This is a genomic window from Erwinia artemisiae (genome assembly GCF_051400835.1).
Classification (GTDB): Bacteria; Pseudomonadota; Gammaproteobacteria; order Enterobacterales; family Enterobacteriaceae; genus Erwinia; species Erwinia aeris.
The window spans coordinates 27303-84973 of the sequence record NZ_JBLFFM010000003.1 but is presented as its reverse complement, the minus strand read 5'-3'; the positions used below and the strand labels follow the sequence as shown (position 1 = coordinate 84973).

At 58.1% G+C, this 57671-nt stretch carries 47 protein-coding genes and 2 tRNA genes (1 of these 49 only partly in view); 40 read left to right on the top strand and 9 right to left on the bottom strand.

All coding sequences use genetic code 11. The annotated features are described in order from the left end of the window. The 4 genes from gudD to ACMGEE_RS08250 form a co-directional block, all read left to right on the top strand. Positions 1-452 carry the 3' end of a glucarate dehydratase gene (gene gudD / locus ACMGEE_RS08265; RefSeq protein WP_301252642.1) on the top strand. 883 nt of this gene lie to the left of the window's left edge, so the window shows 452 of its 1335 coding nt (coding positions 884-1335); its start codon lies off the left edge, out of view; its stop codon occupies positions 450-452. 20 nt (positions 453-472) lie between these two features. Beyond that, a complete protein-coding gene (gene garL, locus ACMGEE_RS08260) occupies positions 473-1243 on the top strand; it encodes a 2-dehydro-3-deoxyglucarate aldolase (RefSeq protein WP_253458833.1) in 771 nt (256 codons plus the stop codon). Between the two features lie 21 nt (positions 1244-1264). After that, positions 1265-2146, top strand: a complete 882-nt coding sequence (gene garR / locus ACMGEE_RS08255) for a 2-hydroxy-3-oxopropionate reductase (RefSeq protein ID WP_253458835.1) — start codon at positions 1265-1267, stop codon at positions 2144-2146. A gap of 62 nt (positions 2147-2208) precedes the next feature. Further along, positions 2209-3351: a glycerate kinase gene (locus ACMGEE_RS08250; protein WP_301730113.1), complete on the top strand. Its 1143-nt coding sequence runs from the start codon at positions 2209-2211 to the stop codon at positions 3349-3351. Positions 3352-3520: 169 nt separating this feature from the next. On the opposite strand, the gene barA is transcribed toward ACMGEE_RS08250, so the two are convergent. After that, entirely contained in the window at positions 3521-6262 is a 2742-nt protein-coding gene (gene barA, locus ACMGEE_RS08245; RefSeq protein WP_436829879.1) for a two-component sensor histidine kinase BarA, read from the bottom strand. A gap of 86 nt (positions 6263-6348) precedes the next feature. Here barA and rlmD point away from each other — a divergent pair, with 86 nt between their 5' ends. From rlmD to eno, 5 genes are all read left to right on the top strand, one after another. After that, complete coding sequence (gene rlmD / locus ACMGEE_RS08240; RefSeq protein ID WP_301252640.1) at positions 6349-7665, top strand: 23S rRNA (uracil(1939)-C(5))-methyltransferase RlmD; 1317 nt, start codon at positions 6349-6351, stop codon at positions 7663-7665. Between the two features lie 27 nt (positions 7666-7692). Then, positions 7693-9921: a GTP diphosphokinase gene (relA, locus tag ACMGEE_RS08235; protein ID WP_253458847.1), complete on the top strand. Its 2229-nt coding sequence runs from the start codon at positions 7693-7695 to the stop codon at positions 9919-9921. Between the two features lie 223 nt (positions 9922-10144). Continuing rightward, positions 10145-10927 (top strand): nucleoside triphosphate pyrophosphohydrolase, encoded by a 783-nt coding sequence (gene mazG / locus ACMGEE_RS08230; protein WP_253458850.1) that lies wholly within the window; start codon positions 10145-10147, stop codon positions 10925-10927. 326 nt (positions 10928-11253) lie between these two features. Further along, positions 11254-12891 carry a glutamine hydrolyzing CTP synthase gene (gene pyrG / locus ACMGEE_RS08225; RefSeq protein WP_253458853.1) on the top strand — a complete coding sequence of 546 codons (1638 nt, stop codon included), beginning with the start codon at positions 11254-11256 and terminating at the stop codon, positions 12889-12891. A gap of 199 nt (positions 12892-13090) precedes the next feature. Further along, complete coding sequence (gene eno / locus ACMGEE_RS08220) at positions 13091-14386, top strand: phosphopyruvate hydratase (protein ID WP_253458856.1); 1296 nt, start codon at positions 13091-13093, stop codon at positions 14384-14386. Positions 14387-14478: 92 nt separating this feature from the next. On the opposite strand, the gene ACMGEE_RS08215 is transcribed toward eno, so the two are convergent. Beyond that, the gene (locus tag ACMGEE_RS08215; RefSeq protein WP_436829878.1) at positions 14479-15483 is read right to left on the bottom strand and encodes a hypothetical protein; all 1005 of its coding nucleotides are present in this window, start codon (positions 15481-15483) and stop codon (positions 14479-14481) included. Between the two features lie 136 nt (positions 15484-15619). On the opposite strand from ACMGEE_RS08215, the gene queE reads away from it, so the two are divergent. Next, positions 15620-16291, top strand: coding sequence for a 7-carboxy-7-deazaguanine synthase QueE (gene queE, locus ACMGEE_RS08210; protein WP_253458861.1), 672 nt, complete (start codon positions 15620-15622; stop codon positions 16289-16291). 86 nt (positions 16292-16377) lie between these two features. Here the strand turns inward: queE and queD are convergent, their stop codons facing one another. After that, a complete protein-coding gene (gene queD / locus ACMGEE_RS08205; protein WP_125287429.1) occupies positions 16378-16737 on the bottom strand; it encodes a 6-carboxytetrahydropterin synthase QueD in 360 nt (119 codons plus the stop codon). Positions 16738-17042: 305 nt separating this feature from the next. On the opposite strand from queD, the gene cysJ reads away from it, so the two are divergent. The 3 genes from cysJ to cysH are packed head-to-tail and all read left to right on the top strand — an operon-like array spanning position 17043 to position 21360. Then, positions 17043-18848: an NADPH-dependent assimilatory sulfite reductase flavoprotein subunit gene (gene cysJ / locus ACMGEE_RS08200; protein ID WP_301252636.1), complete on the top strand. Its 1806-nt coding sequence runs from the start codon at positions 17043-17045 to the stop codon at positions 18846-18848. A gap of 52 nt (positions 18849-18900) precedes the next feature. Continuing rightward, positions 18901-20616: an assimilatory sulfite reductase (NADPH) hemoprotein subunit gene (cysI, locus tag ACMGEE_RS08195; RefSeq protein ID WP_253458867.1), complete on the top strand. Its 1716-nt coding sequence runs from the start codon at positions 18901-18903 to the stop codon at positions 20614-20616. A 12-nt stretch (positions 20617-20628) separates the two neighbouring features. After that, complete coding sequence (gene cysH, locus ACMGEE_RS08190; RefSeq protein ID WP_253458870.1) at positions 20629-21360, top strand: phosphoadenosine phosphosulfate reductase; 732 nt, start codon at positions 20629-20631, stop codon at positions 21358-21360. Between the two features lie 174 nt (positions 21361-21534). Here cysH and ACMGEE_RS08185 read toward each other — a convergent pair whose 3' ends face one another. Together ACMGEE_RS08185 and ACMGEE_RS08180 are read right to left on the bottom strand one after the other, a co-directional pair. Beyond that, entirely contained in the window at positions 21535-21819 is a 285-nt protein-coding gene (locus ACMGEE_RS08185) for a YciI family protein (RefSeq protein WP_125287434.1), read from the bottom strand. Between the two features lie 8 nt (positions 21820-21827). Continuing rightward, positions 21828-22826: an aminopeptidase gene (locus ACMGEE_RS08180; RefSeq protein WP_436829877.1), complete on the bottom strand. Its 999-nt coding sequence runs from the start codon at positions 22824-22826 to the stop codon at positions 21828-21830. Positions 22827-23078: 252 nt separating this feature from the next. Here ACMGEE_RS08180 and cysG point away from each other — a divergent pair, with 252 nt between their 5' ends. The 13 genes from cysG to rpoS all read left to right on the top strand — a co-directional run bounded on the left by cysG (position 23079) and on the right by rpoS (position 34284). Further along, complete coding sequence (cysG, locus tag ACMGEE_RS08175) at positions 23079-24485, top strand: siroheme synthase CysG (RefSeq protein WP_253458876.1); 1407 nt, start codon at positions 23079-23081, stop codon at positions 24483-24485. 9 nt (positions 24486-24494) lie between these two features. Continuing rightward, on the top strand, positions 24495-25403 hold the full coding sequence (gene cysD, locus ACMGEE_RS08170; protein ID WP_253458879.1) for a sulfate adenylyltransferase subunit CysD: 909 nt from the start codon (positions 24495-24497) through the stop codon (positions 25401-25403). A gap of 9 nt (positions 25404-25412) precedes the next feature. Then, entirely contained in the window at positions 25413-26840 is a 1428-nt protein-coding gene (gene cysN / locus ACMGEE_RS08165) for a sulfate adenylyltransferase subunit CysN (RefSeq protein ID WP_253458881.1), read from the top strand. After that, positions 26840-27445 (top strand): adenylyl-sulfate kinase, encoded by a 606-nt coding sequence (gene cysC, locus ACMGEE_RS08160; RefSeq protein WP_301252628.1) that lies wholly within the window; start codon positions 26840-26842, stop codon positions 27443-27445. The genes cysN and cysC overlap by 1 nt, the downstream gene beginning before the upstream one ends. A 56-nt stretch (positions 27446-27501) precedes the next feature. Then, entirely contained in the window at positions 27502-27819 is a 318-nt protein-coding gene (locus ACMGEE_RS08155; protein WP_253458885.1) for a DUF3561 family protein, read from the top strand. Between the two features lie 202 nt (positions 27820-28021). Continuing rightward, a complete protein-coding gene (ftsB, locus tag ACMGEE_RS08150) occupies positions 28022-28327 on the top strand; it encodes a cell division protein FtsB (RefSeq protein WP_125287441.1) in 306 nt (101 codons plus the stop codon). A 3-nt stretch (positions 28328-28330) separates the two neighbouring features. Beyond that, positions 28331-29041, top strand: coding sequence for a 2-C-methyl-D-erythritol 4-phosphate cytidylyltransferase (gene ispD, locus ACMGEE_RS08145; protein WP_253458887.1), 711 nt, complete (start codon positions 28331-28333; stop codon positions 29039-29041). Further along, positions 29041-29520, top strand: coding sequence for a 2-C-methyl-D-erythritol 2,4-cyclodiphosphate synthase (ispF, locus tag ACMGEE_RS08140; RefSeq protein WP_125287443.1), 480 nt, complete (start codon positions 29041-29043; stop codon positions 29518-29520). Before ispD ends, ispF begins: the two co-directional genes overlap by 1 nt. Beyond that, a complete protein-coding gene (gene truD, locus ACMGEE_RS08135) occupies positions 29520-30557 on the top strand; it encodes a tRNA pseudouridine(13) synthase TruD (RefSeq protein WP_436829876.1) in 1038 nt (345 codons plus the stop codon). The genes ispF and truD overlap by 1 nt, the downstream gene beginning before the upstream one ends. Positions 30558-30634: 77 nt before the next feature. Further along, positions 30635-31396, top strand: a complete 762-nt coding sequence (gene surE / locus ACMGEE_RS08130) for a 5'/3'-nucleotidase SurE (RefSeq protein ID WP_125287445.1) — start codon at positions 30635-30637, stop codon at positions 31394-31396. Beyond that, a complete protein-coding gene (locus ACMGEE_RS08125) occupies positions 31390-32016 on the top strand; it encodes a protein-L-isoaspartate(D-aspartate) O-methyltransferase (RefSeq protein ID WP_125287446.1) in 627 nt (208 codons plus the stop codon). The genes surE and ACMGEE_RS08125 overlap by 7 nt, the downstream gene beginning before the upstream one ends. Positions 32017-32172: 156 nt before the next feature. Then, a complete protein-coding gene (nlpD, locus tag ACMGEE_RS08120; RefSeq protein ID WP_253458892.1) occupies positions 32173-33240 on the top strand; it encodes a murein hydrolase activator NlpD in 1068 nt (355 codons plus the stop codon). 51 nt (positions 33241-33291) lie between these two features. Further along, entirely contained in the window at positions 33292-34284 is a 993-nt protein-coding gene (rpoS, locus tag ACMGEE_RS08115) for an RNA polymerase sigma factor RpoS (protein WP_125287448.1), read from the top strand. 67 nt (positions 34285-34351) lie between these two features. Here the strand turns inward: rpoS and ACMGEE_RS08110 are convergent, their stop codons facing one another. The 3 genes from ACMGEE_RS08110 to narL form a co-directional block, all read right to left on the bottom strand. Beyond that, positions 34352-35650: a hypothetical protein gene (locus ACMGEE_RS08110; protein WP_301730125.1), complete on the bottom strand. Its 1299-nt coding sequence runs from the start codon at positions 35648-35650 to the stop codon at positions 34352-34354. 404 nt (positions 35651-36054) lie between these two features. Beyond that, complete coding sequence (gene mutS, locus ACMGEE_RS08105) at positions 36055-38607, bottom strand: DNA mismatch repair protein MutS (RefSeq protein ID WP_301252620.1); 2553 nt, start codon at positions 38605-38607, stop codon at positions 36055-36057. A 321-nt stretch (positions 38608-38928) separates the two neighbouring features. Continuing rightward, positions 38929-39576 (bottom strand): two-component system response regulator NarL, encoded by a 648-nt coding sequence (narL, locus tag ACMGEE_RS08100; RefSeq protein ID WP_253458950.1) that lies wholly within the window; start codon positions 39574-39576, stop codon positions 38929-38931. Positions 39577-39889: 313 nt separating this feature from the next. Between narL and ACMGEE_RS08095 the strand changes: the two genes are divergently transcribed. From ACMGEE_RS08095 to lldD, 6 genes are all read left to right on the top strand, one after another. Then, on the top strand, positions 39890-41284 hold the full coding sequence (locus ACMGEE_RS08095) for a NarK family nitrate/nitrite MFS transporter (protein ID WP_253458953.1): 1395 nt from the start codon (positions 39890-39892) through the stop codon (positions 41282-41284). Between the two features lie 67 nt (positions 41285-41351). Further along, positions 41352-45110 (top strand): nitrate reductase subunit alpha, encoded by a 3759-nt coding sequence (locus ACMGEE_RS08090; protein WP_436829875.1) that lies wholly within the window; start codon positions 41352-41354, stop codon positions 45108-45110. Next, positions 45107-46645 (top strand): nitrate reductase subunit beta, encoded by a 1539-nt coding sequence (gene narH / locus ACMGEE_RS08085; protein WP_253458958.1) that lies wholly within the window; start codon positions 45107-45109, stop codon positions 46643-46645. The genes ACMGEE_RS08090 and narH overlap by 4 nt, the downstream gene beginning before the upstream one ends. Next, positions 46642-47367, top strand: a complete 726-nt coding sequence (gene narJ, locus ACMGEE_RS08080; protein WP_253458961.1) for a nitrate reductase molybdenum cofactor assembly chaperone — start codon at positions 46642-46644, stop codon at positions 47365-47367. The genes narH and narJ overlap by 4 nt, the downstream gene beginning before the upstream one ends. Next, entirely contained in the window at positions 47364-48041 is a 678-nt protein-coding gene (narI, locus tag ACMGEE_RS08075) for a respiratory nitrate reductase subunit gamma (protein WP_301252613.1), read from the top strand. Before narJ ends, narI begins: the two co-directional genes overlap by 4 nt. Positions 48042-48222: 181 nt before the next feature. Next, positions 48223-49356: an FMN-dependent L-lactate dehydrogenase LldD gene (gene lldD, locus ACMGEE_RS08070; protein WP_436829874.1), complete on the top strand. Its 1134-nt coding sequence runs from the start codon at positions 48223-48225 to the stop codon at positions 49354-49356. Between the two features lie 36 nt (positions 49357-49392). Here lldD and ACMGEE_RS08065 read toward each other — a convergent pair whose 3' ends face one another. Then, on the bottom strand, positions 49393-49980 hold the full coding sequence (locus ACMGEE_RS08065) for a DJ-1/PfpI family protein (protein WP_253458972.1): 588 nt from the start codon (positions 49978-49980) through the stop codon (positions 49393-49395). A gap of 203 nt (positions 49981-50183) precedes the next feature. On the opposite strand from ACMGEE_RS08065, the gene mltB reads away from it, so the two are divergent. The 8 genes from mltB to ACMGEE_RS08025 all read left to right on the top strand — a co-directional run bounded on the left by mltB (position 50184) and on the right by ACMGEE_RS08025 (position 57669). Continuing rightward, positions 50184-51254: a lytic murein transglycosylase B gene (gene mltB / locus ACMGEE_RS08060; RefSeq protein WP_253458975.1), complete on the top strand. Its 1071-nt coding sequence runs from the start codon at positions 50184-50186 to the stop codon at positions 51252-51254. Positions 51255-51428: 174 nt separating this feature from the next. After that, positions 51429-51923 (top strand): nicotinamide-nucleotide amidase, encoded by a 495-nt coding sequence (pncC, locus tag ACMGEE_RS08055; protein ID WP_253458978.1) that lies wholly within the window; start codon positions 51429-51431, stop codon positions 51921-51923. A gap of 98 nt (positions 51924-52021) precedes the next feature. Then, on the top strand, positions 52022-53089 hold the full coding sequence (gene recA, locus ACMGEE_RS08050) for a recombinase RecA (protein WP_253458981.1): 1068 nt from the start codon (positions 52022-52024) through the stop codon (positions 53087-53089). A 398-nt stretch (positions 53090-53487) separates the two neighbouring features. Further along, the gene (locus ACMGEE_RS08045; RefSeq protein WP_301730144.1) at positions 53488-54003 is read left to right on the top strand and encodes a regulatory protein RecX; all 516 of its coding nucleotides are present in this window, start codon (positions 53488-53490) and stop codon (positions 54001-54003) included. Between the two features lie 128 nt (positions 54004-54131). Then, the gene (gene alaS / locus ACMGEE_RS08040; protein ID WP_253458987.1) at positions 54132-56759 is read left to right on the top strand and encodes an alanine--tRNA ligase; all 2628 of its coding nucleotides are present in this window, start codon (positions 54132-54134) and stop codon (positions 56757-56759) included. A 248-nt stretch (positions 56760-57007) separates the two neighbouring features. Next, positions 57008-57193: a carbon storage regulator CsrA gene (csrA, locus tag ACMGEE_RS08035; RefSeq protein ID WP_004155916.1), complete on the top strand. Its 186-nt coding sequence runs from the start codon at positions 57008-57010 to the stop codon at positions 57191-57193. Positions 57194-57499: 306 nt separating this feature from the next. Continuing rightward, positions 57500-57592, top strand: a tRNA-Ser gene (locus ACMGEE_RS08030). 3 nt (positions 57593-57595) lie between these two features. Then, positions 57596-57669: transfer RNA gene (locus ACMGEE_RS08025), tRNA-Arg, on the top strand. Positions 57670-57671: the final 2 nt, after the last annotated feature.

Here is a 57671-nt window from a genome sequence, read left to right as displayed (position 1 = left end):
AGATGGGGCACACGCTCTCTTTGCAGTCCGTCGACATTCCGCTGGCGGATCCGCACTTCTGGACGATGCAGGGTTCCGTACGCGTTGCGCAGATGTGTCATGACTTCGGCCTGACCTGGGGCTCCCACTCCAATAACCATTTTGACGTTTCGCTGGCGATGTTTACCCACGTTGCGGCGGCGGCACCCGGCAAAATCACCGCTATCGATACCCACTGGATCTGGCAGGAAGGCAACCAGCGCCTGACGCAGCAGCCTTTGCAAATCAAGGGCGGCATGGTACAGGTGCCGGACAGGCCGGGCCTGGGCGTAGAGCTGGATATGGATCGCGTTATGAAAGCGCACGAGCTTTACCTGAAACACGGTCTGGGCGCGCGCGACGACGCGCAGGCTATGCAATTCCTGGTGCCGGACTGGACGTTTGATAACAAACGCCCATGCCTGGTGCGCTAACCCAATTTCTGGAGAAACCGATGAGCTACGTAAATACGCCGAACAGCTTTCGTCAGCGCCTGCTGGCAGGCGAAACCTTAATCGGCAGCTGGTGTGCGCTGGCTAACCCGCTGACCACGGAAGTGTTAGGACTGGCAGGCTTCGACTGGCTGGTGCTGGATGGCGAACATGCGCCGAACGACATCACCACTTTTATTCCGCAGCTGATGGCGCTGAAGGGCAGCGTCAGCGCGCCGGTGGTGCGGCCGCCGACCAACGAGCCGGTCATCATCAAGCGCCTGCTGGATATCGGTTTTTCCAACTTCCTGATCCCGTTTGTCGAAACGGAAGAGGAAGCGGTGCGCGCGGTGGCCTCCACCCGCTATCCGCCGATGGGCATTCGCGGCGTATCGGTTTCGCACCGCAGCAATATGTACGGCACCGTGCCGCAGTACAACACCATCATCAACGACAACATCACCGTGCTGGTGCAGATCGAAACGCAGCAGGGCGTGGATAACATTGACGCTATCGCGGCGGTAGAAGGCGTGGACGGCATTTTCGTCGGGCCGGGCGATCTCTCGGCCGCGCTGGGCTACCTGGGGCAGCCCGCCCATCCGGAAGTGCTGAAGGTGATCAAATATATCTTTGAGCGCGCCAAAGCGGCCGGCAAGCCGAGCGGCATTCTGGCCCCGGTGGAGGCCGATGCCCGCCGCTATCTGGAATGGGGCGCCGGTTTTGTTGCGGTAGGCAGCGATTTAGGCGTATTCCGTGGCGCCACGCAGGCCCTGTGCGATCGCTTTAAAAAATAACCCACTGTTCAGGAGACAAAGATGAAAATCGGATTTATAGGTCTGGGTATCATGGGCAAGCCCATGAGCAAAAACTTAATTAAGGCCGGCTACTCGCTGGTGGTGCGCGATCACAATGCGGAAAGCGTGGCGGAGCTGGTTGCGCTGGGCGCGACGTCCGGCGATTCGGCAAAAGCGGTGGCGGAGCAGAGCGACGTGATTATCACCATGCTGCCCAACTCGCCGCACGTGAAAGAAGTGCTGCTGGGCGAAGGTGGCGTAATCGAAGGCGCGAAGGCGGGCACTATCGTGATCGATATGAGCTCCATCGCGCCGCTGGCGAGCCGTGAAATTCATGAAGCGCTGGCGAAAAAAAGCGTCGCGCTGCTGGATGCGCCGGTCAGCGGCGGCGAACCTAAAGCCATCGACGGCACGCTTTCGGTGATGGTCGGCGGCGACAAAGAGCTGTTCGATAAGTGCTACGATATTATGAAAGCGATGGCAGGCTCGGTGGTTCACACCGGCGAGATTGGCGCGGGCAACGTGACCAAGCTGGCTAACCAGGTGATTGTTGCGTTGAATATCGCGGCAATGGCGGAAGCGCTGACGCTGGCGACCAAAGCGGGCGTCAACCCGGATCTGGTCTACCAGGCGATACGCGGCGGCCTGGCGGGCAGCACGGTGCTGGATGCCAAAGCGCCAATGGTGATGAACCGCAACTTCAAGCCGGGTTTTCGTATCGATTTGCATATTAAAGATCTGGCTAACGCCCTGGATACGTCGCACGGCGTAGGCGCGCAGCTGCCGCTCACGGCGGCGGTAATGGAAATGATGCAGGCGCTGAAAGCTGACGGGCTGGGCACGGCCGATCACAGCGCGCTGGCCTGCTATTACGAAAAACTGGCGAAAGTCGAAATCAAATAGTCCCGTGGTCCGGCCTGCTGATCCAGGCCGGAACCTTCCCGGCCCCGCGCACGGATTAACGTATGAAAATAGTAATCGCACCGGATTCGTATAAAGAAAGCCTGTCGGCTCAGCAGGTCGCCACGCAAATCGAGCAGGGATTCAGGGAAATATTCCCCGAAGCTCAGTATGTCAAACTGCCCGTCGCGGACGGCGGCGAAGGCACGGTCGAGGCGATGGTGGCGGCGACGGGCGGCAAAACCGTACGCCTGCGCGTCACCGGCCCGCTGGGCGAAGAGGTCGACGCCTTTTACGGTCTTTCCGGTGACGACAGCTGCGCCTATATCGAAATGGCGGCGGCCAGCGGGCTGGAACTGGTGCCTGCGGCGCGGCGCGATCCGCTGATCACCACCTCTTTTGGCACCGGCGAACTGATCCGCAGCGCGCTGGATAAGGGCGTACAGCGTTTTATTATCGGCATCGGCGGCAGCGCAACCAATGACGGCGGCGCGGGTATGGTGCAGGCGCTGGGCGCAAAACTGCTCGACAGCCAGGGCAGACAAATCGGTTTAGGCGGCGGCAGGCTTAACGATCTGGCGACGATAGACATCAGCGAACTGGATGCGCGGATCAAAAACTGCCGTTTTGAGGTTGCCTGCGACGTCACCAATCCGCTGCTGGGCGAAGAGGGCGCTTCCGCCGTGTTCGGCCCGCAGAAAGGGGCTACGCCGGAGCTGGTGGAACAGCTGGATAACGCGCTGGCGCACTATGCCCGGATTATCCGGCGGGATCTGGATATCGACGTGCTGTCGATCCCCGGCGGCGGCGCGGCAGGCGGGATGGGCGTGGCGCTGCACGCTTTTTGCGGCGCGGAACTGCGGCGCGGCATTGAAATCGTGACCGAGGCGCTGGGGCTGGACGAGCTGGTGCGGGACGCCACGCTGGTGATCACCGGCGAAGGGCGCATTGACAGCCAGACCATTCACGGCAAAGTGCCGATCGGAGTAGCGAAAGTCGCCAAGCGCTATAACAAGCCGGTTATCGGCATCGCGGGCAGCCTGACCAAAGATGTCGCGGTCGTGCATCAGCACGGTCTGGATGCGGTATTCAGCGTTATTTACAGCATTTGTACGCTGGACGACGCGCTGGAAAATGCGGCGGATAACGTGCGCATGACGGCACGGAACATCGCCGCCGCGCTGGCGATTGGCCAGAAACTTTCCTGACTCGTTCACTACGTTTTGTTTGCCGTGGCCGGATGGGCAAGCGCGCCCGGTACAGTCTGAGAGCAAACAGGGCTTCTGTAACAACAAGCCTTTTGCATCGGCCTGCTGCTCCGCTGGTTTTCTCTCAGGCCGGGCCGTTGTGTTTTCCTTGCTGGCGCGACGCCTGGCCTCAGCGTCCCTTGCCCGCTACCCTCGTCAGCTTTTCCTGCGCCAGCCGGGCGACGTTTTGCATCTCGTCCAGTAGTTCAAACAGCTCCGGCTCGACGTCTTCAACGGGCATGCCGCCGCGCAGGCTTTGCTCCAGCTGCTGGCACAGCTGCTTCATGCGGGGAACGCCGCTGTAGCTGGCGCTGCCGTGCAGTTTATGAATGATATCGCGCAGCGCCCCGACGTCGCCTTCCGCCATATGGCTTTCAACCTGTTTCTGCACTTCAGGCAGGAAATCCACCAGCATTTGCAGCAGATCGCGCGCCAGATCGGGCTTGTTGGCCGCCTGACGCAGCGCCAGATCCCAGTCCAGAGAGGCAGAAAGCGTGCCCGGCGCGGCAAGAGGCTGCGCTTTGTGCGGCGCATAGCGCAGCAGCAGGTTTTCCAGCCTGGCCTCGTCGATAGGCTTGGCCAGATAATCGTTCATGCCCGCCTTAATCAGCTGCGCTCTTTCGCCATCCAGCGTATGCGCCGTCACGGCGACAATCGGCGTGGAGGCGTGCGCAGGCAGCTCGCGGATCAGCTCGCTGGCACGAATGCCGTCAATTTCCGGCATCTGAATATCCATCAGGATAACGTCCAGCGGCTGGGTTTTCGCCTGCTGGATCGCCATCATCGCGCTGTCGCACAGCACCACCCGTTCAACCTGTTCCTCCAGCAGAGCGCCGATCAGCTTCAGGTTCGCCGGATTGTCATCGACGGCCATCACCGTCAGCGGCAGCTTGTGGCGGCGGGGCAGATCGTTTTCTTCGCGGGTATGGTGATCGAGCAGCACCGGCAGCAGCCGCGACAGCGAAACCGGCTTCAGCAGGCAGGCACTGACGCCTTTATCTTTCAGCTCTTCCGCCCAGGTCTGCATCTGGCAGGGCAGAGCCATAATCACATTATCTGCACGCTCAAGCGCGGGCAGTGCCTGCCAGGGCAGCTGCCGCGAAGGTTCCTGGCTGACCGGCAAACCAATCAGCAGCGTGTCGTAATGCGCCTGCGGCAGCCCGGCAAGCGTTGGGCTATAGCTGACGGCCAGCGGCGTGCTGGCCAGCAGCGCCAGCGTGGCCTGCGCGGCGGCCGGATTCGCCTCTATATAAGCCAGCGTTTTGCCTTCCAGACAGGCTACGGCGCGCGGATCCTGAGCGGCATTCGGGTTCAGCGCCAGATTGACGTGAAACCAGAAGGTGGAGCCCTGATTCAACCGGCTATGAAAAGAGATCTCGCCGCCCATTTCGTTAACCAGCTTTTGCGTAATCACCAGCCCCAGCCCGGTGCCGCCATGGCGTCGGGAAATGCTGGCGTCGGCCTGGCGGAAAGCCTGGAACAGCTGCGACTGCTGCTTTTCAGCGATGCCGATGCCGGTATCGTGGATCTGCACCTCAAGGTCAACGCGGTTGTTGCTCTGGGAGCGCTTCTCAATGCAGATATCGATGTTGCCGTGTTCGGTAAACTTAATCGCATTGCCCAACAGGTTGACGATGATTTGCTGTAGGCGTAGCGGATCGCCGATGGTGTTGTCGGGCACGTCGGACTGAATGCTCAGCGTCAGCTCCAGCCCTTTTTCATGTGCGGACGGCGCCAGCAGGACGACGACTTCATCCAGGGTGGCGCGCAGCGGGAACGGGATGGTTTCCAGCACCAGCTTGCCCGCCTCCAGCTTGGAGAAATCCAGCACGTCGTTAATGATGCTCAGCAGGTTGTTGGCCGAACGCTCAATGGTATGCAGATAGTCGCGCTGCGTAATATTCAGCGGCGTTTTCAGCGTCTGGCGGGTAAAGCCAATTACGCCGTTAAGCGGCGTGCGCAGCTCGTGCGACATATTCGCCAGGAACTCCGACTTAATTCGCGCGGCCTCCTGGGCACGTTTTTTAGCCAGATCCAGCTCGACGTTCTGGATCTCCATCTGTTCCAGGGTTTCGCGCAGATCGGACGTCGCCTGATCGATATTTTGCTGCATCTCTTCGTGATAGGCGGTCAGCGACATCGCCATTGAGTTAATGCCGTTTTTCAGCATATCCAGCTCGCCGAGCATATGGCCCGTGACGCGGCTGTCCAGCTGGCCGCGTCGAATACGATCGACGGTATTGACCATATCGCGGATCGGGCCGGTGACGTCGCGCATCAGACGATAGGCGAACAGCATGGCCAGGCAAAGGCAGAGCAGCAGCAGCAGGGTGGAAACAAAAACTTCTTTATACTGCTGCAGCCGCACCGACTGCAGATCCAGTTCAATGGCGACATAGCCCAACGGATTGCCGTTGGGTTTGGCGTCCTCGACCGGCGACTCATCGGGATAATAGCTTTCCGATAAAATGGGCGTGCGCAAAATGACCGAATTGCCCAGCCGCTGATAGCTGAAGGGGGTAGAGAAGGTCGCGTCTGCCGGCAGACGCAGCTTGTCGGCGCTGGCGTGATAGTTGGACGTGACAAAAAGCTGATTCTGCGCGTCGAAAACGGTAATGGCGCGCACGATATCGGAATGGCGACGGTGGAGCAGGCTGACCAGCTGCCGCACCGCCTCTTTGCTGTGGAACGTCATGCCGTATTCGCTGGAAACCGCCAGCGGTTCGATAATATTGATGCCGGCATCCACCAGCTGGTGCTGCAGTTCGTTATAGCGATGCACGATAAAAAACGTGCTCAGCAGCAGCCCAATCATCAGCGTAGGCGCCAGAATCAAGATCATCATTCGTGCCCGCAGGCTGTATTTGGTCATAATTATCCTGTGGCGCCGTCGCCAGTCGAATTAATCCTGATGCTGGTGTAGGCTACGCGGGTTTAACCACTGTCGAGACAAAAGTAATGGCGCAATTCTACTCTGCAAAACGGCGCGTGACGACCCGCCAGATCATGACCGTGACGGTTACTGACCTTGACGGCTCCGGCCAGGGCGTGGCGCACCATCATGGCAAAACGCTGTTTGTCAGCGGCGCGCTGCCCGGCGAGCAGGCGGAAGTAGAAATCGTGGAAGAGAAACGCAGCTGGGCGCGGGCCAGGACAAAACGGCTTCTGTCGACCAGCCCGGAACGGGTTGCGCCAGCCTGTCCTTACTTTGGCCGCTGCGGCGGCTGCCAGCAGCAGCACGCTTCGCCCGAGCTACAGCAGCGCAGCAAGGCCAAAGCGCTGTCGCGCCTGCTGAGCCAGCAAATTGGCGAGCCGGTGGCGGTGGAGAATATTATCGCCGGCAGCGCTTACGGCTACCGCCGCCGCGCTCGTCTGGGTCTGCACTATCATGCGCGCAGCCAGACGCTGCAAATGGGCTTTCGCCAGGCCGCCTCCAGCGAGCTGGTCGCCATTACGCAATGCCCCGTTTTGAAGCCCGAACTTGATGCACTGCTGCAGCCGTTGCACCAGGTACTAAGCAGCCTGCAGGCCGTAAGAAGGCTGGGCCATGCCGAGCTGGTACTGGCGGACAACGGCCCGCTGCTGGTGCTGCGCCATCTCGATCCGCTCAGCGCGGCGGACAGAGAGAAACTGGAACGGTTTTCGCATAGCCAGCAGGTCGCGCTTTTTCTGGCGCCGGACAGCGAAACGCTGGAGCAGATTGCTGGCGAGATGCCGTTCTATCAGCTCGACGGCCTGACGCTGACGTTCAGCCCGCGCGACTTTATTCAGGTCAACGGCGAGCTGAATCAGCAGATGGTGGCTCAGGCGATGGCGTGGCTGGATTTGCAGCCCACCGACCGCCTGCTGGATCTGTTCTGCGGCATGGGAAACTTTACGCTTCCTTCAGGAAAGCGGGTGGAAAATGTCACCGGTGTGGAGGGGGTTGCAGCATTAGTGGCAAAGGGTGCGTATAATGCGGGCCTGAATAATCTGAATAACATTGCATTTTATCAGCATAACCTGGAAGAAGAAGTGACGGCGCAGCCCTGGGCGGCGGAAGGTTTTAATAAGGTACTGCTGGATCCGGCCCGCGCTGGCGCGGCAGAAGCGATCCCTCACATTATTAAACTTGCGCCGGAAAGCGTGGTCTATGTTTCCTGTAATCCGACTACACTTGCCCGGGACAGCCAGATTTTCCTGGCTGCCGGCTATCGACCAGAAAGGATTACCCTGCTTGATATGTTTCCGCATACCGGGCACGTCGAATCCATGGTGTTATTCAGCCGAAAATAGCTTCCCGGAAGGAGGTTTGGAGAGGATATGGTTGCGGTAAGAAGTGCACATCTGAATACGGCCGGTGAGTTTGCGCTCGACCAGTGGATCACCAGTTTGGGGATCGCGAATCCCCAGTCATGCGAACGACTGGCTGATACCTGGCGCTATTGCGAAGAAACCACCCGCCATCATCCCGATGCGGCGCTCCTGCTCTGGCGCGGCGTCGAAATGGTGGAGATCCTCTCCATGCTCAGCATGGACAGCGAAAGCCTGCGCGCCGCGCTGCTTTTTCCTCTGGCGGACGCGGGCGTGGTGTCCGAAGAGGTGCTGGAAGAAAAGTACGGCAAAGCCATCGTCTCGCTGGTGCACGGCGTACGGGATATGGACGCCATCCGCCAGCTGAAAGCGACCCACAACGACTCTATGGCTTCGGAGCAGGTCGATAACGTCAGGCGCATGCTGCTGGCGATGGTGGAAGATTTCCGCTGCGTGGTAATCAAGCTGGCCGAGCGTATCGCCCATCTGCGCGAGGTGAAGGACGCGCCGGAAGACGAGCGCGTGCTTGCCGCCAAAGAGTGCACCAATATCTATGCGCCGCTTGCTAACCGTTTAGGGATAGGCCAGCTGAAATGGGAGCTGGAGGATTTCTGCTTCCGCTATCTGCACCCGGATGAATACAAACGCATCGCCAAACTGCTGCACGAGCGCCGCATCGACCGCGAGCAGTATATCGACACTTTCGTGCAGTCGCTGCGTGACGAGATCGTCAGGCAGGGCGTCAAAGCGGAAGTGTACGGCCGCCCGAAACATATCTACAGCATCTGGCGCAAGATGCAGAAAAAATCGCTGGCGTTCGACGAGCTGTTTGACGTGCGCGCCGTGCGTATCGTCGCCGAACGTTTGCAGGACTGCTACGGCGCATTGGGGATAGTGCATACGCTTTATCGCCACCTGCCCAGCGAATTTGACGACTACGTCGCCAATCCCAAGCCGAACGGCTATCAGTCGATTCATACCGTGGTGCTGGGGCCGAAGGGCAAAACCGTTGAGATCCAGATCCGCACGCGGCAGATGCATGAAGACGCCGAGCTGGGCGTGGCCGCACACTGGAAGTACAAAGAGGGCGGCACGACCGGCAGCGCGCGCGGCGCGTCGGGGCACGAAGAGCGTATCGCCTGGCTGCGTAAGCTGATTGCCTGGCAGGAAGAGATGGCGGACTCCGGCGAAATGCTGGACGAGGTGCGTAGCCAGGTCTTTGACGATCGCGTCTATGTGTTTACGCCTAAAGGCGACGTGGTGGATCTGCCCGCCGGCTCCACGCCGCTGGACTTTGCTTACCATATCCACAGCGATATCGGCCACCGCTGCATCGGCGCGAAAATCGGCGGCCGCATCGTGCCCTTTACCTATCAGCTGCAGATGGGCGATCAAATCGACATCATCACCCAAAAGCAGCCGAACCCAAGCCGCGACTGGCTGAATCCCAACCTGGGCTACGTCACCACCAGCCGTGGGCGATCAAAAATTCACGCCTGGTTCCGTAAGCAGGATCGCGATAAAAATATCGTCGCGGGCAAGCAGATCCTCGATAACGAGCTGGATCACCTGGATATCAGCCTGAAAGAGGCGGAAAAGCTGCTGCTGCCGCGCTATAACGTCAACTCGCTGGACGAGCTGCTGGCCGCTATCGGCGGCGGCGATATTCGTCTGAACCAGATGAGCAACTTCCTGCAATCGAAGCTGAACAAGCCGAGCGCGGAAGAAGAAGATCGCGAGGCGCTGCGCCAGCTGACGCTGAAATCCTCCGTGCCGCGCAGCAAGGAGAGCGGCCGCGTGGTGGTCGAGGGCGTCGGCAACCTGATGCACCATATCGCCCGCTGCTGCCAGCCGATCCCCGGCGACGATATCACCGGCTTTATCACCCAGGGACGCGGCATCTCTATCCACCGCGCCGACTGCGATCAGCTGACCGAGCTGATGTCGCACGCGCCGGAAAGGATTGTCGATGCGGTGTGGGGCGAAAGCTACTCCAGCGGCTACTCGCTGGTGGTGCGCGTCACCGCCAACGATCGCAGCGGCCTGCTGCGCGACATCACGACCATCCTCGCCAACGAGAAGGTCAACGTGCTGGGCGTCTCCAGCAGGAGCGATACCAAAAAGCAGCTGGCGACTATCGATATGGATATCGAAATTTACAATCAGCAGGTGCTGGGCCGCGTGCTGGCCAGGCTGAACCAGGTGCCGGATATCATTGACGCCAGAAGGCTGCATTAATGCCTTCCCCCTGCCCGGACAGGCCTGCTTAGGCGACGACCCTGCAAGCCTGCTGCCTGGTTGCCTTTTTGCGCGCCGGCCGCGTTTATCCCTGTCAGGGGATAGCGCGCTGGCCGGGCGCAGGTGGCCTGCTGATGACCGAAGCTTTATTCCTTTCCCTGCATGAATTTTGCCTTGCCATGCCGTATAGTCGTTTTTTTCTTCCTTACAAATGGACTCCGTTATGAACGCTATCGATCGCCTGCTGGGCATCATGAAAACCCTGCGCGATCCGCTAGCTGGCTGCCCGTGGGATCGTGAGCAGACCTTTGCCAGCATCGCGCCTTACACCCTTGAAGAAACCTATGAAGTGCTGGACGCCATCAGCCGCGAAGATTTTGACGACCTGCAGGGCGAGCTGGGCGATCTGCTGTTTCAGGTGGTGTTCTATGCGCAGATGGCGCAGGAAGAAGGGCGCTTTGACTTTAATGCCGTTTGCCAGACCATCAGCGACAAGCTGGAGCGTCGCCATCCGCATATCTTTGGCGATGCGCAGGTTCGCGACAGCAAAGAGGTGCTGGTGAACTGGGAAGCGATTAAAACGCAGGAACGTGCCGGTAAAGCGCAGCACTCGGCGCTGGACGATATTCCTCGCGCGCTGCCCGCGCTGATGCGCGCGCACAAAATCCAGAAGCGTTGCAGCAACGTCGGCTTTGACTGGCATACGCTTGGCCCGGTGCTGGACAAAGTTTACGAAGAAATTGATGAAGTGATGCACGAAGCCAAACAGGCGGTCATCGACCAGCAAAAGCTGGAAGAGGAGATTGGCGATCTGCTGTTTGCCACGGTTAATCTCTCGCGGCATCTGGGCAGCAAAGCGGAAACGGCGCTGCAAAAAGCCAACGATAAATTCGAGCGTCGCTTCCGTCAGGTAGAAGAAATTATCGCCGCACAGGGATTGCCAATGCAGGAGGCCACGCTGGAGCAAATGGAGGCCGCCTGGCAGCAGGTGAAGGCGAAGGAATAGCAGGGCCTGAAAAGGGAAAATCTGTTTCTCCCGTCCGTTAGCCCGTCTTTCGCGGCGGGCCAGCGCGCCCCTTTTGTTTTTTTCGCTTTGCTATCCTGGCAGCGGTCGGATTATTCCCTCGTGGCGAATAACTCGCTGACTCGATTCAACAAAAGTGTGATCGCAATCAACTTCAGCACGCAGAGAATCGGGTACTCTCGTGACGGTCAATACGATGGCTGGCACATAACCGGAAACGATTAATTGTGGCATGCAGGGGAATCCCGTATACTGTTTTCCCGTCCTGGTTATTCCATCGTCTTTAAACCTACTTTCTCAGGTTCAGCATGACAACGAACTATATTTTTGTGACCGGCGGGGTCGTATCCTCTCTGGGTAAAGGCATTGCCGCAGCCTCCCTGGCCGCCATTCTTGAAGCACGTGGTCTTAATGTGACCATCATGAAGCTGGACCCATATATCAACGTGGATCCGGGTACCATGAGCCCTACTCAGCACGGCGAAGTCTTCGTCACCGATGACGGTGCGGAAACGGATCTCGATCTGGGCCACTATGAGCGCTTCATTCGCACCAAAATGAGCCGCCGCAATAACTTCACCACTGGCCGTATCTACTCGGAAGTGCTGCGCAAAGAGCGTCGCGGCGACTATCTGGGCGCGACCATTCAGGTGATCCCGCACATTACCAACGCCATTAAAGAACGCATCATCGAAGGTGGCGAAGGTCACGACGTGGTACTGGTGGAAATCGGCGGCACCGTCGGCGACATCGAATCCCTGCCGTTCCTTGAAGCGATCCGCCAGATGGCGGTTGACGTTGGCCGTGAGCACACCATGTACATGCACCTGACGCTGGTGCCTTATATGGCGGCGGCGGGTGAAGTCAAAACCAAGCCAACCCAGCACTCGGTGAAAGAGCTGCTCTCTATCGGCATTCAGCCTGACGTGCTGATCTGCCGTTCAGACCGCGCCGTGCCGGCCAACGAGCGGGCGAAAATCGCGCTGTTCTGTAACGTGCCGGAAAAAGCGGTTATTTCGCTGAAAGACGTTGATTCTATCTATAAAATTCCGGGTATGCTCAAATCGCAGGGCCTGGATGACTATATCTGCAAGCGCTTCAACCTGAACGCGCCGGAAGCGAACCTGGCCGAATGGGAACAGGTTATCTATGAAGAAGCCAATCCGGGCGGCGAAGTCACCATCGGCATGGTCGGCAAATATGTTGAGCTGCCGGATGCCTATAAGTCGGTGATTGAAGCGCTGAAGCACGGCGGCCTGAAAAACCGCGTAACGGTCAACATCAAGCTGATCGATTCGCAGGATGTGGAAAGCCGTGGCGTAGAAATTCTGAAAGATTTGGATGCTATCCTGATCCCTGGCGGCTTCGGCTACCGTGGCGTGGAAGGCAAGCTGATGACCGCTCGCTACGCGCGTGAAAACAATATTCCTTACCTGGGCATCTGCCTGGGGATGCAGGTCGCGCTGATGGAGTTCGCGCGTAACGTAGCCGGTATGGCGGATGCGAACTCAACGGAATTTGTGCCAGACTGTAAGTACCCGGTCGTGGCGCTGATCACCGAATGGCGCGACGAAGAGGGCAACGTTGAAGTGCGTTCTGAGAAGAGCGATCTGGGCGGCACCATGCGCCTGGGCAGCCAGCAGTGTCAGCTGACGCCGGACAGCCTGGTGCGCCAGCTGTATGGCTCTGACACCATCGTTGAGCGCCATCGCCACCGCTATGAAGTCAACAATATGCTGTTAAAGCAGATTGAAGCGGCCGGATTACGCGTTGCCGGGCGTTCTGGTGACGATCAGCTGGTCGAGATCATTGAGATCCCGAACCATCCGTGGTTTGTTGCGTGTCAGTTCCACCCGGAATTCACCTCAACGCCGCGTGACGGTCATCCACTCTTCGCCGGCTTCGTTAAGGCAGCCAGCGAGCACCAGAAGCGTTTGGCGAAATAAGTAGTTTTCATGGCAGCGCGCGAATTTATACTTGCCAGGTTTTGAGCTGAAGCAAGGCGGCTATCGAGTGGATCCCCGGCGCTTACTTTAGTAAGTGACCGGGGTGAGCCAGCCAGCACCGCTCCGGCTCGAAAGATAAGAACTATTTTCGCGCGTTGTTTGTCTGAGTTTTAAGTTAACTTGTACTGAGGAAAAACTAATGTCCAAAATCGTTAAAGTCATCGGTCGCGAAATCATCGACTCTCGTGGCAACCCGACCGTTGAAGCAGAAGTGCATCTGGAAGGCGGTTTTGTCGGTATGGCGGCCGCACCATCAGGCGCTTCTACCGGTTCCCGTGAAGCGCTGGAACTGCGTGACGGTGACAAATCTCGTTTCCTGGGTAAAGGCGTGACCAAAGCCGTTGCAGCCGTTAACGGCCCAATCGCTGACGCGGTAACCGGCAAAGATGCCAAAGACCAGGCAAACATCGACAAGATCATGATCGATCTTGACGGCACCGAAAACAAATCCAAATTTGGCGCTAACGCCATTCTGGCCGTTTCTCTGGCTGCGGCTAAAGCTGCTGCTGCCGCTAAAGGCATGCCGCTGTATGAGCACATCGCCGAGCTGAACGGCACCCCGGGCAAATTCTCTATGCCGCTGCCAATGATGAACATCATCAACGGCGGTGAGCACGCCGACAACAACGTCGACATTCAGGAATTCATGATCCAGCCAGTAGGCGCGAAAACGCTGAAAGAAGCGATCCGCATGGGTTCTGAAGTGTTCCACACCCTGGCAAAAGTGCTGAAGTCTAAAGGCATGGGCACCGCTGTAGGCGACGAAGGCGGCTATGCGCCAAACCTGGGCTCCAACGCCGAAGCGCTGGCCGTTATCGCGGAAGCGGTAAAAGCAGCAGGCTACGAGCTGGGCAAAGACATCACGCTGGCGATGGACTGTGCGGCTTCTGAATTCTACAAAGACGGCAAATATGTACTGGCTGGCGAAGGCAACAAAGCCTTCACTTCCGAAGAGTTCACTCACTTCCTGGAAGATCTGACCAAACAGTACCCAATCGTCTCTATCGAAGACGGCCTGGACGAATCCGACTGGGACGGCTTTGCCTATCAGACCAAAGTGCTGGGCGACAAAATCCAGCTGGTGGGCGACGACCTGTTCGTGACCAACACCAAAATCCTGAAAGAAGGTATCGAGAAAGGCATCGCTAACTCCATTCTGATCAAATTCAACCAGATCGGTTCTCTGACCGAAACCCTGGCTGCAATCAAAATGGCGAAAGACGCGGGCTATACCGCAGTGATTTCTCACCGTTCAGGCGAAACCGAAGACGCAACTATTGCCGACCTGGCAGTAGGTACCGCAGCGGGCCAGATCAAAACCGGTTCTATGAGCCGTTCTGACCGTGTTGCCAAGTACAACCAGCTGATCCGTATCGAAGAATCGCTGGGCAGCCGTGCGCCGTTCAACGGTCTGAAAGAAGTTAAAGGTCAGTAAGCTGACGTTTTCCCGGCCTTAAAGGTCGGGATGATCTGAAAGCCCCGTCTCTGGACGGGGCTTTTTTATTGGCTATTTACCGGCCGTCACGCTTAGCCTTTCAGTTCAACCTTCAGGTTTTTCGTGCTGCTGCCCAGGGTGCTCGCATCATCGGAAGGGATAACATAGCCCTTGTCGGCGGCCACATGCTGCCGGTAATAATCCACTACCGCCGCGTCCTGCTGGTTTGAAGTCGTGGATTTTTTCAGGCCATAAACGTTGCCGTCCGCGTCTTTCGCTTTAATGCCGTCGGGCGCGTTTGAAACCAGATCGTCCAGCGTCCCGGAAACCCTGCCGTCGCCCTTCGCGGGGCCAATGGTCATGGCCGCGTTATTGCCTTCGATATAGCTGACGTCGTAATAAGTCTGTCCGCTGCCGCCGTCAAATTTCACCTCGCCCAGCGTCGCGTTGGCGCCGTCGCCTGCGGTGCTGCGGAAATTGCCCGACCAGTTGGCCTCAAAGTTCTGCGTTTTGGTTTCGCCCGGTTGCAAGGTGAGATCGTCAGGCCTGGCGCTGCCGTCGGCGTTGGGCGTAAAGGCGATGGTCATGGGCTTGTCGCCTTTGTTTTCAAACGTCAGGCTGTTTTTGGCAGGATCGAGCGCTGTATTGCTGTTTACCGCCTGGCTGCTGCTGGTGGATGAGGCGGCCGTAACGTCAGCGTTTGCGGCCGTTGTGGTCTGCGACGGCGCGGCGGTTCCGTTGGCTAAGGGCGTGGTCGAAGGGCCATTAGCGACCGCTGGCGAGGCGGCGTTGATGCGTTCGGGCGAAGCGTGTGCCTTATTCACCTGCTGCGCCAGCGAATCGATAGCGGACAGCGCCGTCTGTAACAGTTTGCCAATCTGCTGCATAAACTGATTAAACGAAGAGCTGCCCGCGTCATCCTGCCCATTTTTACTCAGCTCCGGCAGATTACTGGTCGCGGGCGAGCCAAAGCTGATGCTGCCCGTGCGCGCGGCCTGCGCGCCGGACTGCTGCTGAGGCGGCTGGAACGCGCTCGACGCCTCGCTGCTGGCATTCAGCAGTACGCGATTCAGTAAACTGCTGATGGGCATGTTCATAGGATTACCTCAGAAAAGAGTGATGAGGTTAGGTGGGATAAAAAGTTGCCGGGTTCCCCCGCACAATGTGATTTGGTTAAAAAGCCGCTATCTGTCATACTTTGCGCCCTTATTTTTACAGTCAATTGAGAGCGTGATGCAGTACCCGATTAATGAAATGTTCCAGACGTTGCAGGGCGAAGGGTTTTATACCGGCGTTCCGGCAATTTTTATCCGCCTGCAGGGATGCCCGGTGGGCTGCAGCTGGTGTGATACCAAACACACCTGGGATAAGCTGGCCGATCGGGAAACCTCGCTGGGCGATATCTTGCTGAAGACGGTGGAAACCGATGCATGGGGCGCGGCGGACGCGGAGGCGTTACTGGCGGTAATTGCGCAGCGCGGCTGGACGGCCCGGCACGTGGTGATTACCGGCGGCGAGCCCTGCATTCACGATCTGACGCCGCTGACCGAAGCGCTGGAGCAGCAGGGCTTCAGCTGCCAGATTGAAACCAGCGGCACGCATCGGGTGCAGTGCAGCGAAAAAACCTGGGTTACCGTTTCGCCTAAGGTCAATATGCGCGGCGGCTATGATGTGCTGAACCAGGCGCTGGTTCGCGCTGATGAAGTGAAGCATCCGGTGGCCCGTCAGCGCGACGTAGAGGCGCTGGACGCCCTGCTGGCGACGCTGAGCGACAGCAAGCCGCGTATCATTGCCCTACAGCCGATCAGCCAGAAAGACGACGCGACCAAACTTTGCATTGAAACCTGCATCGCGCGCAACTGGCGCCTGTCGATGCAGACACACAAATACCTGAATATCGCCTGATAAAAAAAGGCGGCACCGAGGCCGCCTTTTTAGTTAATCCCTGTCATTGTTATCCATAGGCTTCGGCGACCTCTGCCGCCAGAGCATCAGCCTTTGTAAACGCAGCCCGCCGTGCAGGTCTCTTTGATCATCACGGCGCTGAGCAGAGGCAGCGTCGGCTTCATCCGATCCCAGATCCATTTTGCCAGCACTTCGCTGGTCGGGTTTTCCAGCCCTGGGATCTCGTTCAGATAATAGTGATCCAGCCTGTCGTAAAGCGGCCTGAAGGCCGCCTTCAGTTCGGCAAAATCCATGACCCAGCCGGTATGCGCGTCCACTTCGCCGGTGATTTCGAGCCGCACCAGGAAAGAGTGCCCGTGCAGGCGGCCGCATTTATGGCCTTCCGGCACGTTGGGCAGGTGGTGAGCCGCCTCGAATTGGAAATCTTTAAACAGCGTGGTAGCCATATGACAGTCTCGGTTATTTCTCAAAAAAACGGGCGAAGTCTACCTGAAAAAGCCTTTTTTCGCACCCGTTTCCCGGCCAATCCGCACATCCTGGCCCGTAGCAAAAGCGTCTTCTGACTAAGTTCATAATAAACAATAAGTTAATTAACCGGTTTCGCCGCTATCGCTTACTTGTAAAACCGTTTAGTCATTTTGGTTATTTTATATTACCAACCCTTCTTTAAGGGTTATTATGCCAGTCGTTACCCTAACGTTATCTTGCTGTCTTTACGGCCCTGACCACCGATACTGGAACTTTCAACGCAATGACGACTCAGGCACCTCCTGCTTCTCTGCTTCCGCTTAACCCGGAACAGCTTTCCCGCCTTCAGGCGGCAACCGGCGATTTCTCTACCACGCAGCTGGCCTGGCTCTCCGGCTACTTCTGGGGCATGGTCAATCAGGCGCCGGGCGCGGTAACCGCCAGCGCGCCAGCGCCGGTCGATGCGCCAACCATTACGCTGCTTTCCGCCTCGCAGACCGGCAACGCCCGTCGCGTCGCCGAGCAGCTGCGCGACGATCTGCTGGCGGCTAAGCTGAACGTGAACCTGGTCAACGCGGGCGACTACAAGTTCAAGCAGATCGCACAGGAGAAGCTGCTGGTCGTGGTTACCTCCACGCAGGGCGAGGGCGAGCCGCCGGAAGAAGCCGTGGCGCTGCATAAGTTTCTGATGTCAAAGAAAGCGCCGAAGCTGGCCGACACCGCTTTCGCAGTCTTTGGTCTGGGCGATACCTCTTATGAGTTCTTCAGCCAGGCCGGCAAAGATTTCGATAACAAGCTGGGCGAGCTGGGCGGCGAACGCCTGCTGGATCGCGTGGATGCCGATGTCGAATACGCGGCCGAAGCGGAACAGTGGCGGAAAAAGATTGTAGAGATCCTGAAGGCGCGCGTGCCGAGCGAATCGCCGGCCGCAGCGGCAGTCACCGCTACCGGCACGGTTAACGAAGTGCTTAGCAGCCCTTACACCAAAGAAGAGCCGCTGACCGCCAGCCTGGCCGTGAATCAGAAGATCACCGGCCGTAACTCGGATAAAGACGTGCGCCATATCGAAATCGACCTGGGCGATTCCGGGCTGCGCTATCAGCCGGGCGACGCGCTGGGCGTCTGGTATGAAAACGATCCTGCGCTGGTGCAGGAGCTGGTCGGGCTACTGTGGCTGAAAGGCAGTGAGCCCGTAGAGGTCAACGGCGCTACGCTGCCGCTCAGCGAAGCGCTGCAAAAGCATTTCGAGCTGACGGTCAACACCACGCAAATCGTCGAGCAGTACGGCAAGCTTAGCCGCGATGAAAATCTGCTGGCCCTGGTCGGCGATAAGAGCCGTTTGCAGCACTATGCGCAGACGACGCCGATCGTGGATATGGTGCGTCAGGCGCCAATCGAGCTGCGCGCCGAACAGCTGACGGCGCTGCTGCGTCCGCTCACGCCGCGTCTTTATTCTATCGCCTCTTCGCAGGCGGAGAGCGAAAGCGAAGTGCACATTACCGTCGGTGCGGTGCGCTATGACATTGATGGCCGCGCGCGCGCGGGCGGCGCTTCCAGCTTCCTGGCGGATCGGCTGGAAGAAGACGGCGAAGTCCGCGTCTTTATCGAACATAACGATAACTTCCGCCTGCCGGCCAATCCCGAAACGCCGGTCATTATGATTGGGCCGGGCACCGGCATCGCGCCGTTCCGCGCCTTTATGCAGCAGCGCGATAACGACGGCGCAGAAGGCAAAAACTGGCTCTTCTTCGGCAATCCGCACTTTACCGAAGATTTCCTGTACCAGGTCGAATGGCAGCGCTACGTGAAAGACGGCCTGCTGACCAATATCGATCTGGCGTGGTCGCGCGATCAGCAGCAAAAAGTTTACGTGCAGGACAAAATTCGCGCCAAAGGGGCGGAAGTGTGGCGCTGGATCCAGCAAGGCGCGCATATTTACGTGTGCGGCGACGCCAACCGTATGGCGAAGGATGTGGAGCAGGCCCTGCTGGAAGTGGTGGCGGAGCATGGCGGTATGGATACGGAAAGCGCCGACGAATTCTTAAGCGAGCTGCGTATCGAGCGCCGCTATCAGCGCGACGTCTACTAGCCGGCCCCGCCGGATATCCGGCGGCACTAACGAATATTAAAGAGAAAGCCTTATGAGCAATGAAAAACATCCTGGCCCGTTGGTGGTTGAAGGCAAGCTGACCGACGCCGAGCGCCTGAAAAAAGAGAGCAACTATCTGCGCGGAACTATCGCGGAAGATTTAGATAACGGCCTGACCGGCGGTTTCACCGGCGACAACTTTCTGCTGATCCGCTTCCACGGCATGTACCAGCAGGACGACCGCGATATTCGCGCCGAGCGCGCCGAGCAGAAGCTGGAGCCGCGTCACGCGATGATGCTGCGCTGCCGTCTGCCGGGCGGCATCATTACGCCGACGCAGTGGCTGGCTATTGATAAGTTCGCGGCGGACAACACGATTTACGGCAGCATTCGTCTGACCAACCGCCAGACCTTCCAGTTTCACGGCATCCTGAAGGGCAACGTCAAGCCTGCTCACCAGATGCTGAGCGAAGTCGGCCTGGATGCGCTGGCAACGGCGAACGACGTGAACCGTAACGTGCTGTGCACCTCGAACCCGATAGAATCCGAGCTGCATCAGGAAGCCTACGAATGGGCGAAAAAACTCTCCGAGCATCTGCTGCCGCAGACCCGCGCCTATGCGGAAATCTGGCTGGATCAGGAAAAGGTCGCCACCACGGATAAAGAGCCGATCCTGGGCGAAACCTATCTGCCGCGTAAGTTTAAAACCACCGTAGTGGTGCCGCCGCATAACGATGTGGATCTGCACGCTAACGATCTGAACTTTATTGCCATTGCCGAGAACGGCAGGCTGGTCGGCTTTAACCTGCTGGTGGGCGGCGGATTGTCTATCGATCACGGCAACAAAGCGACTTACGCGCGCACCGCCAGCGAGTTTGGCTATCTGCCGGTCGAAAAAATCCTCGACGTCGCGGAAGCGGTCGTCACCACGCAGCGCGACTGGGGCAACCGTACCGATCGTAAAAACGCCAAAACCAAGTACACGCTGGAGCGCGTGGGCGTGGAAACCTTTAAGCAGGAAGTGGAGCGCCGCGCCGGCCTGACCTTCGAGCCGATCCGCCCTTATGAATTCACCACGCGCGGCGACCGTTTCGGCTGGGTGAAAGGGATTGATAACAACTGGCATCTGACGCTGTTTATTGAAAATGGCCGCCTGCTGGACTATCCGGGCCGTCCGCTGAAAACCGGCCTGGCCGAAATTGCGAAGGTGCACAAAGGCGACTTCCGCCTGACCGCCAATCAGAACCTGATTGTGGCGGGCGTGCCGGAAGCGCACAAGCCGGCGATCGAAGCGCTGGCCCGCGAGCACGGCCTGATGGAAAACGTCACCGCGCAGCGCGAAAACTCGATGGCCTGCGTGGCGTTCCCGACCTGTCCGCTGGCGATGGCGGAAGCCGAACGTTTTCTGCCGTCGTTCGTGACCCGCGTGGAAGAGCTGATGACGGCGCACGGCGTGGGCGATGAGCATATCGTCCTGCGCGTGACCGGCTGTCCTAACGGCTGCGGCCGCGCGCTGCTGGCCGAGGTCGGCCTGGTCGGCAAAGCGCCGGGGCGCTATAACCTGCATCTGGGCGGCAACCGCATCGGCACGCGCATCCCGCGTATGTACCGTGAAAACATTACCGAAGATGAAATTTTAACTACCCTCGATCATCTGTTGGGTCGCTGGTCAAAAGAACGCGAAGCGGACGAAGGCTTTGGCGATTTCACTATCCGCGCTGGCGTGGTGGAACCTGTTCTCGATCCGGCTCGCGATTTTTGGGCATAACGGAGGCGCGAAATGGCTGTACTCGATCTCTCGGCACTGAATGCACTACCCAAAGTCGAACGCGTAATGGCGCTGGCGGAAATCAACACCAGGCTGGAAAAGCTGTCGGCACAGGATCGCGTTATTTGGGCGCTCGAAAATCTGCCCGGCGAGGCGGTGCTTTCTTCCAGCTTTGGCATCCAGGCGGCGGTGAGTCTGCATCTGGTGACCCAGGCGAAGCCGGATATTCCGGTGATCCTGACCGATACCGGCTATCTGTTCCCGGAAACCTATCAGTTTATTGACGAGCTGACCGATAAGCTCGGTCTGAACCTGAAGGTATTCCGCGCCGAACAGAGCGCGGCGTGGCAGGAAGCGCGCTACGGCAAGCTGTGGGAGCAGGGCGTGGAAGGTATCGAACGCTACAACGAGATCAACAAAGTTGAGCCGATGAACCGCGCGCTGGAAACGCTGCATGCGCAGACGTGGTTTGCCGGTCTGCGTCGCGATCAGTCCAGCAGCCGCGCCCATCTGCCGGTGCTGGCTATTCAGCGCGGCGTGTTCAAGGTGCTGCCGATTATCGACTGGGACAACCGCCAGGTTTATCAGTATCTGAAGGAGCACGGCCTGGGCTATCATCCGCTGTGGGATCAGGGCTATCTGTCGGTTGGCGATACGCACACCACGCGGAAGTGGGAGCCGGGCATGGCGGAAGAAGAAACGCGCTTCTTCGGCCTGAAACGCGAGTGCGGCCTGCACGAATAAGCCGCCAGCGGCGCGTTACCGAGGCAAAATTTCTGGCGCAGGGAAAGCGCCAGAAGAACCTGCAAAGAAAAGGCGCCGTTTCTGTCGTCAGCCGCTGTTTTTACTGCGGCTGACGCTTTTATGGTGTTGAATTAACCTTTTCCTTCCAGAAACGATTGCCCCTTTCCCGAAAACCTACAGTCCCACCAGCGCAGAAAAGTCCGCCGAGCCGCGCGTGACGTTCACTTTAGTGACCTCGTAATCCGCCACCTTCTGAAAAGCATCCTCTGCCAGAATACGATCCAGCCGAGCGCGATCGATATCCTTTATCAGGATCACGCCGCCGGTACGCGGATCTTTACGTCCGGCGGCAATAAAGGTGCCGTCGGCAAAGTAAGTATCCAGCCAGGCGATATGCGCATCCAGCGCCGCTTCCACTTCCGGCATCGGGCGGTTATAGGTCAGACTGACAATGTACATAGGCTTCCTTAAGCTTCAGGTTGAGGATTGGCTAACTCGCGGATCAGCGGCAGCAGGATTTTCACGCTGTCGCGCGTGCGGTGCGTGATGCGGCCAGGCAGCCAGCGATCGATCCAGGCTAGGTTATCGCAGCTGGCCTGCTGCTGACAGCTTCCCTGCGGAAAATGCACGTTACTGGTATGCACCCGATGGCCTTTTTTATCCCAGTTGGCAGCGCGAACGCTCAGCAATGGAATGCCTGCCTTATCAAACGTCTCTACCGCCGGTTCATTTTTCACCGCTTTGCCCAGCGTGGCGGCAGGAATATGCGCCGAGCGCGCCAGCGCCAGCGCCCGATCGCGCGTCTGCCGCGCCACCGGTTCAGGCGTGTTGGTGCCGCTGTTAAACCAGAGCCGGTTGCCCACGAGCAGATCGTTTAGTTTTATCACCAGCAGCGTGTTCTTTTTCTCTTCCGGCTTCATGCGGGCGAGATAATCCTCTTCGCCATGCAGCGCAGAAGCGCTTAGCGCCACAAAGCGCAGGCTGTAGTGCAGCGGCGTCGACTGTAAACGCTCCGCCAGCTCCAGCATCACCGCCACCCCGGAAGCGTTATCGTCCGCGCCCTGTAAAGTCAGGCCGCCGCGATTTTTTTGCCGATCGCTGTCGCTTAGCGGCAGCCAGGTATCGGCCTGCGCCAGAATAACTATCTGCTGCGGCACCTCGCCTGCGCGGGCGGCGATAACCGATGTCGCGATAACGCTGCGATCGCTAACGCGGCCATCCTGTGATTTATAGTGATAGTGCGCCGTAAAATCTCTTTTATTGCTCTCATAGCCCCACTGCTGAAACTGCTGTTGCAGATAGTCGGCGTTTAACATCTCGGCAGGACTGCCAGCCATACGCCCTGGAAAGTAAGTCGCGATATGGCGCAGCTGCTGTTCGGCAAGCTGACCTTCATTGGTCGCGGCGTGAAGCGGGGAAAGCACGCCCAGCGCCAGCAGGGCGCTCAGGCAAAGTCGGGAAAACATGTCACGTCCTTAATCGTCATCCTGTAACGAAACAGCGAAAATATTTTGCTGTCCCAGTATGAAAGTGTGACGGGCTCCGCACAATTACAATCCTTCTGAAAGCCCCTGAAATCGCTCCGCTAAGCACATTTTGTGCGTAGCTTTACCGTAACGTTATTCCATTCGGTAACTACTCATTCCAATTAGTAATTTCATAAGCCTCCGCCGCCGCCCTATAGTCGCGTTAACTTTTTGTTATTTAGCAAGGCTGACGTGGATTATCTTCCCCTTTTTGCAGACATCCGAAACAAACCGGTGCTGGTGGTTGGCGGCGGCGACGTAGCCGCGCGCAAAATCGAACTGCTGCGTCGCGCAGGCGCGCGGGTGCAGATTGCCGCACGCGAACTGTGTGAAGAGCTGACGGCGCTGCAGGAGAGCGGTGAAGTCGAGTGGATTGCTCGCGACTATCAGAGCGCCCAGCTCGACCTGGTCTATTTCGTGATTGCCGCCACCGACGACGGCGAACTGAACAGCCGCGTCTTTGACGATGCCAGCGAGCGCAGGCTGCTGGCTAACGTGGTCGATGACCAGCCTAAATGCTCTTTTATTTTCCCTTCTATTGTCGACCGGTCGCCGCTGGTCGTGGCTATTTCCTCCAGCGGCACGGCGCCCGTACTGGCGCGCCTGCTGCGTGAAAAGCTTGAGTCTCTGTTGCCCGCCCATCTGGGGCAGATGGCCGCGCTGGCCGGCAGCTGGCGCGACAGAGTAAAACAGCGGCTAAGCAAAATGTCAGAGCGCCGCCGCTTTTGGGAAAAGGCGTTTAACGGTCTTTTCGCCAGCCAGGTCGCCTCCGGCAATCTGACGGGCGCGGAACAGACGCTGGCTCGCCAGCTGGACGATCCGGAAGCGAGCCAGGGCGAAATCATCCTGGTGGGCGCGGGGCCTGGCGATGCGGGGTTGCTGACGCTGCGCGGGCTGCAGGTGATGCAGCAGGCGGACGTGGTGCTGTACGACCATCTGGTCAGCGACGAGGTGCTGGATTTAGTCCGACGCGACGCCGACCGCATCTGCGTGGGCAAGCGCGCCAGCGCGCACAGCGTGCCGCAGGAAGAGACTAACCGGATGCTGGTCGAGCTGGCGAAGAAGGGCAAGCGGGTTGTGCGCCTGAAGGGCGGCGATCCCTTTATTTTTGGTCGCGGCGGCGAAGAGCTTCAGGCGGCGGTTGAGGCGGGCATTCCATTTCAGGTGGTGCCGGGCGTGACCGCAGCGGCAGGCGCGACGGCCTATGCCGGCATTCCGCTGACGCATCGCGACCATGCGCAAAGCGTGCTGTTTATCACCGGCCATTGCCGGGCCGACGGCGAAGAGATGGACTGGCCATCGCTTGCCCGAGCGCGGCAGACGCTGGCTATTTATATGGGCACGGTAAAAGCCGCCGAAATCTCGGCGCAGCTTATTGCCCATGGCCGCGACGCGCAAACGCCGGTAGCGGTGATCGGGCGCGGCACGCGTCAGGATCAGCAGGTGCTGACCGGCACGCTACAGGAATTAGAACAACTGGCACAACGTGCGCCAACGCCCGCCCTGTTAGTGATAGGGGAAGTGGTCAACCTGCATCAGCAGCTGGCGTGGTTTCAACATTCAGCGCAGCGGGCGTCCGCCGTTGTGAATTTGGCTTGAGGAAAAGTTATGGATCAAAAACGACTCACCCACCTGCGTCAACTGGAAGCGGAAAGTATCCATATCATCCGTGAAGTGGCGGCAGAGTTCGGCAATCCGGTCATGATGTACTCTATCGGCAAAGACTCTTCGGTGATGCTGCACCTGGCGCGTAAAGCGTTCTATCCGGGCACGCTGCCTTTCCCGCTGCTGCACGTGGATACCGGCTGGAAATTTCGTGAAATGTACGAATTCCGCGACCGTACGGTAAAAGAGATTGGCGCCGAGCTGCTGGTGCATAAAAACCCGGAAGGCGTGGCGATGGGCATCAATCCCTTCGTGCACGGCAGCGCCAAGCACACCGACATTATGAAAACCGAAGGGCTGAAGCAGGCGCTGAACAAATACGGCTTTGATGCCGCGTTCGGCGGCGCGCGTCGCGACGAGGAAAAATCCCGCGCGAAAGAGCGTATCTACTCCTTCCGTGACCGTTTCCACCGCTGGGATCCGAAAAACCAGCGTCCTGAGCTGTGGCACAACTACAACGGCCAGATCAATAAAGGCGAAAGCATTCGCGTTTTCCCGCTCTCTAACTGGACCGAGCTGGATATCTGGCAATATATCTTCCTGGAAAATATCGACATTGTTCCACTGTATCTGGCCGCTAAGCGTCCGGTACTGGAACGCGACGGCATGTTGATGATGATTGACGACGACCGTATCGATTTACAGCCTGGCGAGAAGATTGAGGAGCGGATGGTGCGTTTCCGTACGCTGGGCTGCTGGCCGCTAACCGGCGCGGTGGAATCTGAAGCGCAGACGCTGCCTTCGATCATCGAAGAGATGCTGGTTTCAACCACCAGCGAACGTCAGGGGCGCGTGATCGACCGCGATCAGTCCGGCTCGATGGAGCTGAAGAAACGCCAGGGTTATTTCTAAGGAGCCGAGATGAACAACGTCATTGCACAACAAATTGCCGACCAGGGCGGCGTGGAAGCCTGGCTGCACGCTCAGCAGCACAAAAGCCTGCTGCGTTTTCTGACCTGCGGCAGCGTCGACGACGGCAAAAGCACGCTGATTGGCCGCCTGCTGCACGACACGCGCCAGATTTATGAAGATCAGCTCTCTTCGCTGCACAACGACAGCAAGCGTCACGGTACCCAGGGCGAGAAACTGGATCTGGCGCTGCTGGTGGACGGCCTGCAGGCCGAGCGGGAACAGGGCATCACCATCGACGTGGCCTACCGCTATTTCTCCACTGAAAAGCGCAAATTTATTATTGCCGACACGCCGGGGCACGAGCAGTACACCCGCAATATGGCGACAGGCGCATCAACCTGCGACCTGGCCATTCTGCTGATCGACGCCCGTAAAGGCGTGCTGGATCAGACGCGTCGTCACAGCTTTATCTCCACGCTGCTGGGCATCAAGCACCTGGTGGTGGCTATTAATAAGATGGATCTGGTCGAGTACAGCGAAGAGAAGTTCGAGCAAATCAAACAGGACTATCTGGATTTTGCCGAACAGCTGCCGAACGATCTGGATATCCGCTTTGTGCCGCTGTCGGCGCTGGAAGGGGAAAACGTCGCTTCCGCGAGCGAGGCGATGGGCTGGTACACCGGTCCGACGCTGCTGGACGTGTTGGAAACCGTCGAGGTCAAGCGCGTGGTGGAACAGCAGCCGATGCGCTTCCCGGTGCAGTACGTCAACCGACCTAACCTGGATTTCCGCGGCTATGCGGGCACCCTGGCGTCGGGAACGGTACAGGTCGGCCAGCGCGTGAAGGTGCTGCCATCCGGCGTGGAATCTTCCATCGCCCGCATCGTGACCTTTGACGGCGATTTGCAGGCAGCGCAGGCCGGCGAAGCGATTACGCTGGTGCTGAAGGACGAAATCGATATCAGCCGCGGCGATCTGCTGGTAGATGCCAGTACAGAGCTGAAGCCCGTGCAGGCCGCCAGCGTGGACGTGGTATGGATGGCGGAACAGCCACTGGCGCCGGGTCAGAGCTTCGATATTAAAATCGCCGGCAAGAAAACCCGCGCGCGCGTCGAAAAAATTCAGTATCAGGTGGAAATCAACAGCCTGGCCCAGCGTCAGGTGGAAAACCTGCCGCTGAACGGCATCGGTCTGGTGGATCTGACCTTTGACGAGCCGATGGTGCTGGATAAATACCAGCAGAATCCGGTTACCGGCGGCATGATCTTTATTGACCGTCTGAGCAACGTTACCGTCGGCGCAGGCATGATCCGCGAACCGAACGAGGAAGCGGCGCAGGCGACCGGTGATTTCAGCGCTTTTGAACTGGAATTTAACGCGCTGGTGCGTCGCCACTTCCCGCACTGGGGCGCTCGCGATATTTCAGGCGGTCAATAATGGCCGCTCACGATGAAAACGTCGTCTGGCATGCGCACGCGGTAACGCGTGCGGAGCGCGAGCAGCTGCACGGTCATCAGGGCGCGGTGCTGTGGTTTACGGGGCTTTCCGGCTCCGGTAAATCCACCGTGGCGGGCGCGCTGGAGCAGGCGCTGCATCAGCTTGGCGTCAGCACCTATCTGCTGGATGGCGACAACGTGCGTCACGGCCTCTGCCGCGATCTGGGCTTCAGCGACGCCGATCGTAAAGAGAATATCCGGCGCGTCGGCGAAGTCGCAAAGCTGATGGTCGATGCGGGCCTGATCGTTCTGAGCGCCTTTATCTCTCCGCATCGGGAAGAGCGGCAGATGGTGCGCGACATGGTTGGGGAAGGGCGCTTTATTGAAGTCTTTGTCGACACGCCGCTGGCTATCTGCGAAGCGCGCGATCCCAAAGGCCTGTATAAAAAAGCGCGGGCCGGCGAGCTGCGTAATTTCACCGGCATTGACGCCGTTTATGAAGCGCCGGAACGTCCGGAAATCCGCCTGGATGGCGAACAATTGGTAACAAATTTACGGGTTCAAGTGTTAGATCTGCTGCGTGACCGCGATATTATCAAAGCCTGAGATAGCCGCGGCAAAACGCCTCAGAGCGGGCCGTATTACGCGTCAACAGGATACTTATGCATAACGTTACGCCCATGCTGGCCCGCAAAGATGACGGTCAGGAAGAGTCTTCCTGGTCGTTTCCCGGTGGAGTGGCAGGCTTTGCCTGCTACTGGTTCGCGCTCGCGATCCCTTTTATGCTTTACGGCTCTAACACGCTGTTCTTCTTCCTCTATACCTGGCCCTTCTTTCTCGCGCTGCTGCCCGTTTCCGTTCTGGTCGGTATTATCGCCAGCGTGCTGCTGCGCGGCCATCTGATTTGGACGCTCCTGCTCACCGTCGTGGTGGTTATAGGCCTTTTCTGGCTGCTGTTTACGCTGCTGAGCGGTTGGTAATCGCCCTCATTGTGGTAAGGTTTGCCCGCCCGTGGGCAAAATCTGATGTCTGAATGCGCCCGGTGGTAACAGAAGGTTGCCTGACGACGCTGTTTAGCCCCGTGGAACGCTCACCGATTCGCCAAACGGCGGCTATTTCAAGGCCGCAGTGGAGTCGGGAGAAAAGTTATGGGATGATTGAGCCGTTTTTCAGGGGGCGGGGATGGGAAAACTTACGCTGCTGTTACTTGTACTACTCGGCTGGCTGCAATATTCGCTCTGGCTGGGCAAGAACGGCCTACATGACTATACGCGCGTTAACGACGATGTTGCGGTGCAGCAGAGCAGTAACGCCAAATTAAAAGCGCGCAACGATCGGCTGTTTGCGGAAATCGATGACCTGAATGGCGGTTCCGAAGCTATCGAAGAACGCGCGCGCAATGAGCTGGGCATGATCAAGCCCGGTGAGACCTTCTATCGCCTTGTGCCGGATCGCAGTAAAAACGCGCAGGCCAATCAACAACGATAAAACATGACTATCGCAGGTACTGAGGTGATTGCCGTTGTGCCCGCTGCCGGTGTCGGCAGCCGGATGCAGGCGGCCTGTCCTAAGCAATATCTTCGCATTAACGGCAAGAGCGTGCTTGAGCACGCCATTGACGGCCTGCTGGCGCATCCGCAGGTCAATCAGATTATCGTGGCTATCACGCCAGAAGATCCCTGGTTCTTTACGCTGCCGGTCGCTAAGGATCCTCGCGTGCGCTGGGTCGCCGGCGGCAAAGAACGAGCCGACTCGGTGCTGGCCGGTCTGCAAGCCGCGCCAGAGGCCCGTTGGGTGCTGGTGCACGACGCGGCGCGTCCCTGTCTGCATCCCGACGATTTACACCGCCTGCTGGCGATTACCGCGACCAGCCGCATCGGCGGCATTTTGGCCGCGCCCGTGCGTGACACCATGAAGCGCGCGGAACCCGGCTCGCCGGCAATTGCCCATACGGTGGAGCGGGAGGCGCTCTGGCACGCGCTGACGCCGCAGCTGTTTCCGCTGGAGCTGCTGCGTAGCTGTCTGCAGCGGGCGCTGCAGGAAGGTGCGTCCATCACGGACGAGGCCTCCGCGCTGGAATATTGCGGCTATCATCCCGAACTGATCGTCGGCCGCAGCGACAATATCAAGGTGACGCGACCGGAAGATCTGGCGCTGGCCGCTTTTTACCTGACTCAATTACATAATAAGGAGAGCGCATAATGCGTATCGGCCACGGTTTTGATGTACACGCGTTTGGCGGCGAAGGCCCGCTGATTATTGGCGGCGTGCGAATTCCTTATGAGAAAGGGCTGCTGGCCCATTCCGACGGCGACGTGGCGCTTCATGCGCTGACCGATGCGCTGCTGGGCGCGGCGGCGCTGGGCGATATCGGCAAGCTTTTCCCCGATACCGACGCGGCTTATAAAGGGGCAGACAGCCGCGAGCTGCTGCGTGAAGCCTGGCGCCAGATTGAGAAAAAAGGCTATCGCGTTGGTAACGTTGACGTGACTATTATCGCCCAGGCACCGAAGATGCTGCCGCACGTACCGCAGATGCGCATTCATATCGCGGAAGATCTGGGCATCCATATGGACTGCGTCAATGTGAAAGCGACCACCACTGAAAAGCTGGGCTTTACCGGCCGTGGCGAAGGCATCGCCTGTGAAGCCGTTGCGCTGCTGATCAAGGCTGACGCTTAATGACCGCCTGGCTTTATGGGCAGCCCGCCGCCAGCGGCGTGGTCAAAGCGAACCCGGAAGATTTCGTGGTGATCGAAGATCTGGGCTACCGTCCGGACGGCGACGGTGAGCAGGTGCTGGTGCGCATTCGTAAAAACGGCTGCAATACCCGCTTTGTGGCCGAGGCGCTGGCAAAGTTCGCTAAAATTCATCCGCGCGACGTCAGCTTTGCCGGCATGAAAGATCGTCACGCCGTGACCGAGCAGTGGTTCTGCCTGCGCGTGCCCGGCAAAGAGACGCCGGATTTTACCGCTTTTCAGCTGGAAGGCTGTGAAGTGCTGGAGAGCGCGCGGCATCGTCGTAAGCTGCGTACCGGCGCGCTACAGGGCAATGCCTTTACGCTTATCCTGCGTCAGATTTCCGACCAGGCGTCCGTTGAGCAGCGTCTGCAGCAGATAGCGCAGGGCGGTTTCCCGAACTATTTTGGCGAGCAGCGCTTTGGCCATGCCAACAACAACCTGATTATGGCGCAGCGCTGGGCGGCGGATGAGATCCGCGTGCGCGAGCGCAACAAGCGCAGCTTTTTACTTTCCGCCGCGCGCAGCGCGCTGTTTAATCAGGTCGTCAGCGATCGCCTGAGTAAAATGGGATCGCTGACCCGCGTGATGCCGGGCGATGCATTGCAGCTTACCGGACGCGGCAGCTGGTTTGTGGCCGCCGAAGAAGAGCTGCCTGGGCTGCAGGCGCGCACGGAGAATAACGAGCTGCGCGTGACGGCACCGCTGCCGGGCAGCGGCGATCCGGGCACCCAGGGCGAGGCGCTGGCGTTTGAGCAGCAAAGCCTGGCGCACGAAACGGCGCTGATTGCGCTGCTGGCGCGCGAGCGCGTAGAGGCGGCTCGCCGCGCCGCGCTGGTGGTGCCGCGTGATTTGCGCTGGAGCTGGTGGGATGATGTCACCGTCGAGCTTTCCTTCTGGCTGCCGGCGGGCAGTTTTGCCACCAGCCTGGTGCGCGAACTGCTTAACCAGCCGGACGGCGAGGCGGACGTAGCGGAATAGGCGCAAAAGGCGCGCCCCGGCGGCGGTCGGGGATGATATGATACCCAACAGATTGAAAAGAAGGGGTTAAATTCCAGATGCGAATATTGCTGAGTAATGATGACGGTATCCACGCGCCGGGTATTCAGACGCTGGCGGCCGCGCTGCGCGAGTTTGCAGAGGTGCAGGTGGTGGCGCCGGATCGCAACCGCAGCGGCGCATCTAACTCGCTGACGCTGGAAACGCCGCTCCGTACCTTCAGCTATCCCAACGGCGATATTGCGGTACAGATGGGCACGCCAACCGACTGTGTCTATTTGGGCGTGAACGCGCTGATGCGCCCCAAACCGGATATCGTCGTTTCCGGCATTAATGCGGGAGCGAACCTGGGCGACGACGTCATCTATTCCGGCACCGTGGCGGCGGCGATGGAAGGGCGCCATCTGGGCCTGCCCGCGCTGGCCGTCTCGCTGGACGGGCATCAGCATTACGACACCGCCGCCGCCGTAACCTGTTCTCTGCTGCGGGCGCTGCAGCGCGAGCCGTTGCGCACCGGCCGGATCCTGAACATCAACGTGCCGGATTTACCGCTCAGCGAAATTAAAGGTATCCGCATGACCCGCTGCGGCAGCCGTCATCCCAGCGATCAGGCTATCCCGCTACAGGATCCGCGCGGCCATACGCTGTACTGGATTGGCCCGCCGGGTGAAAAGTTCGACGCCGGTCCCGATACGGACTTTGCCGCCGTCGAAGAAGGTTACGTGTCGGTAACCGCGCTGCATGTCGATCTCACCGCGCATGGCGCGCAGGAGGTCGTTGCTTCATGGTTAGCCAGTTCGGGAGTTGAAAACGAATGGTAAACCGCCGCATTGAAACGCTGCTGGACCAGCTGCGCCAGCAGGGTATTACGGATGAAGCCTTGCTGAAGGCGATTGAAGCGGTGCCGCGCGAGCGTTTCGTTGATGAAGCCTTCGAGCATAAAGCCTGGGACAATACGGCGCTGCCGATTGGCTCCGGGCAAACCATTTCCCAACCCTATATCGTGGCGAAAATGACCTCGCTGCTGGCGTTGAAACCCGAGTCGCGCGTGCTGGAGATCGGCACCGGTTCGGGCTATCAAACCGCTATCCTCGCGCATCTTGTCGGGCATGTTTGCTCCGTCGAACGTATCAAAGGCCTGCAATGGCAGGCGAAACGGCGGCTGAAGCAGCTCGATCTGCACAATGTTTCCACCCGTCACGGCGATGGCTGGCAGGGCTGGCCGGCGCGCGGCCCTTTCGATGCGATTATCGTTACCGCTGCGCCGCCGGAGATCCCTGTCGAGCTGATGAACCAGCTTGATGAGGGCGGCATCATGGTGCTGCCGGTCGGCGACGAACAGCAGCAGCTCAAGCGCATCACCCGTAAAAACGGCGAATTTCTGGTGGAAACCATTGAGCCGGTGCGATTTGTGCCGCTGGTGCAGGGCGATCTGGCCTGAGCGCCCGGCCAATTGTACGCATCTGTTAATGGCTTCTATCTGTTAATGGCACGTGACGGCCGATATTGTTACTATTCAGTCTATTCAGAATTTAATGCTGCTGGCGCAGGTTTAGCCGAGCGCGGCCGCACAGTTTTGCCGTAGCGGGGGATATAAATGAGCACGGGAAGCCCGGTAGTAAAATTACGCCGTATTGCGGCGGTTTCACTCGTTGGTTTTTGGTTAGCTGGCTGTTCCAGCGATAACGCACAGGCGCCAATCAGCTCGGTAGGCGGCAATGGCAGCGCCAACAGCGGCGGGGGATTAATCAGCCAGCCACCGCCGATCGTTTCCGGTTCTGGCCGCGCCGCGCCCGCAGCGAGCGGCGGCAGAAGTGAAAATGTTGTTACGCAAAATGGGCGTATCATCTATAACCGCTCGTATGGGAATATTCCGAAAGGTAGCTACAGCGGCGAAACTTACACCGTTAAACGCGGCGATACGCTGTTCTATATTGCCTGGATTACCGGCAACGATTTCCGTGATTTAGCCGAACGAAATAACGTCTCTGCGCCTTACAGCCTCAATGTGGGCCAGCAGTTGCAGGTTAGTAACGGCTCCGGCGGCACCCTGACCGGCGGCAATGCCATCACCGCAGCGGATGCAACGGCGGGCGGCGTGCCCACTCAGCCGACCACTGCGCAAATGAAGAGCACAACGGTTGCACGTCAGCCGGTTATTACGTATTCTGAGGATTCAGGTAAACCAAGTGAAGGCAAAATGTTACCTTCAGCCGGTACAAATACTGTCGCAACGACGACAGCGCCGGTAAGTGCTCCGACCGTCAGCAGCACAACGAATAGCTCTACTCCGGTAGGCAGCTGGCGTTGGCCGACCGACGGGAAGATTATCGATAACTTTTCTGCTTCCGAAGGCGGCAACAAAGGTATCGATATCGCGGGATCGCGAGGACAGCCCGTCGTATCAACCGCCTCAGGGCGCGTTGTGTATGCCGGGAATGCGCTGCGCGGTTATGGCAACTTGATTATCATCAAACATAATGATGACTACCTGAGTGCATATGCCCATAACGACACGATGCTGGTCCGCGAGCAGCAGGAAGTAAAAGCGGGTCAGAAGATTGCGACAATGGGCAGTACCGGCACCAGTTCGGTTAGATTGCATTTTGAAATTCGTTACAAGGGGAAATCCGTAAACCCGTTGCGCTATTTGCCGCAGCGATAAACCGGCAGAACCCTGGTTGTTCTGCCCTGGGATCACGGGTAGGAGCCGCTAATGAGCCAGAATACGCTGAAAGTTAATGAGTTACATGAAGACGCGGAATTCGACGAAAACGGAGCTGAGATTTTTGATGAGAAGGCTCTTGTCGGAAATGAACCTGCTGATAACGATATAGCTGAAGAAGAGCTGTTGTCACAAGGCGCTACACAACGTGTTTTGGATGCGACGCAGCTCTACCTGGGGGAGATCGGTTATTCACCGCTCCTTACGGCAGAGGAAGAAGTTTTCTTCGCTCGTCGTGCTCTGCGTGGTGACATTCCGTCTCGTCGCCGCATGATTGAAAGTAACTTACGTCTGGTAGTGAAGATCGCCCGTCGTTACAGCAATCGTGGTCTGGCTTTGCTGGATCTGATTGAGGAAGGTAACCTGGGCCTGATCCGCGCGGTAGAGAAATTTGACCCTGAACGTGGGTTCCGTTTCTCTACTTACGCTACCTGGTGGATCCGTCAGACGATTGAACGGGCGATCATGAATCAAACCCGTACCATCCGTCTGCCAATCCACATTGTTAAAGAGCTGAACGTCTATCTGCGTACCGCCCGCGAACTGGCCCACAAGCTGGATCACGAGCCAAGCGCGGAAGAAATTGCCGAACAGCTGGACAAACCCGTTGATGACGTCAGCCGTATGCTGCGCCTCAACGAACGCATCACGTCAGTTGACACGCCGTTAGGCGGAGATTCTGAGAAAGCGCTGCTGGATATCCTGGCCGACGAGAAAGACAACGGTCCGGAAGATACCACCCAGGACGATGACATGAAGCAGAGCATCGTCAAATGGCTGTTCGAACTGAACGCCAAACAGCGTGAAGTGCTGGCGCGTCGTTTCGGCCTGTTAGGCTACGAAGCGGCAACGTTAGAAGATGTGGGTCGCGAAATCGGTCTGACCCGTGAACGTGTTCGCCAGATTCAGGTTGAAGGTCTTCGTCGTCTGCGGGAAATTCTGCAGGCTCAGGGACTGAACATTGAAGCCTTGTTTCGCGAATAATGCGGGCGCTTAAAGAGTGAAAGCGAAAAGCGGTGGTGCAAACCACCGCTTTTTTATTGCCTGTAAATCAGACAACTTCCTTAACTTTCTCTTTTGCGTCGGATTTCACATCCTGCATCGCATAGGTATCCATCACCGCGCCTTTATAAGCGCTCATCAACATCTGCATCGGCGTAACTTTGCCGGTCAACAGCCCTTGCGCCATGCCTTTTAGCGCGTCAAACGCGGTTTTCACGCCGCCCACGATGCCGCCTTTGATCACATCCCACGGATTGGTACTTTCTGCGCGACCCATCCCGGTCAGCACGTTGCTGAGTCCAGGAATAAAGGCCAGCGCCTTGCCCAGCTTCAGGCAAATGCCCTGAAAACCGCTTTTATTGGTGCCGTTCAGGTTGACCATTTCGTCGTTGGTGGTGGTTAAACGGCCGTCTTTTGGAAAGGCTTTATCCAGTCCCTGTTCCGCCACGTCTTTGACGATCGCCGCTTCCGTCCCGTGACGGGCATCGCCGCTTTTGGTAAGGCCTTCGATTTTGCCGTTAGTGGAGATTTTACCGCGATCGCCGCCTTCCCGGTTATCCAGCGCCTTAACGTTATTTAAAAAGTACGACATGTTTTTGGCGGCCAGCGCCCGGCTTTTCTCGTCCGGGTTATTGGCCGTCCAGTCGCCGAACTGCTTTTTCAGCTCGCTCTGCTTGATATCTTTCTGATTGCCCAGGTTTTTCAACACCGGGTTCTCGTTGATGATTTGATCGGCGGTGCGGTTGTCGCCATCCATGTTTTTAAACAGCGTGCTGCTGGAAGGCGGAACGCTGGTGTCCTTTTCGCTGGCTGGCATCGTCTGCCCGCCGGCGTTCGCATCGGCAGTGCCGGTTGCGCCTGTGGCCGTCGCACCCAGCGAAGAGAGCAGCTCCTTAAGCTGAGACAGCGCGCTGCTGAGTTGCGTATCGGTTGTGCTGCTGTTGCCGGACGACTGCTGGCTCTCCTGGCTTTGTTTAAGCAGTTTGGTAATGCTGTCGAGCAGCATTTGCAACTGCGACATCACGTTCTGCGTGTTGTTGGCCGAAGGGGAGCCGTTTTGCGCGCCGGTGCCTGAAGATTGCTGCTGCGCCAGCTGCTCCTTGAGCTTGCTCAGCTCCTCCTTGCCCTGCTTTAACAGCGAATCGATCAGCGTTTTATAATCGGCACTGAGCGAGGCCGTAGAGCTTTTCTGCGTAGTGGTGCCCTGCGCGCCGCCGTATTGCAACAGACTGGACTTTTCCGGTGCTGCGGCGAGGCTGCCGTTCTGCGCTTTACCCGGGCGCGCGGAGAACTGTCCCGCGTTAATCGCCTCGCTGTTTATCCCAACGGGATTCACTCTTAAATTCATGACACTCTCCACTGGATTAGATGAAATGACGCGGACAAAACGGCGCGATGCAGACCGCTAACGCTTTATCACTGTCATTACGTGGGAGAGAGGAGGGGGATAGTTCCATTGCAAAGAAAAGGCCCGCGTGAGGCGGGAGGTTGCTGATAAAATCATACTCTATCATTAGGTCGCGTTCGGGGCGGTGAAAAGCAGCAGAGGCAGAGCGGAACATGGACACGCCGTGAATACGTCCATGTAGGCTCGTTTCGCGCGTCCATGCGCGACCGCCTATCCGCTCAGCCTCTGCCGCTGTGAAGCTATTGTATTGCTGTAAAAACGGCAGTACACCCGCAGGCTTTTTAGTTTGTCATCAATCTGAGGCCCGCGTGAGGCGGGCCTGCGCTTAAACCATCAGCCTGCAACTAAACCAGCGATTTCAGACGATAGATCCATTCCAGCGCCTGGCGCGGCGACAGCGTGTCGGGATCTAACGCTTCCAGCGCCTCAACGGCCGGGGACGTCTCTTCAACCAGCAGCGGCAGCTGTGGGCCTTCCGCGCTGCCTGCGGCCGCGCTGGCCGAGCTGGCCTCCAGCTCTTTCAGCTTCTGCCGCGCGCGCTTGATCACTTCTTTCGGCACGCCTGCCAGCGCGGCAACGGCCAGTCCGTAACTTTTGCTGGCCGCGCCGTCCTGCACGCTGTGCATAAAGGCGATAGTGTCACCGTGCTCCACGGCATCCAGATGCACGTTGGCGACGCCTTCCATCTTCTCTTCCAGCGTGGTCAGCTCGAAATAGTGCGTGGCGAACAGCGTCATCGCTTTGATGCGATTCGCCAGGCTTTCCGCGCAGGCCCAGGCAAGAGAAAGACCGTCGTAGGTCGAGGTGCCGCGGCCGATCTCGTCCATCAACACCAGGCTGTATTCCGTCGCGTTATGCAGAATATTGGCGGTTTCGGTCATTTCGACCATAAAGGTTGAGCGACCGGAAGCGAGATCGTCCGCCGCGCCAACGCGGGTGAATATGCGGTCGATGGGGCCAATTACCGCTTCTTCCGCCGGAACGTAGCTGCCGATAAAGGCCATCAGCGCTATCAGCGCGGCCTGGCGCATATAGGTGCTTTTACCGCCCATGTTCGGCCCGGTGATCACCAACATGCGGCGCTGCGGTGACAGCGTCAGCGGGTTGGCGATAAACGGCTCTTTCAGCACCTGCTCGACCACCGGATGACGGCCGCCGGTCAGTCTGATGCCTGGCTTATCGGTAAAGGTTGGACAGTTGAAGTTCAGGGTCCAGGCGCGCTCGGCAAGGTTGCTCAATACGTCCAGCTCCGCCAGCGCGGCGGCGCTGATCTGTAGCGCTTCCAGATGCGGCAGCAGCAGATCGAACAGCCCGTCGTAAAGGGCCTTTTCCAGCGCCAGCGCCTTGCCTTTCGAGGTCAGAACCTTGTCTTCATACTCTTTCAGCTCGGGGATAATATAGCGCTCGGCGTTTTTCAGCGTCTGGCGACGCACGTAGTTGATCGGCACCAGATGGCTTTGCCCACGGCTGACCTGAATATAGTAGCCGTGTACGGCGTTAAAACCGACCTTGAGCGTATCCAGCCCCAGCTTTTCACGCTCGCGGATTTCCAGCTTGTCCAGATAGTCGGTGGCGCCGTCCGCCAGCGCGCGCCACTCGTCCAGCTCTTCGTTATAGCCTGGCGCAATCACGCCGCCGTCGCGCACCAGCACCGGCGGTGCATCGATAATGGCGTTTTCCAGCAGTTCGCGCAGCTCGTCGAACTGGCCCATCTGCTGGCGCAGCGTTTGCAGATGCGGCACGTCGCTGTCAACCAGCAGCGCGTCCAGCCCGGGCAGCTGCTGAAAAGCGTGACGCATCCTGGCCAGATCGCGCGGGCGCGCCGTGCGCAGCGCCAGCCTGGCGAGGATACGCTCCAGATCGCCGACCTGCCGCAGCAGCGGCGCCAGCTCGGCGGTAAAATCCTGTAGCGCGCCGATGCTTTGCTGCCGGTTGATAAGCGTTGCGGTGTCGCGGATCGGCATATGCAGCCAGCGTTTCAGCATGCGGCTGCCCATCGGCGTGACGGTTCTGTCCAGCACCGAAGCCAGCGTGTTATCGATGCCGCCCGCCAGGTTCTGGGTGATTTCCAGATTGCGGCGCGTGGCGGCGTCCATGATGATGCCGTCCTGCTGACGCTCCATCGTCAGCGAGCGGATATGCGGCAGCGAGGTGCGCTGGGTATCTTTTACATATTGCAGCAGGCAGCCTGCCGCACGCAGCGCAAACTGCGCCTGCTCGACGCCGAAACCGTTCAGATCGCGGGTGCCGAACTGCATGTTCAGCTGCTGGCGCGCGGTATCCACCTCGAACTCCCACAGCGGACGACGACGTAAGCCACGACGATTTTCAATCAGCGACATGGCGGCAAAATCTTCGGGATAGAGCAGCTCCGCCGGATTGGTGCGCTGTAGCTCTGCCGCCATCGTTTCCAGATCGCTCGGCTCCGCCAGGCGGAAGCGGCCGGAGCTGATATCCAGCGTGGCGTAGCCGAAGCCGCGCGAACCCTGCCAGATGGCCGCCAGCAAATTGTCCTGACGCTCCTGCAGCAGCGCTTCGTCGCTGATGGTGCCGGGCGTGACGATGCGCACCACTTTACGCTCGACCGGGCCTTTGCTCAGCGCCGGATCGCCGATCTGTTCGCAGATCGCCACCGACTCGCCCAGCTGCACCAGTTTCGCGAGGTAGTTTTCCACGGCATGATGCGGGACGCCAGCCATCGGGATCGGTTCGCCAGCGGAAGCGCCGCGTTTGGTCAGCGAGATTTCCAACAGCTGAGAGGCGCGTTTAGCATCGTCATAAAACAGCTCGTAAAAATCGCCCATGCGGTAGAACAGCAGGATCTCCGGATGCTCGGCTTTCAAACGCAGGTACTGCTGCATCATGGGCGTATGGGAAGAAAGATTGTCAGTGGTCATTATCAGGTCTTCTTTTCCAGTCCATTGAATATAAAGTCGGCGCGGGACGCTGAGTTTTACTTCAAAACGGTGATTGGGCAGGCGCGCCAGCGAGGTCAGCGCAGGTGACGGGCACGAGAGCGGCGCCTTTTTCTGAGGGCTATAGTAACGCAGCGCGATCGATGCTGTCACAGGTAAAAGCCAGAGACGGGCCGCAAAGCGTAAAAATAGAGGGGGTAAAATGCGATAGCGTTGGCGAAACCGTTTAGCGACAGAGGGTGAAGCGCAGCCCTGTCCGGCGACTACTGCGGTGCCGGAAAAGCGGAGCGAAGAAAGTCTTTATCAGCCGTGGCCGTTTTGCAGCGCCCAGACGGCCGCTTCCACCCGGGATTTCAGCTTCATTTTTTTCAGTAGATGTTTAACGTGCACTTTTACCGTGCTTTCAGTAATCGACAGCTTGCGGGCAATGGCTTTATTGGTCATCCCCAGCGTGATTAGCTTCAGAATATCGCGTTCGCGGCGCGTCAGCTGTTCCACATCGCGCGCTTCTGTCGGGCGTGATTCACGCAGGCTGGCCACCAGCACGTTGGTCAGCTTTTCGCTTAACACCATCTGGCCGGCGGCGGCCTGATGCAGCGCTTTCAGCAACGCTTCCGGCTCCATATCCTTCAGCAGATAACCATCCGCGCCGTGTTTTAACGCGTTTACCACGTCATCTTCATGATCGGAAACGCTGAATACCACGATGCGCCCGGAAAGCTCGATGGTGCGCAGCTGCACCAGCGTATCCAGCCCGTTCATGCCTGGCATATTTAAATCCAAAAGGATCAGGTCGGGGTCATGCTGTTCCGCCAGTACGACGCCCTGCGCGCCGTCGCTGGCTTCTGCGATAACCTGCAAACTTTCTTCCATTTCAATCAACTGTTTAACGCCGTTCCGCAGCAGCGGATGATCGTCAATCAGCAGGATAGTGGCGGCTTCTTCTTTCACGCTTGGATTTTCCACAGTCAGAGGGCGGCGAATGATTCCCGGTTAGCTTCTTAATCTTACCGATTAAAAACGTTAACCCTATACCACTAAGAGAGTAACCATAAATTTCTTCCTTCCGCAGTCTAACTGAAAAAAGCGCCCGCTGTGCGTAGTAATTACATGAATTTTATAAATATGTTTCCGATATGTCTCTACTCATCCAGGCGCAGCGGCAGCACGGAGGCAAAAGATCACCTGCATCCACGTTGATTTGCGTCAACCCGGCGTCAGAAGCGGTTAAGCAGAATGCGCTCCATTCAAACCGGAGATGACTATGACGCAACTTGCCCCTCTTCAACCCGAAGAAAATGGTGCCGTTATCCAGGACTGGCAGCCGGAAAACGAGCGGTTCTGGCAGCAGCGTGGAAAACGCATCGCCAACCGTAACCTGTGGATTTCCGTTTTCTGTTTGCTGCTCGCTTTCTGCGTCTGGATGCTGTTCAGCGCCGTTGCAGTGAACCTGAACAAAGTTGGCTTCACCTTTACCACCGAGCAGCTTTTTCTGCTGACGGCGCTGCCTTCCATTTCCGGCGCGCTGCTGCGGATCCCTTACTCTTTTGTGATCCCCGTGTTCGGCGGACGGCGCTGGACGGCTTTCAGCACCGGTATCCTGCTGGTCCCTTGCCTGTGGCTTGGGTTTGCTGTGCAGGACACCAGCACCGCTTTCAGCATTTTTGTGCTGATCGCGCTGCTGTGCGGCTTTGCGGGCGCGAACTTTGCCTCCAGCATGGGCAATATCAGCTTCTTTTTTCCTAAAGCGCAGCAGGGCGGGGCGCTGGGCATCAACGGCGGTCTGGGCAACCTGGGCGTCAGCGTAATGCAGTTCGCCGCCCCGCTGGCCGTTTCCATCGCCGTTTTCGGCGCCTTCGGCGGCGGCGCGCAGCACACCAGCAGCGGCGAAACGATCTGGCTGCAAAACGCCGCGTGGATCTGGGTGCCGTTCCTGCTTGTCGCGACGCTGGCGGCCTGGTTCGGCATGAACGACCTGGCGGCGGCGAAATCTTCTCTGCGCGAGCAGCTGCCGGTGCTGAAACGTGGCCACCTGTGGGTGATGGCGCTGCTTTACCTGGCGACTTTTGGCTCTTTTATCGGCTTTTCTGCCGGTTTCGCCATGCTCGCCAAAACGCAGTTTCCGGATATCAGCATTCTTCACTACGCCTTTTTCGGCCCGCTGCTGGGCGCGCTGGCGCGGTCGGCGGGCGGCATTATTTCCGACAGGCTGGGCGGCGTACGCGTGACGCTGGCTAACTTTGTGCTGATGGCGCTGTTTGCCGCGCTGCTGTTCCTGACGCTGCCGGGCGAAGGCACCAGCGGATCCTTTAGCGCCTTTTTCGCCGTGTTTATGGGGTTGTTTTTAACCGCCGGCCTGGGCAGCGGCTCGACCTATCAGATGATCGCCGTGATTTTCCGCAAGCTCACCCTGGAGAAGGCAAGCGCGGAAGGGAAAGGCATAGAGACCGCACAGCGGGAAGCAGTGACCGAAACCTCCGCCGCGCTTGGCTTTATTTCCGCTATCGGCGCGCTGGGCGGCTTTTTCATCCCGCAGACGTTTGGCCTTTCGCTGTCCATGCTGGGCACGCCGACGGGCGCGATGAAAATCTTCCTCGCCTTCTATCTGCTTTGCGTTGGCGTCACCTGGCTGGTTTACGGCCGCAAAAATAAATTTTGATAACGTGCGGAGGCAATGTCCCTCCGCCGCCTGAGCAATATCACCTAAGCCTTCAGGAGTTTTCCGGATGAGCAAATTTCTCGACAGGTTTCGCTACTTTAAACAGCTGGCGGAACCCTTTGCTGGTCAACACGGCCAGACACTCAACACCAATCGCGACTGGGAAGAGGGCTACCGTAGCCGCTGGCAGCACGATAAAATCGTGCGCTCCACGCATGGCGTAAACTGCACCGGCTCCTGCAGCTGGAAAATTTACGTCAAAAATGGCCTGGTCACGTGGGAAACGCAGCAAACCGACTATCCGCGCACCCGACCGGATTTGCCGAATCACGAGCCGCGCGGCTGTCCTCGCGGCGCCAGCTACTCCTGGTATCTCTACAGCGCCAACCGCCTGAAATATCCGCTGATGCGCAAAAAGCTGCTCAAGCTGTGGCGCGAAGCCAAAGCGGAGCATCAGGATCCGGTCGCGGCCTGGGGATCGATCGTCAGCGATCCGCAAAAAGCGCAGAGCTATAAGATCGCTCGCGGTCGCGGCGGCTTCGTCCGGTCAAGCTGGCAGGAGGTCAACGAGCTGATCGCGGCATCCAATATCTATACGGCGAAAACCTTCGGCCCGGATCGCATTATCGGCTTTTCACCGATCCCGGCGATGTCGATGGTTTCCTATGCCGCAGGCGCGCGCTATCTGTCGCTGATCGGCGGCGTCTGCCTGAGTTTTTATGACTGGTATTGCGATTTGCCGCCCGCTTCGCCCATGACCTGGGGCGAGCAGACCGACGTGCCGGAATCGGCCGACTGGTATAACTCTTCTTATATTATCGCCTGGGGCTCTAACGTGCCGCAGACGCGCACGCCGGATGCTCATTTCTTTACCGAGGTGCGCTACAAGGGCACCAAAACCGTGGCGATCACGCCTGACTATGCCGAGGTCGCCAAGCTGTGCGATCAGTGGCTGAATCCTAAGCAGGGCACCGACAGCGCGCTGGCGCTGGCTTTAGGACACGTGATGCTGAAGGAGTTTCACCTTGAGCGCGAGGTGCCCTATTTCCGTGACTACGTGCGCCGCTATACCGATATGCCGATGCTGGTGCTGCTGGAGCCGCGCGAGGGCGGCTACTACGCCGCCGGACGCCAGCTCCGCGCCAGCGATCTGATTGATAACCTGGGGCAGGAAAACAACCCGCAGTGGAAAACCATCGCCATCGACCAGGAGAGCGGTGAGCTGGTGGCGCCGCAGGGATCCATCGGCTATCGCTGGGGAGAAAAAGGCAAGTGGAACCTGGAGTCGCGTGAAGGTGGCTCGCAGCGGGAAGTCACGCTTCAGCTTAGCCTGCTGGGCAGCCATGACGAGATCGCCGAGGTCGGCTTTCCCTATTTCGGCGGCCTGGAAAGCGAAAACTTCAGCAGCGTGCCGCTGGAGGAGATCCTGCTGCACAAGCTGCCGGTGAAGCGTTTGCAGCTGGCCGACGGCAGCGCTGCGCTGGTCGCCAGCGTGTATGATCTGACGCTGGCGAACTACGGGCTGGATCGTGGTCTGCACGACGAAAACTGCGCAGGCAGCTATGACGAGATCAAAGCCTACAGCCCGGCCTGGGCCGAGCAGATCACCGGCGTGTCGCGGCAGAATATCATTCCGCTGGCGCGCGAGTTTGCCGACAACGCGGAAAAAACGCGTGGCCGCTCGATGATTATCGTCGGCGCCGGGATGAACCACTGGTATCACATGGATATGAACTACCGTGGGCTGATCAATATGCTGATCTTCTGCGGCTGCGTGGGGCAGAGCGGCGGCGGCTGGGCGCACTATGTCGGTCAGGAAAAACTGCGGCCGCAGACCGGTTGGACGCCGCTGGCTTTCGCGCTCGACTGGCAGCGTCCGCCGCGCCATATGAACAGCACCTCGTTCTTCTATAACCATTCCAGCCAGTGGCGCTACGAAACCGTGCAGACCAGCGAGCTGCTCTCGCCGCTGGCCGATAAAAAGCGCTACGGCGGCAGTTTAATCGACTTTAACGTGCGTTCCGAGCGCATGGGCTGGCTGCCTTCCGCGCCGCAGCTGAACGGCAATCCGCTGAACATCGCCGCGCAGGCGAAAGCGGCCGGGATGCCGCCGGTGGATTTCACCGTGGAAAGCCTGAAAACCGGCACGCTGCGCTTTGCCGCCGAGCAGCCGGACAATCCGCAGAACTTCCCGCGTAACCTGTTTGTCTGGCGCTCCAACCTGCTGGGATCGTCCGGCAAAGGCCATGAGTACATGCTCAAATATCTGCTGGGCACGGAAAACGGCATTCAGGGTAAAGATTTAGGCGTGCAGGGCGGCGTGAAGCCGGAAGAAGTGGAATGGCAGGAGAAAGGCGGCGAGGGCAAGCTGGATCTGGTGGTAACGCTGGATTTCCGCCTGTCCAGTACCTGTCTCTATTCCGATATCGTGCTGCCTACCGCCACCTGGTATGAAAAAGACGATATGAATACTTCGGATATGCATCCGTTTATTCATCCGCTGTCGGCGGCGGTCGATCCGGCCTGGGAAGCGAAAAGCGACTGGGAGATCTATAAAGGCATCGCCAAACGCTTCTCGGAGCTTTGTCCGGGGCATCTCGGTGTGGAAACCGATATCGTCACGCTGCCGGTGCAGCACGATTCGCCGGCGGAGCTGGCGCAGCCTTTTGACGTTAAAGAGTGGAAAAAAGGCGAGTGCGACCTGATCCCCGGCAAAACCGCGCCGCACATTATTGCCGTAGAGCGCGACTATCCGGCCACCTGGGAACGCTTTACCTCGCTTGGCCCGCTGCTGGACAAGCTGGGCAACGGCGGTAAGGGCATCAGCTGGAACACGCAAAAAGAGGTCGATTTCCTTAAAGAGCTGAACTACGTCAAGACGGATGGCCCGGCCGCTGGCCGGCCGAATATCGACAGCGCCATCGATGCGGCCGAGGTCATTTTATCCCTCGCGCCGGAAACCAACGGTCAGGTAGCGGTAAAAGCCTGGCAGGCGCTGAGCGACATTACCGGCCGCGACCACACTCACCTGGCGCTGAACAAAGAAGACGAAAAAATTCGCTTCCGCGATATTCAGGCGCAGCCGCGCAAAATTATCTCCAGCCCCACCTGGTCAGGACTGGAAGACGAGCACGTCTCCTATAACGCCTGTTATACCAACGTGCATGAGCTGATCCCGTGGCGCACGCTCAGCGGACGCCAGCAGCTTTATCAGGATCACGAGTGGATGCGCGCCTTTGGCGAAAGCCTGCTGGTTTATCGTCCCCCTATTGATACCAGGGCGGCCAGGCCTTTGCTGAACAAAAAGCCGAACGGCAATCCGGAAAAGGCGCTGAACTTCCTGACGCCGCACCAGAAATGGGGCATTCACTCTACCTACAGCGACAACCTGCTGATGCTGACGCTGTCGCGCGGCGGCCCTATCGTCTGGATGAGTGAAGAAGACGCGCAGGAGCTGGGGATTGCGGACAACGACTGGATTGAAGCCTTTAACGCCAACGGATCGCTGACCGCTCGCGCAGTGGTCAGCCAGCGCGTACCGGCAGGCATGACCATGATGTACCACGCGCAGGAACGCATTGTGAACATTCCCGGTTCGGAAATTACCGGCCAGCGCGGCGGCATTCATAACTCCGTGACCCGCGCCTGTCCTAAACCAACCCATATGATCGGCGGCTACGCGCAGCTTTCCTACGGCTTTAACTATTACGGCACCGTAGGGTCCAATCGCGATGAGTTTGTGGTGGTGCGCAAAATGAATCACGTTCACTGGCTGGACGGTGAAGGTAACGACGACTGCCAGGGCGGCAAGGGGAGAAAATCATGAAAATTCGCTCGCAGGTCGGCATGGTGCTGAATCTGGATAAATGTATCGGCTGCCACACCTGTTCCGTGACCTGCAAAAACGTCTGGACCAGCCGTGAAGGGATGGAATACGCCTGGTTTAACAACGTTGAAAGCAAGCCGGGCGTCGGCTATCCGCAGGCATGGGAAGATCAGGAAAAATGGAAGGGCGGCTGGATCCGTAAAATCAACGGCAGGCTGGTGCCGCGAATGGGCAACCGCGTCGGGCTGCTGTCGAAAATTTTCGCTAACCCGGATGTGCCCGCGCTGGACGATTACTATGAGCCGTTCGACTACGACTATCAGCATTTACACAATGCGCCCGCTGGTAAACATCAGCCGATAGCGCGGCCGCGCTCGCTGATCACCGGCAAGCGGATGAAAAAAATCGAAAATGGCCCGAACTGGGAAGAGATCCTTGGCGGCGAGTTTTCCAAACGCTCGCAGGATAAAAATTTCGATAACATCCAGAAAGAGATGTACGGCCAGTTTGAACACACCTTTATGGCCTATCTGCCGCGCCTGTGCGAGCACTGCCTGAACCCGGCGTGCGTGGCGACCTGCCCGAGCGGCGCCATCTATAAGCGCGGCGAAGACGGTATCGTGCTGATCGATCAGGACAAGTGTCGCGGCTGGCGCATGTGTCTGACCGGCTGTCCCTATAAAAAAATCTACTTCAACTGGAAAAGCGGTAAATCGGAGAAGTGTATTTTCTGCTATCCGCGTATTGAAGCGGGCCAGCCCACGGTCTGTTCCGAAACCTGCGTAGGGCGCATCCGCTATCTTGGCGTGCTTTTGTACGACGCGGATCGCATTGAAGAAGCGGCAGCGAGCGAGCATGAACAGGATCTTTATGAAAGCCAGAGAGCGATCTTCCTCGATCCCCACGATCCCGATGTGGTTGCCGAAGCGTTAAAAGAAGGCATCCCGCAAAGCGTGATTGACGCAGCGCAACGCTCGCCGGTTTATAAAATGGCGATGGAGTGGAAGCTGGCGCTGCCGCTGCATCCGGAATACCGCACGCTGCCGATGGTCTGGTACGTGCCGCCGCTGTCGCCCATTCAGAGCGCGGCGGACGCGGGCGACCTGCCGCACAACGGTATTCTGCCGGACGTGGAAAGCCTGCGCATTCCCGTGCAGTACCTGGCGAACCTGCTGACGGCGGGCGATACCGCGCCGGTTTTGCTGGCGCTAAAGAGAATGCTGGCCATGCGTCATTATAAACGCGCGGAAACCGTCGATAACCTTGTCGACACGCGGGCGCTGGAACAGGTTGGCTTAAGCGAAGCGCAGGCGCAGGAGATGTACCGCTATCTGGCCATCGCCAATTACGAAGATCGTTTCGTGGTGCCTTCCAGCCATCGTGAACTGGCGCGGGAAGCCTTCCCGGAAAGCAAAGGCTGCGGCTTCAGCTTCGGCGATGGCTGCCACGGCAGCGACGGTCGCTTCAACCTGTTTAACAGCCGCCGTATCGACGCGATTGATATTGGCAAAAAAACGCAGGAGGAGCAGCCATGATTACACTACGTATCGTCGCCCGGCTGCTGGATTATCCCGATGAAGCGCTCTTTACGCATCAGGCTGAAATGCTGGCGGCGCTGGAAGCGGGCAGCGAGCTTGATGCCGCGCAGCGCGCGCAGCTCACCGATTTTATTACGGAATTCTGCGCAGGCTCGCTGCTGGACAGGCAGGCCGACTATTGCGAGCTGTTCGATCGCGGTCGGGCCACCTCTTTGCTGCTGTTCGAGCATGTTCACGGCGAGTCGCGCGATCGCGGCCAGGCAATGGTCGATCTGCTGGAGCAATATCGCGCCGACGGCCTGGAGCTGAGCGCGAAAGAGCTGCCCGATTTTCTGCCGCTCTATCTGGAGTATCTGGCCAGCCTTGACGTCACCCGCGCCCGCGCTGGCCTGGCCGACGTGGCGCCAATCCTCGCGCTGCTGGCCGCCAGGCTAAAACAGCGCCAAAGCCGCTATAGCGAGCTGTTCACCGTGCTGCTGGCGCTCTCCGGCGCCGGGCTGGCGGTAGATGACCTGACGCCGAAAATCCATAAAGAGGCCCGCGACGATACGCCAGCGGCGCTGGATGCGGTCTGGGAAGAGGAACAGATTAAGTTTCTCGGCGAGCAGGGCTGTGCTTCCGCCCAACAGGCCGCGCATCAGCGCCGCTTTGCCGACGCCGTCGCGCCGCAGTATCTGGACGTGGCGGCAATGACAACATCCACGGGGCGTTCATCATGAATTTTCTCTCAGGTTTCTTTTTCGATATTTATCCTTATATCGCAGGCAGCGTTTTCCTGATTGGCAGCTGGCTGCGCTACGACTATGGCCAGTACAGCTGGCGCGCCGGCTCCAGCCAGATGCTGGATAAAAAAGGGATGCGGCTCGCCTCCAACCTGTTTCATATCGGCATCATCGGCATTCTCTTCGGCCATTTCGTCGGCCTGCTGACGCCGCACTGGATGTACGAGGCTTTTCTGCCGATCGCCGCCAAGCAGAAGCTGGCGATGGTGGCCGGCGGCGTTTGCGGTTTGCTGACGCTGGCGGGCGGCGCGCTGCTGCTTAAGCGTCGCCTGCTCAATCCGCGCGTCAGGGCCACCAGCAGCGCCGGCGATATCCTGATCCTGACGCTGCTGGTAGCACAGGCCACACTGGGGCTGCTGACCATTCCTTTCTCCGCGCAGCATATGGACGGCAGCGAAATGATGAAGCTGGTCGGCTGGGCGCAGGCGATCGTGACCTTCCATGCGGGCGCGTCGCAGCATCTGGAAGGCGTGGCGCTGATTTACCGCGTGCATATGGTACTGGGCATGACGCTGTTCCTGCTGTTTCCGTTCTGCCGCCTGGTGCATATCTGGAGCGTGCCGCTGGAATATTTGACGCGGCGCTATCAGCTGGTACGCAATCGCCGTTAGTTGTGCGGCGTTACCTTGTGCAAAAAAGGCGATCGTCTGGTTTGTTGCCAAAATGTTGAGATGTGGGTCAGCGTATCCGTTTTCCGTCTCGACTACACTGCCTGTTCTTCCGGGCCGCTCTCGCGGCTCGTTTACTTTGCTTCGCGATGAAGCCGAGCGTTTTAACAAGGCAGGAAACCAGATGATCATTTCCGCATCAACGGATTACCGGGCAGCGGCACGGCGCAGGCTGCCGCCTTTCCTTTTCCACTATATCGACGGCGGTGCCTATAGCGAGCACACCCTCAGGCGCAATACCGCCGATCTGGCCGATATCGCGCTACGCCAGCGCATCCTGAAAAATATGGCCGAGCTGAGCCTGGAAACCACGCTGTTCGACGAGAAGCTGGCGATGCCGGTCATTCTCGCGCCGGTAGGACTGACGGGCATGTATGCACGGCGTGGCGAAGTGCAGGCGGCGCGCGCGGCGGCAAAAATGGGCATTCCCTTTACGCTTTCCACCGTTTCCGTCTGTCCCATCGAAGAGGTCGCGCCGGCGATTTCACGGCCTATGTGGTTCCAGCTTTACGTCTTAAAAGACCGTGGCTTTATGCGAAACGCGCTGGAGCGGGCCAAAGCCGCAGGGGTAAAAACGCTGGTCTTTACCGTGGATATGCCGGTGCCTGGCGCGCGCTACCGCGATGCGCATTCCGGCATGAGCGGGCCGAATGCGGCTTTCCGCCGGATGGTGCAGGCCATGCTGCATCCGCAGTGGGCGTGGGATGTGGGCCTGAACGGCAAGCCGCACGATCTGGGCAATGTCTCGGCCTATCGCGGCCATCCGACCACGCTGGAAGACTACATTGGCTGGCTGGGCGCCAACTTCGATCCCTCTATCTCCTGGAAAGATTTGGAGTGGATCCGTGAGTTCTGGCAAGGGCCAATGATCATTAAGGGCATTCTCGATCCGCAGGATGCGAAGGATGCCGTGAGCTTCGGCGCCGATGGCATTGTGGTGTCTAACCACGGCGGCCGTCAGCTGGACGGCGTGCTTTCTACCGCGCGTGCGCTGCCCGCCATTGCCGATGCGGTAAAAGGCGACATTAAGATCCTGGCGGATTCAGGGATACGAACCGGGCTGGACGTGGTGCGGATGCTGGCGCTGGGCGCGGACAGCGTGCTGCTGGGCCGAGCCTTTGTCTATGCGCTGGCCGCAGCGGGCGAAGCTGGCGTGGTGAATCTGCTCTCGCTGATGGAAAAAGAGATGCGCGTGGCGATGACGCTGACCGGGGCGAAATCGGTAGCCGCTATCAGCCGCGAGTTGCTGACGCTGTAAAGGTCGGCGGGCGAGGGCGCCTGCCGACAGCACAGACTAGCTGGCGTTTAGCCCGCTGTAAGAGCGCCAGTGGTCAAAATAGATGTGGTCAGCCTGGAAATCGGCCGTTTCGGTATCGTCGGTCAGGCGCCAGGCCAGCTGAAAGGCGAACTCAAAACTTTTGCCCAGCCCTTTGCCGCTCAGCAGGTTGCCGTCTTCCACCACCTCCTCCGCACTATAAACGCCATCGGTAACGCCCTTATACAAATCGCCTGAGCAGGTATAGCGACGGCCCTTCAACAGATGATTGCCGCCCAGCACGCGCGCGGCAGCGGAACAGATCGGCGCAATCCATTTTCCCGCTTCGTCATGACGGCGAATAAACGCCGTGACCAGCGGGTTGGCCGCCAGGTTAACGGTGCCTTCCGGCCCGCCAGGGATAACCACGGCGTCAAACTCTTTATCCAGGCCCGCCAGCAGAACATCCGCTACCACCGGCACGGCATGGTAGCTGGGCACCTCACGCGTATCATGGCAGGCGACAGTCGTTACCTTAACGTGCAGACGGTTTAATATATCAATAATAATAAAGGCCTCCGCCTCTTCGAATCCCGGCGCCAGCAGCACCGCAGCCTGTTTGCTCATTACTCCTCCTGATTTGATAAAATGCTATTTTCTATTAAATGAAATGACGTTTTATTTTAATGGCAGCAGCGAGTTTACGCCGTCTGGCCGCGCAGGAAAAGAGAAAGGAAAAAAGCGGCAGATTTACATAACATCTGTTTTCAGAATGGCTGGCGATGTTCTAACATGAATGCTACTTTTCCGTTTTGCACTCTGGATATTCAATGCGTTATCTGGCCTCATTTTTGCCCGCGCTGCTGCTGCTTTCCGCCTGCAGCAGTAAAGCCCCTGCGCCTGAGCCTCACGGCAATCCTTTTCGGGGCAACAACAGCTTTTTACTGGATCCCGAGCATAACGTAGCGCCGCTGGACGGCGATTTCGCCAACAGCCCGACGGCCGAAGCCTTTATCGATAAAATGGTGCGCGAACACGGTTTTAACCGTCAGCAGCTGCATAACGTGCTGGCACAGGCGAAGCGGCTGGATTGGGTGCTGCGGCTGATGGATCGGCAGGCGCCTTCTTATCAGGCACCCTCCGGCCCGAACGGCGCCTGGATCCGCTATCGCAAAAAATTTATCGTGCCGGATAACGTGCAGAACGGCGTCCAGTTCTGGAATCAATATCAGGACGCGCTCAATCGTGCCTCGGAAGTTTACGGCGTGCCGCCGGAAATCATCGTCGGCATTATTGGCGTCGAAACCCGCTGGGGACGCGTAATGGGTAAAACGCGCATTATCGATGCGCTGGCGACGCTGGCGTTCGCCTATCCTCGTCGCGCCGAGTACTTTAGCGGCGAGCTGGAAACCTTCCTGCTGATGGCGAAAGAAGAGAACGACGATCCGCTTGATTTACGCGGTTCGTTCGCTGGCGCCATGGGCTACGGCCAGTTTATGCCTTCTGCCTTTAAGCAATACGCCGTTGATTTCAATGGCGACGGCCATATCAATCTTTGGGATCCTGTAGACGCAATAGGCAGCGTGGCCCACTATTTCAGCGCGCACGGCTGGATAAAAGGCGGCACCGTAGCCGTACCGGCTAACGGCGAAGCGCCGCAGCTGGAAACGGGCTTCAAAACCCGCTATACGGCCGCGCAGCTCTCTGCCGCCGGTTTGTCGCCGCAGGTGCCGCTACAGGACAATCAGCAGGTCAGCCTGCTGCGTTTTGATATGGGCACTTACTATCAATACTGGTACGGGTTGCCGAATTTTTACGTTATTACCCGCTATAACCACAGCAATCACTATGCGATGGCCGTGTGGCAGCTGGGCCAGGCCGTACGCGACGCCCGTCAGTAACGTCAGTTTTACCTCCCGATCGCCCGGCGGCGCGTTGCCGGGCAATCGCCTGTTTCTACAACGCTTTTCCTGACTGACTTTATGAAAGCGGTTCGCAAATCCCGCCTTTGTCTCTTCGTGCCTGGCTAAAAAGTGCTAATCTTCATTCTTACGATAAGCAAGCAGGGAACAAGAATGACGGACAGCGAATTGCGCCTGTTAAGCCAGGAAATCGGTCAGCATTTACAGCGCCTTAATGCCACGGTTACCGCGGCGGAATCCTGTACGGGCGGTTGGATAGCAAAAGTGATTACCGACGTCGCCGGCAGTTCACAATGGTTTGAGCGGGGCTTTGTCACCTACAGCAATGAGGCCAAGCAGACGCTGGTGGGCGTGACGGCCGCCTCGCTGGAAAGCTTTGGCGCGGTCAGCGAACAGGTGGTGACAGAGATGGCGGAAGGGGCGCTTAAACAGGCCTGCGCGCAGTATGCCGTAGCCGTCAGCGGCATCGCTGGCCCCGATGGCGGAACGGCAGGAAAACCGGTGGGAACGGTGTGGTTCGGCTTCGCAGCGGAAGGCGCTAACTCGCTGGCGCAGCGCAAAATTTTTGCGGGCGACAGAGAGGCCGTTCGACGTCAGGCCACGGCTTATGCGCTGTTGACGCTACGTGACCATTTTCTTAAAAATTAAGCTTGATACTGTATGACTATACAGTATAATTGCACCCATATTGATTGAGACACGAAGCCGCGAAAGCGTGCTTTACCCCCGCGTGATTAGGAGTGGAAATGGCTATTGACGAAAACAAGCAAAAAGCACTGGCAGCAGCGCTGGGCCAGATTGAAAAGCAATTTGGTAAAGGCTCCATCATGCGCCTGGGTGAAGACCGCACTATGGATGTGGAAACCATCTCTACCGGTTCGCTTTCGCTGGATATCGCGCTGGGCGCGGGCGGCCTGCCAATGGGCCGTATCGTCGAAATTTACGGGCCGGAATCTTCCGGTAAAACCACGCTGACGTTACAGGTTATCGCGTCTGCACAGCGCAAGGGCAAAACCTGCGCCTTTATCGATGCCGAGCATGCGCTCGATCCGGTTTACGCTAAAAAGCTGGGCGTGGACATTGATAATCTGCTCTGCTCGCAGCCGGACACCGGTGAGCAGGCGCTGGAAATCTGTGATGCGCTGGCGCGTTCCGGCGCGGTTGACGTAATCATCGTTGACTCCGTGGCGGCGCTGACGCCGAAAGCGGAAATCGAAGGCGAAATCGGCGACTCGCATATGGGTCTGGCGGCTCGTATGATGAGCCAGGCTATGCGTAAGCTGGCCGGTAACCTGAAGAACTCCAACACGCTGCTGATCTTCATCAACCAGATCCGTATGAAAATCGGCGTGATGTTCGGTAACCCGGAAACCACTACCGGCGGTAACGCGCTGAAATTCTACGCCTCTGTCCGTCTGGATATCCGCCGTATCGGCGCGATTAAAGAGGGTGACGAAGTCGTCGGTAGCGAAACCCGCGTGAAAGTGGTGAAAAACAAAATCGCCGCGCCGTTCAAGCAGGCTGAGTTCCAGATTATGTACGGCGAAGGCATCAATATCTACGGCGAGCTGGTAGACCTTGGCGTGAAGCACAAGCTGATTGAAAAAGCGGGTGCCTGGTACAGCTACAACGGCGATAAAATCGGTCAGGGTAAGGCAAACGCCGGCAACTTCCTGAAAGAGAACCCGGCTGTGGCTACCGAGATCGAAAACAAGCTGCGCGCTACGCTGATGAACAATCCGGACACCACGCCAGACTTCGTGGCTGACAAAGATGATGCCAATGAAGCCAGCGAAACTAACGAAAACTTCTGATTAGCAGCCCGCGAGGGCAGATAGTCGGAAAGCGCTGAAAAGGAGTGGCCCTGTGCCGCTCCTTTTTTATTTTCGACTTACGCTTTCTGAACCAGCTTGTTACGGCAGCAGCCAGGTTCTTTCTATTGCGCACACGCGCAAAAGAGCATTGTTTTCAGCGCTGTGAACCGCCCAGGCGAGTTTTTTTCCAGCGAACGAGCTGCCTTGTACTGATTTTTCCAGGGTACGAGTCGCCAGGCGCTACCTGTTTTAGCGTTACGAAACGCCTTGTATCACCTGTTTCCCGCTTACAAATCGCCTTTGCCGCCTTTCTCCACACATTAGCCAAAGCGCTTTGTTTCTTTTGCGGTTCCTCGCTACCCTTACCATGAGTTAATTTTTTGCATAACCGGAGCAAGATGTCTGACGCCACCGAACGAAGCCAGTTTACCCGCCTGTTAGATCGGGCCATGCGCATTCTGGCCATGCGCGATCACAGCGAGGCGGAATTTCGCCGCAAGCTTTCGCTCTCTGCAGAGCGGGCCGCGATGTATGCTAAAACGCAGGCGCAGCAGCCTGAACCCGTTACGCCAGAGCAAATCGATCGGGTCGTCGCCTGGTGTTATGAAAGCAATTATCTGGACGATGCCCGCTTTGCGGAGCGCTTTGTCGCCAGCCGCAGCCGTAAGGGCTACGGCCCGCAGCGCATCCGTATGGAGCTGGGGCAGAAGGGCGTGGCGAAGCCGCTGATCGATGAAACGCTGGCCAAAACGGAAATCGACTGGCAGCAAATGGCGTTCGACTCGGCGGAGCGGAAGTTTGGCCTGCCGCTGCCGACCGAATGGAAGGAAAAAGCCAAAGTGCAGCGCTATTTAATGACTAAAGGCTTCTTTTCCGAAGATATCCGCAGCGTTTTTTCAAATTTTGAAGATTGAGCGCCAATGGGATTTTACTTCGCACCGAAGAAAATTTATCTTATTCACCACTTTTTGTTCGTGTGTTGCTTAGCCTTACGGCAGGTTTAAACCCACGAAACGTTCGTTAGCGTGATTCCAGGACAATTATGAGCAAGAGCACTGCGGAGATTCGCCAGGCGTTTCTCGACTTTTTCCATAGCAAGGGACATCAGGTTGTAGCCAGTAGCTCCCTCGTCCCGACTAATGACCCGACGCTGCTGTTTACCAACGCCGGGATGAACCAGTTTAAAGACGTTTTCCTGGGCCAGGACAAGCGCAGCTACTCGCGCGCAACCACCTCGCAGCGCTGCGTGCGCGCAGGCGGTAAACATAATGACCTGGAAAACGTTGGCTATACCGCCCGTCACCATACCTTCTTTGAAATGCTGGGCAACTTCAGCTTCGGCGACTATTTCAAACGCGAAGCTATCGGTTTTGCGTGGGAGCTGCTGACCAGCGCGCAGTGGTTTAACCTGCCGAAAGAGAAGCTGTGGGTTACCGTCTACGAAACCGATGATGAAGCCTTCAATATCTGGGCAGATGAAATCGGCGTGCCGCGTGAACGTATTATCCGCATCGGCGATAACAAGGGCGGCGCTTACGCCTCTGATAACTTCTGGCAGATGGGCGACACCGGCCCGTGTGGCCCGTGCAGCGAAATCTTCTTTGACCACGGCGACCATATCTGGGGCGGCCCGCCGGGCAGTCCGGAAGAGGACGGCGATCGCTTTATTGAGATCTGGAACATCGTCTTTATGCAGTTCAACCGTCAGCCTGACGGCACCATGCTGCCGCTGCCGAAGCCTTCCGTCGATACCGGTATGGGCCTGGAGCGTATCTCCGCCGTGTTGCAGCACGTTAACTCCAACTACGAAATCGATCTGTTCCAGAAGCTGATCAAGGCTGTTGCAGAAGCGACTGGCGCCACCGATCTGAGCAGCAAATCACTGCGCGTCATTGCCGACCATATCCGTTCCTGCGCTTTCCTGATTTGCGATGGCGTGATCCCATCCAACGAAAACCGCGGCTACGTGCTGCGCCGCATTATTCGCCGCGCTATTCGTCACGGCAACATGCTGGGCGCGCAGGGGTCCTTCTTCTGGAAACTGGTAGCGCCGCTGATTGACGTTATGGGCGCAGCGGGCGAAGAGCTGGCGAAGCAGCAGGCTCAGGTTGAGCAGGTGCTGAAAACCGAAGAAGAGCAGTTTGCGAAAACGCTGGAGCGCGGTCTGGCGCTGCTGGACGAAGAGCTGGAGAAGCTGCAGGGCGACACGCTGGACGGTGAAACCGTTTTCCGCCTGTATGACACCTTTGGCTTCCCGGTCGATTTAACCGCCGACGTCTGTCGCGAGCGTAATCTGAAAATTGACGAAGCGGGCTTCGAGAAAGCGATGGAGCAGCAGCGTCAGCGTGCTCGTGAAGCCAGTGGCTTTGGCGCGGACTACAGCAACGTTATCCGCATTGATGAAGCCTCGACCTTCAAAGGTTATGACCAGCTTGAGCTGAGCGCGACCGTTACCGCTATCTTTGTGGACGGTCAGCCTGCAAATGCGATTGCCGCCGGTCAGGAAGGCGTTATCGTGCTGGATGAAACGCCATTCTACGGCGAATCAGGCGGCCAGGTAGGCGATACCGGCGAGCTGCGTAACAACGACGCGGTGTTCACCGTTACCGACACGCAAAAATATGCGCAGGCGATTGGTCATATCGGCAAGCTGGCTTCCGGTCAGCTGCGGGTCGGCGATCGTCTGGCCGCGCACGTGGACGAAGAGCGTCGCGCGCGTATTCGTCTGAATCACTCAGCGACGCACCTGTTACACGCTGCGCTACGTCAGGTTCTGGGCCATCATGTGGCACAGAAAGGCTCACTGGTGAACGATAAATATCTGCGCTTCGACTTCTCCCATTCTGAAGCGATGAAGCCGCAGGAAATCCGTCAGGTTGAGGAAATCGTCAACGCACAGATCCGCCGTAACCTGGCGGTCGACACCAATGTGATGGAGCTGGAAAAAGCGAAAGCGCTGGGCGCGATGGCGCTGTTTGGCGAAAAATATGACGATCGCGTCCGCGTGCTGACGATGGGCGATTTCTCTACCGAACTTTGCGGCGGCACGCACGCCAGCCGCACGGGCGATATCGGCCTGTTCCGCATCACCTCTGAAGCCGGTACGGCGGCAGGTATTCGCCGTATTGAAGCGGTGACGGGCGAAGGCGCGTTAAAGCAGATGTATGCCCAGAGCGAGCAGCTGCAGGAGATCGCTCACCTGGTGAAAGCCAACAGCAGCAATCTGAATGAAAAAGTGCGTGGCCTGATGGATAACGTCCGCGCGCTGGAAAAAGAACTGCAGCAGCTGAAAGATCAGCAGGCCGCGCAGGAGAGCGCTTCTCTCAGCAGTAAAGCTATCGACGTCAAGGGCGTTAAGCTGCTGGTAAGCGAGTTGACCAACGTCGAGCCGAAAATGCTGCGTACGATGGTGGACGATCTGAAGAACCAGCTGAAGTCAGCCGTTATCGTGCTGGCTACCGTTGCGGAAGGAAAGGTTTCGCTGATTGCCGGCGTAACCAAAGATGTAACCGATCGCGTGAAAGCCGGCGAGCTGGTGGGCGAGCTGGCTCAGCAGGTTGGCGGTAAGGGCGGCGGCCGCCCGGATATGGCTCAGGCCGGCGGCACCGATGCCGGAGCACTACCAGGGGCTCTGGCCGGTGTTGAAAGCTGGGTGGCGGCAAAACTGTAACACTATAAAAAGGCATCCCGGAAAGCGCGGTGGGGCAGGGCTTCACCGCGTCATTCTGTCAGATGTTATCGCAAAAAACACAAAGTCAGGTTGATGGTGTGTATTTCGGCTAAACTAAGTATCAGCAGAATGTATTACCGTGATGATGCACTTGTTGTGCATTTGTCATAGTCTATATTTAGCGTTATATGATGGATAATGCCGGGCGACAGTTAACCCGACTCTTTTAATCTTTCAAGGAGCAAAGAATGCTTATTCTAACTCGTCGAGTTGGTGAAACCCTCATGATCGGTGATGAGGTGACTGTAACGGTGCTGGGAGTAAAAGGGAATCAGGTTCGCATCGGTGTGAATGCCCCTAAAGAAGTTTCGGTTCATCGCGAAGAGATTTATCAGCGTATTCAGGCCGAAAAAACTCAGCAAACGAGTTACTAACGGATCCAGCGCCTTGCCGCCCAGGCGAGGCGCTACCGGTTTTGTCCTTCTTTCCCGCCTTTCTTTGTTTTTCTTTCGCTGTATCTCTTCGGGCCTGTACACACTTCCTTGCTGTGAAAGGGCCGATTATTGTTGATAAATCACTCTTTTTGCTTTCCAAATACCCATTTTGGCTGGGAAATGCGCAATCAAACGCGAGAGTGAAAAAATATGTTTGACTTATAAGGCCCAGAAAGTAATATGTGCGCCACGCAGTGCCGATGAGCAGAAACAAGTTCAGAAGCACAGCTCGATAAGAGCGCGTATGGTGAGGTGGCCGAGAGGCTGAAGGCGCTCCCCTGCTAAGGGAGTATGCGGTCAAAAGCTGCATCCGGGGTTCGAATCCCCGCCTCACCGCCATTTGCATCCGTAGCTCAGCTGGATAGAGTACTCGGCTACGAACCGAGCGGTCGGAGGTTCGAATCCTCCCGGATGCACC

Coding starts and splice junctions, on each gene's coding strand:
- garL (WP_253458833.1), top strand. CDS start 473: ATGAGCTACGTAAATACGCCGAACAGCTTTCGTCAGCGCCTGCTGGCA.
- garR (WP_253458835.1), top strand. CDS start 1,265: ATGAAAATCGGATTTATAGGTCTGGGTATCATGGGCAAGCCCATGAGC.
- ACMGEE_RS08250 (WP_301730113.1), top strand. CDS start 2,209: ATGAAAATAGTAATCGCACCGGATTCGTATAAAGAAAGCCTGTCGGCT.
- barA (WP_436829879.1), bottom strand. CDS start 6,262: ATGACCAAATACAGCCTGCGGGCACGAATGATGATCTTGATTCTGGCG.
- rlmD (WP_301252640.1), top strand. CDS start 6,349: ATGGCGCAATTCTACTCTGCAAAACGGCGCGTGACGACCCGCCAGATC.
- relA (WP_253458847.1), top strand. CDS start 7,693: ATGGTTGCGGTAAGAAGTGCACATCTGAATACGGCCGGTGAGTTTGCG.
- mazG (WP_253458850.1), top strand. CDS start 10,145: ATGAACGCTATCGATCGCCTGCTGGGCATCATGAAAACCCTGCGCGAT.
- pyrG (WP_253458853.1), top strand. CDS start 11,254: ATGACAACGAACTATATTTTTGTGACCGGCGGGGTCGTATCCTCTCTG.
- eno (WP_253458856.1), top strand. CDS start 13,091: ATGTCCAAAATCGTTAAAGTCATCGGTCGCGAAATCATCGACTCTCGT.
- ACMGEE_RS08215 (WP_436829878.1), bottom strand. CDS start 15,483: ATGAACATGCCCATCAGCAGTTTACTGAATCGCGTACTGCTGAATGCC.
- queE (WP_253458861.1), top strand. CDS start 15,620: ATGCAGTACCCGATTAATGAAATGTTCCAGACGTTGCAGGGCGAAGGG.
- queD (WP_125287429.1), bottom strand. CDS start 16,737: ATGGCTACCACGCTGTTTAAAGATTTCCAATTCGAGGCGGCTCACCAC.
- cysJ (WP_301252636.1), top strand. CDS start 17,043: ATGACGACTCAGGCACCTCCTGCTTCTCTGCTTCCGCTTAACCCGGAA.
- cysI (WP_253458867.1), top strand. CDS start 18,901: ATGAGCAATGAAAAACATCCTGGCCCGTTGGTGGTTGAAGGCAAGCTG.
- cysH (WP_253458870.1), top strand. CDS start 20,629: ATGGCTGTACTCGATCTCTCGGCACTGAATGCACTACCCAAAGTCGAA.
- ACMGEE_RS08185 (WP_125287434.1), bottom strand. CDS start 21,819: ATGTACATTGTCAGTCTGACCTATAACCGCCCGATGCCGGAAGTGGAA.
- ACMGEE_RS08180 (WP_436829877.1), bottom strand. CDS start 22,826: ATGTTTTCCCGACTTTGCCTGAGCGCCCTGCTGGCGCTGGGCGTGCTT.
- cysD (WP_253458879.1), top strand. CDS start 24,495: ATGGATCAAAAACGACTCACCCACCTGCGTCAACTGGAAGCGGAAAGT.
- cysN (WP_253458881.1), top strand. CDS start 25,413: ATGAACAACGTCATTGCACAACAAATTGCCGACCAGGGCGGCGTGGAA.
- cysC (WP_301252628.1), top strand. CDS start 26,840: ATGGCCGCTCACGATGAAAACGTCGTCTGGCATGCGCACGCGGTAACG.
- ACMGEE_RS08155 (WP_253458885.1), top strand. CDS start 27,502: ATGCATAACGTTACGCCCATGCTGGCCCGCAAAGATGACGGTCAGGAA.
- ftsB (WP_125287441.1), top strand. CDS start 28,022: ATGGGAAAACTTACGCTGCTGTTACTTGTACTACTCGGCTGGCTGCAA.
- ispD (WP_253458887.1), top strand. CDS start 28,331: ATGACTATCGCAGGTACTGAGGTGATTGCCGTTGTGCCCGCTGCCGGT.
- ispF (WP_125287443.1), top strand. CDS start 29,041: ATGCGTATCGGCCACGGTTTTGATGTACACGCGTTTGGCGGCGAAGGC.
- truD (WP_436829876.1), top strand. CDS start 29,520: ATGACCGCCTGGCTTTATGGGCAGCCCGCCGCCAGCGGCGTGGTCAAA.
- surE (WP_125287445.1), top strand. CDS start 30,635: ATGCGAATATTGCTGAGTAATGATGACGGTATCCACGCGCCGGGTATT.
- ACMGEE_RS08125 (WP_125287446.1), top strand. CDS start 31,390: ATGGTAAACCGCCGCATTGAAACGCTGCTGGACCAGCTGCGCCAGCAG.
- nlpD (WP_253458892.1), top strand. CDS start 32,173: ATGAGCACGGGAAGCCCGGTAGTAAAATTACGCCGTATTGCGGCGGTT.
- rpoS (WP_125287448.1), top strand. CDS start 33,292: ATGAGCCAGAATACGCTGAAAGTTAATGAGTTACATGAAGACGCGGAA.
- ACMGEE_RS08110 (WP_301730125.1), bottom strand. CDS start 35,650: ATGAATTTAAGAGTGAATCCCGTTGGGATAAACAGCGAGGCGATTAAC.
- mutS (WP_301252620.1), bottom strand. CDS start 38,607: ATGACCACTGACAATCTTTCTTCCCATACGCCCATGATGCAGCAGTAC.
- ACMGEE_RS08095 (WP_253458953.1), top strand. CDS start 39,890: ATGACGCAACTTGCCCCTCTTCAACCCGAAGAAAATGGTGCCGTTATC.
- ACMGEE_RS08090 (WP_436829875.1), top strand. CDS start 41,352: ATGAGCAAATTTCTCGACAGGTTTCGCTACTTTAAACAGCTGGCGGAA.
- narH (WP_253458958.1), top strand. CDS start 45,107: ATGAAAATTCGCTCGCAGGTCGGCATGGTGCTGAATCTGGATAAATGT.
- narJ (WP_253458961.1), top strand. CDS start 46,642: ATGATTACACTACGTATCGTCGCCCGGCTGCTGGATTATCCCGATGAA.
- narI (WP_301252613.1), top strand. CDS start 47,364: ATGAATTTTCTCTCAGGTTTCTTTTTCGATATTTATCCTTATATCGCA.
- lldD (WP_436829874.1), top strand. CDS start 48,223: ATGATCATTTCCGCATCAACGGATTACCGGGCAGCGGCACGGCGCAGG.
- ACMGEE_RS08065 (WP_253458972.1), bottom strand. CDS start 49,980: ATGAGCAAACAGGCTGCGGTGCTGCTGGCGCCGGGATTCGAAGAGGCG.
- mltB (WP_253458975.1), top strand. CDS start 50,184: ATGCGTTATCTGGCCTCATTTTTGCCCGCGCTGCTGCTGCTTTCCGCC.
- pncC (WP_253458978.1), top strand. CDS start 51,429: ATGACGGACAGCGAATTGCGCCTGTTAAGCCAGGAAATCGGTCAGCAT.
- recA (WP_253458981.1), top strand. CDS start 52,022: ATGGCTATTGACGAAAACAAGCAAAAAGCACTGGCAGCAGCGCTGGGC.
- ACMGEE_RS08045 (WP_301730144.1), top strand. CDS start 53,488: ATGTCTGACGCCACCGAACGAAGCCAGTTTACCCGCCTGTTAGATCGG.
- alaS (WP_253458987.1), top strand. CDS start 54,132: ATGAGCAAGAGCACTGCGGAGATTCGCCAGGCGTTTCTCGACTTTTTC.
- csrA (WP_004155916.1), top strand. CDS start 57,008: ATGCTTATTCTAACTCGTCGAGTTGGTGAAACCCTCATGATCGGTGAT.